This window comes from Gemmatimonadales bacterium (assembly GCA_019637315.1).
Taxonomy (GTDB): domain Bacteria; phylum Gemmatimonadota; class Gemmatimonadetes; order Gemmatimonadales; family GWC2-71-9; genus SHZU01.
Genome location: JAHBVU010000001.1, coordinates 114,941 through 172,611 on the forward strand (window position 1 = coordinate 114,941; position 57,671 = coordinate 172,611).

Consider the following 57,671-nt stretch of genomic DNA (forward strand, 5'->3'; position numbering starts at 1 on the left):
GGAAGTTGCCGAGGTCGTCGCCGATCATGCTCGTCGCCTGGACCATCTCTTCAGCGGCATGCTGTCCTGGCCGGTGGTCGAACTGGCCAGGGCCCTGGCGGAGGTGACACCGGCCGGCCTCGATCGGACCATGCTGCTCAGCACAGGCGGCGAGTCGAACGAAGCGGCGATCAAGATGGCCAAGCTCTACACCGGGGGGTACGAGGTCGTCGGCTTTGCACAGTCATGGCACGGAATGACGGGTGGCGCGGCGTCGGCAACCTACTCCGCGGGTCGGCGTGGCTACGGACCAACCGCGGTCGGATCGCTCGCGATACCGGCGCCGAGCAGCTATCGACCGAGGTTCGAGCGGGGCGGTCAGGCCGACTGGCGCGCCGAGCTCGACTATGGCTTCGACTTGATCGACCGGCAGTCGAGCGGCAACCTCGCCGCCTTCATCGCCGAGCCGATCCTCAGTTCGGGCGGCATCATCGACCTGCCGATTGGTTACCTCGCGGCCCTCAAGCGGAAGTGCGTGGAGCGAGGCATGCTGCTGATCCTCGACGAAGCGCAGACCGGGCTCGGTCGGACCGGCTTGATGTTCGCGTTTGAACGCGACGGTGTCGTGCCTGACATCCTGACGCTCTCCAAGACGCTGGGCGCCGGGCTTCCGCTGTCGGCGGTCGTCTGTTCTGCCGAGGTCGAGCAGCGGTGCTATGAGCGTGGCTTCCTGTTCTACACGACGCATGTATCCGATCCGCTGCCGGCCGCGGTCGGGCTCAAGGTCCTGGAGGTAGTGCGTCGTGACGGGCTGGCTGGGCGTGCAAAGCAGGCAGGCGCACGGCTGACCGCGGGTCTTCTGGCCTTGCAGGACCGGTTCGAGTGCATCGGCGATGTCCGAGGGCGCGGCTTGCTCCTCGGCGTGGAGATCGTCACTGATCGCACGGCTCGAACCCCGGCCCCCGAGCTCGGCAGCGAGATCAGCCGGATCTGCATGGAACTTGGCCTCAGCATGAACATCGTGCAGTTGCCCGGGATGGGGGGCGTGTTCCGGATCGCACCCCCGCTGACTGTCTCCGACGCCGAGATCGACCTTGGTCTCGATCTGATTGGTCGTGCCATCGACCGCGCCACCCGCTGACCGCCAGCCAGGGAGAACATCGTGCAACTCGTTGTCGACGCCCTTTGCAAGACCTACCCCAATGGGGTGCGCGCGCTTGACGGGATCTCACTCACCGCCGGTGCCGGAATGTTCGGCTTGCTGGGCCCCAACGGCGCCGGCAAGTCCAGCTTGATGCGCACCGTGGCAACCCTGCAGGTCCCCGACAGCGGCCGGATCCGCTTCGGTGACCTCGACGTGCTCGCGGCACCGGATCAGCTCCGCCGGCTGCTCGGATACCTGCCGCAGGAGTTCGGGCTCTACCCGAGCTTGAGCGCCGAAGAGACGCTCGATCATTTCGCGGCGATGAAGGGCGTTCTCGATGGCCGGACCAGGCGCGGCTTGGTGACGGACCTGCTCCAGCAGACCAATCTGCACAGCGCCCGGAAGAAGGCGGTTGGCTCGCTGTCCGGCGGAATGAAACAGCGGCTTGGCATCGCCATCGCGCTGGCCGGTGCGCCCAAGCTGCTGATTGTCGACGAGCCGACGTCCGGCCTCGACCCGACCGAACGGCACCGGTTCCTCAACTTGCTGGCCGAGATCGGCCAGCAGATCGTGGTGCTGTTGTCGACCCACATCGTCGAAGACGTCCGTGAGCTCTGTCGCTCGGTCGCGATCATCCATCAGGGGCGCGTCATCCTCTCGGGCGACCCGAGGACCATCGTCGCTACGCTGAGGGGAAGGCTCTGGCGACGGGAGGTCGACCGGCGCGACCTGCCCGACATCGAAGCAACCCACCAGGTCATCTCCACTCAGATGGTGGCTGGTGTTCCGGTCGTCCATGTCTACAGCGACGAGGTCCTGCCGGGATACGAGCCGCTGGAGCCGGATCTTGAGGACGTGTACTTCCACCAGATCAACCTCGCCAGTCGGTTGCAGGCGGCGTGACGATGTTCGGGACCATATACCGCTACGAGATCCGTTATCACCTGAGCCGGCCGGTCACCTGGCTCTACTTCATGACCTTCGCGCTCGGCGCCTTCGCCCTGATGGCGACGGATGCCATTGCCCTGATAGGCGGTTCCGGCCAGGTGATGCGGAACGCGCCCTGGCTCATCGTCCGGAGCATGCTCTTCCTGGTGCTGATGGGGCAGATCGTTATCGCTGGTCTCATCGGCAGCGCTGTGCTGCGCGACTACCAGTATCGCACCCATGAGCTGCTGTTCACCACACCTTTGACTCGGTTTGCCTACCTTGGGGGTCGGTTCGCTGGCGCCTTCACCGTGATGGTGCTGATTCACCTTGGCATTGTCGTCGGCATCATGGCCGCTGCATTGGCGCCGTGGATCGAGCCAGAACGCTTGCTTCCGTTTCAGCTGACGACTTACCTCGTACCGTTTGCTGCGCTCGTTGTCCCCGCCGTTCTGGTGATCTCTGCCATCTTCTTCTCTGTCGGGGCCCTGACGCGCAACGCCTTTGCGGTCCACACCCAGGGAATCCTCCTGCTGGTGGCCTGGATCATTGCGCAGACGTTGATCGGCAATCTCGACGATCAGAACCTTGCGGCGATGCTCGACCCGATCGGCCTGTCCGCGTTCGACTTGGTGACACGCTACTGGACGGTCGCTGAGAAGAACGCCGCCGTTATCTCGATCGATGGAGTACTGCTGGCGAATCGCCTGCTCTGGACCGGGATTGCGCTCGCCCTGACCGCGGTGACCTATCTGTTGTTCCGCTTCCGCAGTGCTCCGCCGTCACTGTGGCGTTCGCGTCAGGTTCGTGCAGAGGAGGCGGTGCCCGCATCCCGGTCGGCGCTTCGGCTGGTGTCGCCCGAGTTCGGACCGAGCGCGTGGTGGGTGCAGTTCGTTTCCAGTGCCCGGATGTCGTTTCGAAGCATTGTCCGACAGGTCCCGTTTGCGGTGATCGTGACCGTCGGGATGATCAACCTGCTCATTGCGGCTGCGTATGCGGACCTCGTCTTCGGGCAGCGAGCGTGGCCGCTGACGTACAACGTCGTCGAGTCGCTCGATGGCCAGTTTCTGATCTTCTTCTTCGTTCTGATCGCGCTGTATGCGGGTGAGGTGGTCTGGCGAGAGCGGGACCTGAGGGCTGATCAGGTCGTCGATGCGCTTCCGGCCGGTACCAGCGCAACCATGCTTGGCAAGGTCGGCGGCCTGATTCTGGTTCAGGCTCTGCTCCTGCTGGTTCTGATCGCAGCCGGCGTTGTGTTTCAGTCAGCCAAGGGATACTTCCGCTTCGAGTTGGGGCTCTACTTCGCCTATCTCTTCGGAACTGTGCTGCCGCTGCTGGTCCAACTGACGGTCATGGCAGTGCTGATCCATGTGGTCGTCAACCACAAGTACTTTGCGCACGCCCTGGTGATTCTGGGCTTTATCGTCCGCGCCGCGTTAGGCAGTCTGGGCATCGAGCATCCGTTGCTGCAGTACGGCAAGGTGGCGCCGCGGGTCTACTCCGACATGAATGGCTTTGGTCCCTTTGTGCCGGGACTGGTGTGGAACACGCTCTACTGGTCGAGCGTGGCGCTCCTGCTCGGTGTGGGTGCCTACCTGCTCTGGATCCGTGGGAGTGAGACATCATGGTCGGTTCGGCTTCGGGCAGCGCGGGCCAGACTGCGCCCTTCGACTGTGGCCGTGGCGGCGGTCGGGCTGATCGGGGTGATCAGCGCCGGCTCCGTGCTCCTTGTCAACATCCACAGCACCAACACCTATCGAACCTCGGCAGAGCAACGCCGTTTGCGGGCGGAGCATGAGCGCACCTACAAGCGGTATGCCGGCACGCTCCAGCCGAGGCTCGTCGATGCCGATGTTCGTGCCGACCTCGTCCCGGAGGAACTGGCCTTCGGCGTGAGCGCGACGTTCACTTATGTGAACAACCATCCCGTCGGAGTCGATACGCTCGTCGTAACCCTGATGCAGCGCGATGTCGTGGTCGATACGCTCGTCTGGAGTCGGGCCGCCACGAGCCTCGTCGAGGACCACCTGCATGGGATGCGGCTGTTCGTGCTTGAGGAGCCGCTTGCTCCGAATGACTCGATCACCTTGCGGTACCGGGGCCACTACGCCAGCCGGGGGTTTCCGGTCACGGGTGTCGAGCCCACAGCGATTCAGATTCCGATTCGGAATGCCATCGCAGCGAACGGATCGTTCCTCAACTTTGAGTACTTCCCGGTGCTCGGGTACACCACTTGGCGGGAGCTACAGTCGGATCTGGATCGCCGGAAGGAAGGGTTGCCGCCAAGAGTTCGCGCGGCCTCGATCGATGACACTGCGGCGCGCGCCATCACGTATCTCGGTATCAACGCCAGCTGGATCAACTTTCGGGCAACGGTCAGCACGGCGCCCGATCAGATTGCGCTGGCGCCAGGGACGCTGATCGGTGAGTTCGCGGAGGGCGGTCGGCGGGTTTTCGAGTACCGGTCTGAGCAGCCGATGCTGGCCTTTTACTCCTTTCTGTCCGCCCGGTACGAGGTCAGGCGGGATCAATGGAATGGCGTGGGGCTCGAGGTCTACTATCACAAGGATCATGGATTCAACGTCGACCGGATGATGGACGCGATGAAGGCGTCACTCGCGGACTTCTCGGCACGATTCGGTCCCTACCAGTTTCCGCAGCTCCGGATCGTCGAGTTCCCCCGCTACTCCCAGTTTGCCCAGGCCTTTCCGGGTACGGTTCCGTTTTCGGAGAACATCGGGTTCATCCTGCGCGCGGGCACCAAGGCGGACGATATCGACACGCCGTACTATGTCACGGCGCATGAGGTGGCGCACCAGTGGTGGTTCCATCAGGTCATTGGCGGCAATGTGCAGGGTGCCACGATGCTGTCCGAAGCGCTGGCGAACTACTCCGCCATCCTGGTCATGGAGAAGACCTTCGGTCGCGAAAACATTCGGAAGTTTCTGCGTGAGCAGCTCGATCAGTACCTTGCCGGTCGGGGGCGTGAGGCGAAGGCTGAGCAGCCGCTCATGCTCGTCGAGAACCAACCCTACATCCACTATAACAAGGGATCGGTTGCCCTGTTTGCGTTGCGCGAGCTGATCGGCGACGAGGCGATGACGCGGGCGTTGTCGCGCTTCGTGCGGGATAAGGCGTTTCAGGCTCCTCCCTATACGACCAGTCGCGAGTTGCTGGCCTATCTGGGGGAGGAGACACCCGATTCAGTGCATGCAGCGATCGACGACCTGTTCCGGACCATCACGCTGTGGGACAATGCGATTGTCGGGGCTACGGCCACGCAGCGAGCCGATGGCAGGTATGAGGTCGCGCTCGATCTCCGCACCGCCAAGTTCCGCGCCGACAGCCTCGGCAACGAGTCACCGACGCCAATGGCCGATCTGATCGAGATTGCCGTGCTGGGAGCACCGGAACCCGGTGCCGAGCTTGGCAGGCCACTCTATCGGGCCCGTCACCGCTTGGGCGCGGGCGACACCACGCTCCGGGTGACGGTCGACGGCAAGCCAAGCCATGCCGGCATCGACCCGTACAACACGCTGATCGACCGCAATCCGCGGGACAACCTGATGCCGGTCCGTCAGCCGTAGGCCGCAGGCAATTCCGCCCGCCGGACGCGTTGCAGGGAGCCGGCCGATCGTCAGGCCGCCCCGCGGTGCTGCGACGATCGGCGGGTGGCCGGCATCCAGTTGCAGGTCCCCACGAAACGAGCTTGGTAATGCGCTCGACCTGGCTGACGGTGCGGATTCTTCTTACCCTGTCGGTGTTGGGCGCGCCGGCAGGGGCCGGGCGTGCCCAGAGCAATCCTCCTTCCGACCCGGTCGCACGATTCGCCACTCGGATGACCATTCCCTCGAGTCGTCTGGGCGAAACTCGCGACCTCGATGTCTGGGTACCCCGGTCGTATGCAGAGGGCACCCGACGCTACCCCACGCTCTGGGTCCTCGATGGCGAGGCCTACCTGCTTTCGGCGGCAGGCGCGGTCCAGTCGATTGCCAATGCCGAACGGATGCCGGAGATGATCGTGGTCGCGGTCAGAAACCGGGATCGTGCCCGGGATCTCACACCACGGTTGGTCCGCACCAGTGCCCCGCCGGAGGGAATGCCGACTTGGGGCGGCGGGTCTTCGTTTCTTGCGTTTCTGCAGTACGAGGCGGTTCCGGCGGTGGAGAGCGCCTTTCGCACTGTGCCCTTTCGCACTATCGTCGGCCACTCCCTCGGTGGGCTGTTTGCGATGTGGTCGACGATCGAGGCACCAGGCCTGTTCCGCGCGAGCCTGATGCTCGATCCGGCGTTGTGGTGGGACAATCGGGCGGTACCCGAGGCGGCCATTGCGTCAATGACGGCGCATCCCGAACGGATCCATCGGCTGGTGAGCATCGAGAACCCTGGCCAGGATGGGTGGCGCCCCGACTGGAGCAGGTTGATGGATGCACGAGCGCAGGGGGTTCGCGCCGACCTGGTCAATCTCGAGGGCGAATCGCACGGGTCGATGTTTCATCTTGGCGTCTATCGAGGTCTGCTGACGCTGTTTGCCGATTGGGTACCGGAGATGCGATACGACGCCAGCCGCGCAACCGAGGCGCCATTGGAAGAGCAGTATGCTCGCTTGAGCCGTGAGTTGGGATATCAGGTCCCGGTACCCTCGGCCGCACGTGAGGAAGTGCGGCGTCGTGCCGCCGGCGTCGTTGCTGAGCGGGCGCCGAAGGTTGATCCCGTCGCCGCCGGGCGATTGTCCGGTCGGTGGGAGGGGGTGTTGCGCACTGACCCGGGCGAGCCCATCGAGATCCGGTTCGAGTTCGTTGCCGGTGCCGACACGATGATCGTCACGCCTACTGCCCGCGGACTGGCGGTCGGGGGCGGCGACCTGCGAGGTGCGCCGAGCCCAGTCAGCATCGTGGGCGATACGGTGCGGTGGGAGGAACGGCGCGGCGCGGCCATGCGGTACCTCCATGTCGGGCGGCTGGACGCTGCGGGGCGGTTGGTTGGGACCGTCACACCCCAGGGCGGCCCCCCTCTCCCTGCCGGCTTTACGGCACCCAAGGTCACATTCGAGGTGAACCGGGTGCCGTGACGGTAGTGGCAGGGAGCGGTCAGGGTGCACTTCGCGCGGGGCCGTGACTCCGAGCTGGCGGAGTCGCTGACCCTGACGGTGTTGGGTGTTTGCAAGCTGCGCTACGGGCGGCATCGACTCAGAACGTGACGTCGAACGCACCCTCGGTCACGACCTTGTTGCCGGTGGCTCCGGTGCCGGCGAGCGGGCCTGCCGTGAACTGAAAAGTTCCCTTGGCTCCGGTGGCCGAGATCGACGTCACGGTGAGGCTGCCACTTCCGAGGGTGATTGCGGCCTGCCAGCCGGCCGATCCGGTCACGAGAGAAAAATTGGTCGGGCTGGTCGGTCCGACAGTGAAGGTGCCGGGGGCTGCCACCTGACCTCCGAGTCCGATGGTTCGCCCCTGTCCGTCGGTTCCGGCAACGGCCAGGATGCCGCCCGAATAGGTCGCGGCAATCGCGACGGTCGCGCTGAAGGCCGATCCATCGATCTTGGCGCTGAATGACCCGTTGGCGAGTCCGGGCCCGGCCGGGTCGGACCCGCATCCCATCATCACCGCCGCCAGCGCCAGACCTGCCAGATCCGCGAACTTTGCCCGCATGGGACACTCCTGTTGGGTGAGAAGTTGGTCCCCCCTCTCGACGGGACCTTGCAACGTGAGTAGCGTTGACTCCTGGCTTCAACCGAAGCCGTGGTATCTCTCATTGCGTCGCGGGGCGGGAAAACCGTCATGACCTCAAGCAACCCCGACCGCGAGGCTGTGGACCGGCTGTTCACGGCCGCGTACGAGGAACTTCGGCGCTTGGCGGGAGCAGTCCGCCGCGGTGAGCGGGGTGTCACTTTGAGCCCGACTGCCCTGGTCAACGAAGCTTGGCTCAAGCTGGCCGCCTCGCCGCCCGCTGGCGTCGAGTCGGTGCTTCATTTCAAGCGGGTTGCCGCGCGAGCGATGCGGCAGGTGCTGATCGAGGCCGCGCGCCGTCGGACGGCAGACAAACGAGGCGGTCCGGACGTTGCCCTGGTCACCTTCGATGAGTCCCTCGAACTTGCGCCTGCCTCGGGTGGCGACCTGCTCGAGCTCGACTCCGCCTTGGAGTCGCTCGCTCGTCTGAGCGCCCGGCAGGCCGCGCTGGTCGAGCTCCGCTGCTTCGGCGGTTTCGATATTCCAGAGTGCGCAGCGATGCTCGATGTTTCGGAAGCCACTCTCTCCCGGGATTGGCGATCGGCACGGGCCTGGCTGGCCGTTGAACTCGAGCGCGGGAAATAGCTCCCATGAGCGCCGAACGGTGGAACCTGGTTCAGAGTCTCTTTCACCGGGCGGTGGACCTGCCGGAGGCAGCCCGCGACGGGTACCTCGCTGAACAGTGCCGCGACGACCCGAGCCTAGAGGCCGAGGTCAAAGCGCTGCTGGCGGCTGACGCACGGGAGTACACGCCGGTTGACCGACCGGTCGCCGCCATCGCGGAAGAACTCTTTGCCAACTCATCAGCGGACCTGGCAGCCCACCGATTCGGTCCGTACCGGATTGCCGCCTTGCTGGGCGAGGGTGGGATGGGCGTGGTGTATCTCGGCGTTCGGGACGATCTCGATACCAAGGTCGCGATCAAGATCCTTCGCGACGCCTGGCTCTCGCCTGTGCGCCGGGAGCGGTTTGCCAGTGAAGAACGGCTGCTGGCCCGGTTGAGCCATCCGGCAATCGCGGCGCTCCATGACGCGGGCACGCTGCCCGATGGGACGCCCTGGTTCGTGATGGAGTACGTCGAGGGCGTGCCAATCAATGAGTACTGTCATAGTCGCCCCACCTCCTTGGGGGAGCGACTTCGGCTTTTCCGGTCAGTGTGTGAAGCGGTCGGGCACGCCCACCGACACGCCATCGTGCACCGCGACCTCAAGCCTTCCAATGTTCTGGTGACGAACGACCGTCGGGTCAAACTGCTCGATTTCGGCATTGCCAAACAGCTCGAAACGTACGACAACCCCACGGTGACAACCCGCACCGGTCTGCGGATGATGACACCAGCGTACGCTGCACCGGAGCAGTTCCGCGGCACGGGTGTTGGGCTCTACACCGACATCTACTCGCTGGGCGTCGTGCTGTACGAGCTGCTGGCGGGGCGGCTTCCGTTCGATCTCACCGACAAGAACTCCGCTGAAGCGGCGGCCCTGATCGCCGCGGGCGACGCAGCAAAGCCTTCGGCGGTGGCTCGGCTGCAACCTGACGGCGGTGATCGGATCGCCAGCCGGGGGGCGTGGGCCGACCTCGATGTGCTGTGCCTCAAGGCCATGCACCCCGACCCCGAACGCCGCTATCCCTCGGTCGAGGCGCTGATCCGTGACATCGATCATTTCCTCGACGGCGAACCCCTCGAGGCGCGCCCCGACGCGATGGCGTACCGGCTGGCAAAGTTCGCGAGTCGGAACTTGCGGGCGGTGTCGATTGGCTTGGGCGCGCTGGTCGTCGTTGCGGTGTTGGTGGCCTTCTATACCATACGGCTCGCCGCCGCACGGGATCGGGCCGTGGCGGAGGCCGCGCGGACCGAGCGCATTCAAGAGTTCACGATGCGGCTGTTCGAGGGGGGTGACGAATCGGTCGGGCCCGCCGACAGCCTCCGGGTGGTGACCTTGCTCGACCGGGGTCTGCGGGACGCGCGAAGCCTCGAGGCCGACGCTGACACGCAATCAGAACTGTATCTGACGTTAGGCAGCATCAGCCAGAAACTCGGCAAGCTCGATCGTGCCGATACGCTGCTGAATGCCGCGGTGTCCAAGCGGCGGGTGCTCCATGGAGATGATCACCCGGATGTGGCCGCCGCGCTGATCGAGTTGAGCGCGCTCCAGGCCGCGAAGGCGGACTTTCCCGCCGCGCTGGCCACGGCGCGCGAGGCGGTTGCCATCGCCGATCGAACCACGACGCCGAGGCACCCGGTTCGGGCACGGTCCCTCGCAGCGTTAGGCAAGGTGTTCGTGCTGACCGGCACCTACGACTCGGCGATTGTCACGCTCGATCGAGCGGCCAGTCTCATGGCGGGTGATTCGAGCCGCATGGTCTTCGTCAGCACGTTGAGTGAACTCGCCAACTCGCACTTTTACGCCGGTCACTACCCAGTGGCGGATGGACTGTACCGGCGCATTCTCGTGATGTCGAAGGCCCTCTACGGCGACCGCCACCCGCATATCGGCGACGACCTCATCAATCTCGGCGCGGTGCAGTTCGAACAGGGCAACGTCGTCGAGGCGGAACGGTACTACCGCGAAGCCCTCGGCATTTTCCGCGGCTTCTATGGCGTGGCAAACGCGGAAACGGCGTCTGCGGAAACGATGCTCAGCAGGGCACTGGTCAGTTTGGAGCGTTACGACGAAGCAATCGTTCTGGTTCGGCAGGCGCTTGCGACCTACGAAACGATCTACGGCAAGGTGCATCCCCGGGTGGCGTCCGCCGTCAACGAGGTCGGTCGGATAGCCCTCCGGCAGAATCGGTACGATGAGGCCCGGGCGTCGTTCGAGCGGATGACGGCCATTTATCGAGAGGTCTATCACGACAGGCACTACCAGATCGGCGTCGCGATGTCGAATCTGGCCGGAGTCTATCAGGCCGAGAAGCAGTACGACGAGGCGATTCGGCTGATGCGCGAGGTGCTGAAGCGATATGCCGACGTGCTCGAGCCCGATCATCAACTCGTCGGCATTGCCGACATTCGGCTGGGCCGCATTCTGCTCGGTGCCGAACGCTATGCGGAGGCTGAACGGGCTTCGCTTGCCGGGTACGAGATTCTGATGAAGCAGGCAGCGCCGCCGAAAGTCTGGCTCGACTACGCCAGGGCCGACCTGGCCGCCGATTACAAAGCGCTGGGCCGGCTGGACGAGGCCAAGCGCTTCGAGGCGGAGCTGACAGCGACTCCACGCTGAACGACCATCCCCGGGTCGGAACCAGCCTGGTACGGCTCACTGGCGCACTCGTCACCACCCTCATTCTGCCCGCGCGGGGCAAACGTGCTGGCTAGTTCGTGCCGGTGGCCGTAGCCTCGATCACTCGGGCGCCCTCCGCGCATGCCGACGTGTTCACGTTCCCGCCGGTTGCCACGATCGTCCACGGTGCTGCGAGCGCCGCCCCAGGCGCCCAGGTGTCCGACCAACCCGCGAGCGCCGAGAAGTCGGGCATTGCGAGTACGACCGCGGTATTGCCGATCCATGCGCGGGTAGCAATCAGCTCGACGAATCGCGGCGTGCCCGTCGTCTGACGATACCGGAACAGTACGGGCGCGGTGTACTCGAGCGCCATCCCGAAGCTCACCTCGAGCCGCTTGTAGTTGCCGCCCAGCGACGCGACGGTCGGAGTCGTGAGCTCCGAGCCAAAGGTGATGGTCCGGGGCGCCAGGGCGTGAAACGACTCGGTCACTGTCCGGCTCATCGGTCCGAAGGCGGTGACGACCCGGAGCTGATGGTAGTCGTTGGGACGCTGCTGCGCAGCGGCCACGCCGAACATCGTCGTCGCCGGTGTGGCCGGCGCCTGGTTGATCATGCCACGGTCGCAGGTCGACCGCGCGAGATAGTACATCTCCTGGAGCAGGCCATGCCCCGCCGTGGCGCCGACAATGGTAAGTGGTGCGGTGGCCGGAGCTACCGCTTCGGCCACGCCGAAGTCGAGGGCAGGTATGGTTGCACCGTTTGCGAGGTTCTGGTCGCGCCGAACGATGATCCGGTCGGTAGCCGCCGGAAGCCCGGCAAAGCGGTACGCGACGAGATCGCGATCGCCGCTGGGCACGCCGGCGACCGTAAACGTTGGAAACAGAGCGGACGGCGCTCCGAAGGCGCCGCCCAGGTTGAGGAGCACCGCCTGCTGACCGGTGAGACCGGTCACCGAGCCGTTGATGATCTTGCTGTTGAGCGGCAACGGTGGGCAGGCCACGATCGGCGCGGCGGTCATCTCGGCGCGGGTCATGAACTGGATGTTGGTGGTGGTCGACGATCCGGCACTCTGCCGCGCGACGTGAGCGAACGCAGCAAGCGGCGAGTAGACCGTGAATCGGAATACGCCCGCTGTGGCGGTCACCGGGGTCCACGGACCGGTGCCGTCGCGATAGGCACCCCAGATCGCGTACGGGCTGCCGCAGTTGCTGAAATCGAAGACTGCGTTGCCGGTGCCCGTGACGGCGGTCACCGAGACCTGAACCGAGGTGACCCTGTCCTGCAGTCCGGCGGCGGTGCCGCGAATCGTCAACGTGTAGGTGCCTGCTGCGAGGCCCGCAGCGGCGATCATCGTGAGCGTCGAGCTGGTCCCTGTGGTTGCGGCCGGATTGAACGATGTCGTTAAACCCACGGGTGCACCTTCGACAGTCAACACTACAGTCCCGGCAAACCCCGCAGTCCTGGGAATGTTGACGGTCACCCCGCCGTTGCCGCCTTGCGGTATCGAAAGCGGCGATCCGGTCACGGTCAACTCATAGGATGGAACAGGTGCTGCTGTGACCGTGAGGGAAAACGACCCAACCGCATCGGTGACGCCGCTGCCTCGGGCTCGGAGCGTCAGGTTCGTCAGGCCAGGCGCGGCCGCCATCGACGCGGTGAAGGTGACCGTGATCGTTGTGGCGGCACCGGCAGTCGACTCGTTTGACTGGGTCGCCGTTACCCCGGCAGGAAGTCCTTCCACGGCCAGGGTTACCGCGCCGGTGAAGCTGCCCGCCCTGGTGATGAGCACCGTGATCGGAAAGCTTGCCCCCTGCTGAATCGTTGTGTTCCCCACATTGACCGCCATCGAGATGACTCCCGGCGACGGCGGTGGAGGAGGTGGCGGTGGAGAGGACGGCGGCGTGGCCCCTCCGCAGCCGACGGCGACCGCGAGGAACCCCAGGGAGATCAGCTTCTGCATAACGCCTCCGGCCATTCCGCCGACAATGGTGACCCCGACTCGAGTTCGGGCACCTACCATTGCGTCGCGAGGTCGGAAAAGCAGTCACAGCCCGCCTCTGGGCTTCGAGGCGGAAAGGTCAGCGACGCCAGCCCGCGGCGATGTCGACCCAACCCGATGCCTGGCTCAGGCGCTCGAGGTCGGCCAGCGTCAGACCGATGGCCGAGTTGGGGCTACCGGCGGCAGGATAGACGACATCGAAGCGGCGGAGCGACTCGTCGAGGAACACCCGGGTGCCTGGCGGATTGGCAAAGGGGCAGACGCCTCCAACGGGGTGGCCGGTCAGCGGCTCGACCTGCTCGGGGGACAACATGCGCGGCTTGGCCCCAAAGCGGCGCTTGAATGAGCCGTTATGCAGCTTGGCATCGCCGGCGGTGACGATCAGCAGGGCTTTGGCGGGATCATCCGGGTCGCTCACGGCCAGCGTCTTGGCGATTCGTTCGGGTTCCGTGCCGACCTCGGCCGCAGCCAGCGCGACGGTGGCACTCGAGGCGGAGAACTCGAGGATGTCATCCGCGCGTCCGAAGGGACGCAGGTACTCGCGGACGTCGTCGACGGTCACGGCGTCTCGCTCCGGTTCAGCTTGATGCTCTCGAGCGGAGCGGCGGCCGGAAGACCCGTCACCTCGAGGATCTCTTTCTCACCCAACGTTTCCCGTTCGAGCAGGGCGCCGACCAGCGCATCCAGCGGTTGGCGGTGGATGCGGATCAGGCGGCGAGCCTCCTGGTAGCTTTCCGAAATTATCCGGAGCACTTCGGCGTCGACGATCTTTGCCGTCTCTTCGCTGAACGTCTTCGAGGTGCCCATCGCATTGCCGCCGAGGAACGGGTTCTGCCGATCGGAGAGTTGGACCATGCCGAGTCGGTCGCTCATGCCCCAGCGGGTGACCATCGAGCGCGCCAGATTGGTCGCCTGTTCGATGTCGTTCTCCGCTCCGGTCGTTTTGGTGCCGTAGACTTCTTCTTCCGCGGCGCGACCACCCAGGATCCCGACAATGCGTGCCCGAAGATACGCCTCCGGGTAGTTGTAGCGATCGGCGTCGGGACGCTGATAGGTTACGCCGAGTGCCTGGCCGCGGGGCACGATGCTGACGCGATGCACCGGATCGGCGCCCGGCACCACGAGACCGAGAATGGCGTGGCCACCCTCGTGATAGGCAATCCGTTCGCGATCCTGGTAGCTCAGCAGCAGCGGCCGTTCCGGACCCAGAATGATCTTCTCGAGCGCATCCATGAAGTCGACCTGGGTGACTTGCTGCCGATTGCGTCGTGCAGCGAGCAGTGCGGCTTCGTTGACGAGATTGCGCAGGTCTGCCCCCGAGAGGCCAGGCGTTGCGGCAGCGATCTCGGTCAGGCTCGCATCCGGAGCGAGCGGTACGGCGCGGGTATGGACTCTCAGGATGGCCTCGCGCCCCGCTTTGTCAGGCAGATTGACGACCACGCGTCGATCGAAACGGCCGGGGCGGAGCAGGGCCTTGTCGAGCACATCGGGCTGGTTGGTCGCCGCAAGCACGATGATGCCCTGCCGGCTCGAGAAGCCGTCCATCTCCGTCAGGATCTGGTTGAGGGTCTGCTCCTGTTCGCTCGACCCGCCGATGGCCACCTGTCCGCGGGCCCGACCGATCGAATCGAGTTCGTCGATGAAGATGATGGCCGGCGCGTGCTCACGAGCCTGCTTGAACAAGTCGCGCACCCGCGCCGCCCCGACACCGACGATCATCTCGACGAACTCCGAGCCGCTCATCGAAAAGAACGGCACGCCGGCCTCTCCCGCGACCGCCTTGGCGAGCAGGGTCTTGCCGGTACCGGGAGCACCTACCAGCAACACGCCTTTCGGAGCAGCGCCGCCGAGCCGGGTGTACTTGCCCGGATCCTTGAGGAAGTCGACGATCTCGACAAGTTCGTTCTCGGCTTCGTCGATCCCGGCCACGTCTTCAAAGGTGACCCGTCCCTCCGCCTGCTGGTCGAAGCGGCGAGCCCCGGCTTTGCCCAGACCGCCCAGCATCCCGGCCCCCATGCCGCCCCCCTGTCGGGCGGCACGACGAAAGAGCCAGACGTAGAACCCGATCAGCACGGCGGCCGGTCCCAGCCCGAACAACAACGTCATCCATGGGCTGCCCTCGCGAATCGGCTCGGCGCTGATCTCGACCCCGTGGTCGATCAGCAGTGCCTCGAGCCCTGGATCGACGAAAGCGGGCAGCGTGGTCGCAAAGGTGGTGACAGGTTCCGGCTCGATGCCGGCCACGGTGTCGGGTTGGGCCGGATACATCACCGGCGCGATGAACTTGCCGGTCAGACTCTCGCCCCGACTGTAGATCCGCTCGACGTTCTGCTTGACGACCTCCTGCTTGAAGAGTGTATAGGGGACCTTGGTCGAAGGTTCCGTCCCCGGGAACAGAAAGCGGACCAGCAGGAAATTCGCGGCCAGAATGGCCATGAAGATCAGCCACGCGTTGCGCGGCGGCATTGGGCCGGCGCCGCCCGGTTTCCCGCCATTGGGCTGTCGGGACTGGGGTGATCCCTGTCCCGGGCCCTCGTTGCGACGGGTGCGGTCGGGTGACTGCTGTGGATCGGCCATGGCCAGGGTCCTCGAGAAGGCAAACAATGGAGCAGGTTAATCCGAGCTACCGGCTCTGTCGACTCCGGGCCGGCGTCGGGTCCCACTCCCCTTGAAACTCTAGGGAACTGCTGTACGTTTCCCTAGAATACCATAGGGAGCATCGATGGCCGAGTCGTCCGTGGAACTGCTGCGGGGAAGCCTGGATCTGCTGATCCTTCGGTCGCTGGTCCAGCGACCGCTGCATGGCTACGCAGTCATGCGCTGGATCGAGGAGGCGACTGAAGGCACCTTGTCGATCGAAGAGGGGTCGCTCTACCCGGCGCTTTATCGTCTCGTCGACCGGGGCTGGATCGACTCGGATTGGGGGCTGTCGGAAAACAATCGTCGAGCCCGCTACTACAACCTGACCCCGAAGGGGCGGGCCAGGCTCAAGGTGGAGGTGCGCGACTTTACCCGGTTTGCCGATGCGATGTTCCGGGCGATTGCCGTCGCGCCTGCACCGAAGGAGTCGACATGAAAGCGGATCCGTGGTGGCGCCGCTACTGGCGCTCGTTGGGCTTCGGGCCGGAGGTCGCCGAGGAGCTGGACTTTCATGTCGAGATGCTGACCCGCGAACTGGTCGCGAAAGGCCTGGCGCCCGAAGCGGCTCGCGCCGAAGCGGTCCGGCGGTTCGGAGACCGCACCCAGGTGCAAGCGCAGCTGGAGACGATCGAGCGGCGTCGGGGCCGACGCTTGCGGCTCCTGGTCCGCCTCGAGGAGTGGTGGGCAGATGTCCGGTACGCCGCTCGTGGCTTGATCAAGCGGCCTGGGTACACAGTGGCAGCCGTGCTCTCGCTCGGCTTGGGCATCGGGACCGCAACGGTGGTCTTCGCGATCGTCGACGCGTGGATGCTGCGCCCCTTGCCGGTCGATCGCCCCGATCGGCTGGTCATGGTCGGTGCGACCTACCCGGCAGTCGGCGGTATTGTGATTCCCAACGTGTCGCTCCGCACCATGGGCGAGCTTCGAGAACGCCGCGACCTGTTCGAAGAAGTCGCCGCCTGGCGACTTCAAGTGCTATCGGTACGTCCAGAAGGCGCGGAGCGCGGTGCGATTGGTTTCCTGCTGAGCGCAACGGGCAACTACTTCGACATGCTGGGCGTCAAAGCCTCGCTGGGCAGGCTGTTCTCCGAGGCGGATGCACAGGAGCGGTCGCCGGTGCTCGTCCTCGACCACGAGTACTGGCGGCAACGACTCGGCGCTGATCCTGCGATCGTCGGCAAGGCCGTTCTGCTGGGTGGCAAGCCATTCACGGTGATTGGCGTCACCGAGCCCCGATTTCGCGGGACCGAACATCTGCTCGCGGTCCAGGGCTATGTGACCACCGGCAGCGAGGCCATCCTCGACCCTTCGATGGCCGCGATCGATACGGACCCGGCCATGGGATACTTTCAGGTCATTGCGCGTCAGCACCCGGACCTTGCGCTCGCCTCGCTCCGTGCCAGTCTGGCGACGATAGGTACGCAACTCGTGGCCTCATATCCCGCCTTGCCATCCGGGTACCAACTCCACGTGTTTCCCGAGCGGGAGGCGCGGCCGAACATCAGCGCGGCAGGTCGGACCACACCCGCTGGCGTGGCGTTGCTGGCCCTTGCCGGGCTGATCCTGGCGACGGCGGCGGTCAATGTGACGAACTTGATCCTGACGCGGGCCAGCAGCCGTCAGGAGGAAGTGGCGGTGCGGTTGGCGCTGGGGGCTTCCCGGTGGCGCGTGGCCAGGCAGCTGCTGACCGAAAGCGTGCTGCTTGGGCTCGCAGGCTTCGCGGCGGCATGGGGCCTTGCCGGGCTTGCGATCGATGCCATCGGGCGGCTGGCCCTGGCGTCGACGGTTCCGCTCCGACTCACTTTTGCAATCGACGGTCGTGTCGTTCTGGCCAGCGCGGTGGTGGCATTGGGCGCCGGCCTGTTGAGCGGCATCGGGCCGGCTGTCGTGGCATCGAAAGGGGTCCACCACACGCTGCGACGGGCGGGCCGGACCGGCCTGGGTGGTCTCGGCGGCAGGTTCCGTGCGGCGCTCGTCGTCGCGCAGGTATCGGCATCGTTCGTCGTGCTGGTGGCGGCTGGGCTGTTCATCGAAAGCGTTCGGCGAGTTGCGGCGGTGCCGCTTGGGATGCAGCCGACGCGCGTCGTGACCGCAGGGTTCCAGGCGGTGCAGGGCCGCTTCACGACGGCGACTGCTCCGGCAGCCTTCGAGCGCATGGCCGCCATTCTACGAGAAACGCCCGGTATCGATGCGGTGGCGCTCGCTACCAGCGTACCGTTGACGACGACCGGCGCCGACATCGTGGACGTGTACCTCGCCGAGCCGTCGCCCGAAGCTGATGCCAAAGGCGCGGTAGCCGCGATGAGGGCCGGGGTGGATCCAGCCTATTTCGAGGTGATCGGAACGCCGATCACCAAGGGCCGTGCCTTCACGCCGCGGGACGACAGTCTGGCCCCGCGCGTCGTGATCGTCAATGAAGAGGCCGCCCGCCGCTGGTGGCCCGGGGCCGACCCGATTGGACGCCAGATTCGGTTCAGTCCGGATAGTCCTCCGGTCGAGGTGGTCGGCGTGATCCCGACTGGCCGCTATCTCGTGATTACCGAGGCGCCGCGCCCGTTCCTGCTGGTGCCGCTCGCGCAGCGACCGTTCACCTTCGGCGTCGTGCTGGTCAAGAGCCGCCTGGCCCCCGCCGCAGCGGAGGACGCGCTCCGCAACGCGGCCGCAGCGGTCGATCCCGACCTGGCCCCGTACGCCGTGGCAACGATGGAGAACACCATCAAGAACGGGGTCAATGGCCTCCTCCCCTTGCGATTCGGTTCCATGATGACCGTGGCAATCGGTGTCCTGGGGCTGGTGCTGACCATCGTTGGTCTCTACGGCGTCCTGGCCTATTCCGTCAGCCAGGAAACGCGGGAGATCGGCGTTCGCATGGCACTTGGGGCGGATCGCGGCGCGATTATCAGGCGCGTGCTGAAGCGGGGAGCACGGTTGTTGGGTATTGGCGTGATGCTCGGCGCGGGAGTTGCCTTGCTGGGCACTCGGTTGCTGGCCAACCTGCTCGCGGGCGTCCGCACCGACGATGTCGGCATCTACCTGCTGGTCAGCATTCTGCTGGTAGCAGTCGGCGCGGTGGCAACGTATCTGCCGGCCCGCCGCGCCGCGCGCCTGGATCCGGTCAAGGCCCTGCGACAGTAGGCCGATCGGCTCAGCGATCGGCCTTCATTTCCCAGAGGACGTTGACGATGACCCAGCGGCCGTTCCATCGCGCGAGGTGCATGTAGTCGATCCACCCTGACATGGTGGCTCGGACGCTGGCCACGCCGCGAAAGATGTCGAGGATCACGATATCGCGTTGCTGTTCTGCAGCGGGGGTGTTCTTGCCCCCTCCCCGACCCGTCGCCTCGACCAGGGTCGGGGTACCCATGTGATTGAGCTGGCTCTTGCCATCCCGGTTGACCACGATGCGCTTGGCCAGGTCGGGATGGAGCGCGCGCTCCATTCTGGCGGCATCCCCACTGTACCAACCCTCGACGTAGTTGGACGCCGCCTCGCGAATACCGGCAGTGTCTGCCGCCGTCTGTGCGGCGCCCGGCCCGGCAACCAGCAGTGCCGCGCAGGAGAGAAGTGCGGCTCTCGACCCCATCCTCATGGCGAATCTCCCGATCAGGGTTTTGCGGGTCGGATCCCGTGGCAACTTGCGGAACCGGCCGGTCTTCCGAGGTGAATGTCACTACGAGCCCGGGGTCGCCTGGGTTCCGAGCTGCGCCTTGACGGCATCGAGGTGCCTCGCGTCGCCGCTTGCCAGCGCGAACAAGGCGTACTTGATGGGTGCAGCGGCGGTGCGCTCAGTGATGTGGTGGACCATCCTGGGCCAGGTGCGGCCTCCATAGCGCTGGTAGGCCGTCACCAACTGCTCGAGCCCGGCAGATCCGAAAGCGGTGAGGTGGCCGCAGAAATCAATCGACGGATCGCCCACCTCGGCCTCCGTCCAGTCAATCATACCCGTTACCCGATCGTCGCTATCAACCAGAACGTGGCCGACATACAGATCACCATGAACGACGGTGGCGAACTCCGGCCATGATGTATCGTCGTCGAGCCAGGCCTGCCAGCGGTTGCGCAGCGACCGGGCCACTGTGAACGCTTGGGCGACTGTCTCCAGATCTCGGCGAATGGCCTCGCGTGCGCGTGGCGAGCTCGAATGGGGCAGCCCCGCGTCGATCGCCGCGTCGGTCGGGACGCTGTGCAGGGCGACCAGTGCTTTCGCGAGGCTCTCCGGAAAGCGATCCGACTCCGGATCGATCTGCCAGGTTGGTGCCCAGGTTACGCCGTCGATCGCCATCGCGGTTCGATCGTCGAGCCTCGGGTACGCGACGAGATCGGAGCCCACGACCCGCCAATCCGGCAACGCAAAGGGCACCCGTGGCGCCAGGAAACGAAGCGTGCGAGCCTCGCGCGCGATCTTGGGCAGTACGTCCGGCCGCCGCGGAATGCGCAGCATCCAGCGTGTTCCGGCCCGGTCCACTCCGGTTGCGACTCGGAAATCGAGGCCGAGTTCGTTGATGTCCAGGATCTCGGCCACGTCGAGTCCGTGGCGACGCGCCAGACCAAGGATCTCGTCCGGCTGAGCAGGTGTCGCGCCCTCACCGGCTGGGGTCGTCATGGCTCGAGGGCTTCAGAGCAGCTTGGCGCCAAGGGGCACATCCTGATCCGGCGTGCAGAGCACGACGTCGCCGTTTGCGTTGTGGAATCCCGTCACGAGACACTCGGAACGGATCGGCCCAATCTGCTTGGGTGGGAAGTTGATCACACCAACGACAAGCTTGCCGATCAGGTCATCGCGCTGGTACACCCGGGTAATCTGTGCACTCGACTTCCTGATGCCGATATCCGGCCCGAAGTCGACGTGGAGGATGTAGGCCGGCTTCCGCGCTTCAGGAAAATCCACCGCCTCGATGACGCGGCCCACCCGAATCTCGACCTTCTCGAAGTCGCCCCAGGAGATCGTTTCCATCGTCCCCCTCGTTTGATGAGTGTCGGGCCCGTATCCGGGCCTCGCGGCCGGAAAACTAGTCGGACAGTCCGGCTCAGCAACGAAAAAGGCACGCTCCCGAGGGGGCGTGCCTGGTCCGACGACTGTGCGGGGTTGCTCAGCGCACGCTCAACTCGCGCACGACCCGCGCCAGGGCCCGGACCCTGACCGGATCACCCGATCCGGCCGCTTCGCGATCGAGGTCGACCGCCAGCTTCGTAAGCGCCGCGCGCTGGGCGGCGCCGGACAGTCGCTCGGTGCGGGTAAGCTCGCTGGCCACTTGGGTTGTCCGCGCCTGCGGGAGCCCGGACCCGCGCACGAGCTGATCGAGATAGGCGCGTGCCACGGTGAAGCTCGGCGTCCACACGATCTTGGGCTGCAGCTGCGGGTTGAACTCCGCCATCCGAACTTCCTTTGCCGCGTTGATCTCGTTCTGGCTCAGATGCTCGGTGGGCACCAGCTCGAGCACGTCGAGGCCACGGGCGATCTCCGAGCCGTACACGTAGCCGTTGTACCAGTAGGCCGACCAGTGTCCGGCCTGGATCAGACGCTCATTCGACATCGGACCGCGGTCGAAGAACGCGACCTCGAACGGCTTGGCCGGGTCGGTGAAGTCGATGATCGAAATGCCGCCCTGGTACCACGACTGAACGAACAGGTCGCGTCCCGGCACCGGAATCAGCGAGCCGTTGTGCGCAACACAGTTCTCGTGTTCGGTCTGCGCAGCTGGAATCTTGAAGAAGCTGGCAGGCGTCATCACGCCGTTGTTGAGATGGTAGATCGCGTTGGCGCCCCATTCCGCCCGGTCGGTCGCACGGCACCGCGGTGCGCTGCCGCCCCCCCATTCATCGGTGAACAGAATCGAGGTTCCGTCGTTGTTGAACGTGGCCGAGTGCCAGTAGGCAAAGTTGGGGTCGCTGACTTCACTGATCCGGACCGGATTGGCCGGATCGCGGATGTCGAGCAGGATGCCATTGCCCGAGCAGGCGCCGGCGGCCAGGCCGAGGTCCGGGTATGCCGTGATGTCGTGGCACATGTTGGTCTCGCGGGTGTTCTGCGTACCGGCCCCGTGGTCGCCACCGCGCCAGAGACCGGCGACGTTACCCGATGCGTCGGCGAACAGGCGTGGTGCATTGACGACCCGGGCGTTCTGTGGTGCGGAGAGCGGCACCTGGATCACTTCGATTCGGAAGAGCGAGGTGTTGGGATCCTCTTCCGGTCGCGCGCCCGAGCAACCAGCGAGTTCCCGCCCCGAGCGGACCGCGCTGGTGCCCGAGACGTACACGTAGACGTTCTCACGGTCGCCCGGGCGGGTAACCAGCGTATGGGTATGGGAACCACGGCAGGTCTGTACCGAGGCCACGACCTTTGGGTTGGCGATGTCGCTGATATCGTAGATTCGGACCCCGCGAAACCGCTCAGCGCTCACGGTATCGACGACGCCTTGATCGCCGCAATCGAGCCGCGCGCTGGTGGCCTGGATCGAAATGAAGAGCAGATTGCCGTAGACCGACGGATCGCCCTGGTTACCCGGGCAGAGAATCGAATTGCGCATCACCGGCTTGGCCGGGTTCGATACGTCCCAGAACTTGAAGCCGGCGTAGTTGCCCTGAATCACATAGTGTCCCTGGAACGCCAGATCAGAGTTCCCGAACCCCGGCTGCGTACCAGACGGATCGAAACCCGCAGGTCTCGGCTGGGTCGCAATCAGCTTGAGGCCACGGGCCGCCTGCCCCGCATCGTGAATGCCGGCTTTGAGGCCGACTCGCGGGTCGGCAGCCTGGGCCGATGCCAGGCTCGGGAGCGCAACGAGGAGCAGGAGGGCGGTGTTGATGGCTTTCATCATCGAGTCTCGGCGGAGGAGAGGGTCTTGAGGAGGTTGTGCATCCGTTGAATTTCGGCGCGCTGATCCGCTTCGATGTCCGCGGCCAGTCGGAAGATCTCTGTTTCCTGACCGGATGCCGGGGTGCCGAAGAGGGATCTCACCATCGTGATGGCTCCCTCGTGGTGGCGAATCATCAGCTCGAGGAAGAGGCGGTCGAACTCCGTGCCGGAGAGCGTGGCCAGGCGGTCGAGTTCTTCCTGCGTCAGCATCCCGGCCATCGGGACACCCGAGCTGGAGTGGTGGTGCTGGTGACCCGCGGCAGCCGTGTCGGGAAGAGCCTCGTTGCGATCGAGGAGCCATTGCCGCATCAGGGCGATCTCATCCTTCTGCGACACGTCGATCCGCTCCGCGAGCATCCGGACCGGCGTGAACTGGCTCCGGTCGGGAACCAGGCGAGACATCACGACCGCCTGGCCATGATGGGCGATCATCCCGCGCATGAACTCCGCGTCCGCGGCCGTGTGGCGGATCTGGGCGCTGATCGGCTGGGCGGTCAGGGCCGCGACGACGATCGCGGCGAGAGCTGACGCTGAGCGTCGAAAATCAGTCAACAGCATCCTTGGAAATTATCGCCCGGGCCGGCGGATCGGAATTGTGGGGCTGTTTGTGGGTCCGGGCTGAGTGGGCGGCGATCGGGCAGCGGCTGACGGGCGATACAGGTATGATCGAGGTGTGCGTCAGACATCAAACTTCGGACGGAACCCCTCATGACCTCGACATCCGGGCTGTACTGTATCGTCCAGACCACCGTGGCGGACGCCGAGCAGGCCGATCTGCTGGCCCGCACGATTGTCAACGCCAAACTCGGCGCTTGTGTTCAGGTCCAGGCGGTTCGCAGCTACTATACCTGGGAAGGAACGGTGCGTGCCGACGAGGAGCAACTCCTGACGATCAAGACGCGCCGAGCCTGTTATCAGGCGCTCGAGTCACTGGTGCGGGCCAACCATCCGTACGACGTGCCCGAGATCATCGAGCTTCCCATCGCCGGGGGATCTGCAGCGTACCTGGGCTGGATCGACGACGTCACCGCAGGATGATGCTCCGGCGCACGCCTTACGTCGATGCCTCGCGGGATGCCTGAGAGAGCACAGCGTGGCTCGCGACTCAAATTGGCTGAGGGTCGATGCCGCCTTCTCTGGTTGGGTCCCATTCGATCCTGAGCGACAGGAGATGGTCGATGCCGATAGCGCGTAGGAGTTTTCTGGCGGCGACGGCAGGCGTGGGGTTCGCCGTTGTGGGCCTTCCTCGACGAACAGACAACCGTTCCTCGATAGCACGCCTGGTCGCGAACACGCCCTACTGGCTGGAGGCGACTCGAACCCCTGGCATCGCCATCGGCCTGGTCGAGGACGGGCGCGTTCGCGACGCGATTGCGATTGGCTTCGACGCGCCCGGGGCGGGGAAGGCAATCACGAAGTCGACGGTTTTTCAGGGCGCCTCGCTCTCCAAGCAGGCCATGGCGTGGATCGCGCTCAAGTCGATCGAGGCCGGCAAGCTCGATCTCGATCGTCCCCTGGTCGCGTATATCGCCAGTCCGCCGGATGCGCCTGAGGCGGGGATGGATCGGATCACGGCCCGTCACGTGCTGACACACACGACGGGCTGGCCCAACTGGCCGCCGAACGATGGCCCCTTTCGTTCCGTGCGCCCGCTTGGTACGTGGGGGTATTCGGGGGCGGGTTTCCTGCTGCTGCAGCAGGCCCTCGAGGGAGCATGGTCGGAGCCGGCCGTATCCTATACCCGTCGGCTGCTGCTGGACCCGCTGGGCATGACCAGCAGCAGTTTCGTCTGGCGGGCAGAGTACGACGCGACCGCAACGCGCGGGTACCAACAGGACGGAAGTCCCGCCGAGACGTGGCAGCCAGACCGGCCGAACGGCGCGTCGAGCCTGCACACGACCCCAGAGGACTACTCGCGCTTGCTCGCCGGATTCCTGACGCCGTCGGTTCGCACTCGCTTCCCGACAGTGTATCAACGCCAGGTCGCCATCGATGCTCGGTTGGGCTGGTCACTCGGCTGGGGCACCGACGGCGATGTGCTCTGGCAGTGGGGACACAGCAACGGATTCCGCACCTTCGCGGCGCTGGATCCCCGGCGGCGGCGAGGCATCGTCTCCCTCAGCAACGGTGCCGGGGGGCAGCGCGTCAACCGGGAGTGGGTCAACGGCTGGCTGGAGCGCGACCTCGACGCATTCTTCTTCTCATCGGTCGAACTGTAGGTAGCGAGCTGACCCAAGCCGCGGAGGCGGCGTGCGACTGATCCTTGCCAAAGTGTCCCTGCTGGTCCTCGTTGCCGGATGCGCGCAGCCAGAGCGCCAGCCCGAGCTCGATGGCACACTACTCCGGGAGGAGTGGATTCGGGTCGTCGACTCGCTGCGGGTCGCCAGGCAGATTCCCGGCCTGGCCATCGTCGCGCTCCACGATACGACCGTGGTACTCGCCCGCGGGTTGGGCCTGGCCGACCTGGCGAGCGGGCGTCCGGTCACTCCCGAAACGCCGTTCGATCTGGCGTCGGTCGCGAAGCCCATTGCGGGCGTTGTGGCGCTGCAGCTGGTTGAAGCCGGCCAGCTCGATCTCGATCGGCCCATGCGCGAGTTTCGCGATTTCCCCGAGTTCTGCAGCGCGGCGCGGGAAGCTGGCGGAACCTTCTTTCAGGACTTTGCCTGCGAAGGGAACGCACTCACTCTCCGCCACCTGCTGTCGATGACGGCCAACGGTGAGGAGCCTGGCACTCGGTTCTGGTACAACCCGCCCGCTTTCTCGTGGGCATCGCGTCCCATGGCCGAAGCGGGTGGGCAAACCTACTCCGCGCTGGTCGACTCCCTCGTGTTTCGCCCCTCCGGGATGGTTCGCTCGGCGCGACGCAACCGTGCGCTGCCGCTGCCACCAGGTATCGACTCCATCCTCGCGGTGCCCTATCACCGCGATTCGACCGGCGCGATGGTCCGATCAGCCCCGCCCCCACCCCAAGGCGACGGCGCTGCCGGCGGCGTGATCGCGAGCGCGATAGACCTGGCACGCTTCGACCAGGCCCTGATGCAGGGGCGACTGCTGTCATCGCAACGACGCGAGGAACTGTGGCGCCCGATGCCACTCGAGGCCGGTGCGGTTGCTCCGTACGGGCTGGGGTGGTTTCTGGGTCGATACCGCGATCGGCGTGTGGTCTGGCATACCGGTTTGTGGGAGGACCGTTACTCCGCTCTTTACCTCAAGGTCCTGGGCGAGCGAGCGGCGGATCGCTATACGCTGATCCTGCTTGCGAACAGCGATGGCCTCCGGTGGCCCACCAATCTGGACGAGGCCGCGATCGACCGCTCACCCTTCGCGGTGCATTTTCTCGACGCCGTGTTGCCAGCCCGGTAAGCCCGACCCCCCCCGGTAACAAACGCTGCTTCCATCTGGTCCAACTCCCCTTGCTTACCGAGATGAGTGATCGTAGCTTGAGTCATCATCTCGGTTACCGTGGGGAGTTGAATGAGTCGTCCCGCCGACCTGGTACAGGGAACGCTTGATCTCCTGATCCTCAAGCTGCTGGCACTCGAACCGCTCAACGGGTGGTCGATCAGTCAGCGATTGAAGCAGCTCTCGGCCGATGTGCTGCAGGTCAGCGACGGCTCCCTCTACCCGGCGCTGCACAAGCTGGAGCAGCAGGGCTGGATCGCCGCCGAGTGGCGCACCACGGAAAACAACCGTCGGGCGCGATTCTACTCGCTGACGCGCCCGGGCCGCCGCCGCCTCGAGCACGAGCGCCAGCAATGGGAACGCCTCTCCGGCGCGATCCACGCGGTCGTGTCGCTGCGGGAGGCCTGAGGTGCTGGCCGAGCTGGAACGCTGGCTCCGCATCGCCGGTCATCGACTGGCGTCGCTCTGGCGGCGTGGAGCGGATGACGCGGAACTCGACGAAGAGCTGCTGGAACACGTCGAGCGACTTGCCGAGCAGTACCGGGCGCGGGGCATGCCCGATGCCGAGGCGCTGCGCCGAGCCCGAGCCGCGATGGGAGGTGTGACCCGACGACGCGAGGAGATGCGGGACGCGCGCGGGTTCCGGTTGGTCACTGATCTCATCCAGGATCTTCGCTACGCGGCGCGATCGCTGCGCAGAACGCCCAGTTTTACCGCTGTTGCCGTGACGACACTGGGCTGCGGTATTGCCGCGGCGGCTCTCGTCTTCAGCCTTGTCGATGCAGCCCTGTTCCGCCCGCCTCCGTTCTCCGGCGCCGACCGTCTGATGGTGATCAACTTCACCCAGCGCCCGGCGACCGGCGGAGCCTGGCAGACCCGCTGGTCGTGGTCTCGGCTTCGCCTCCTGATGGAGGAGGCGCAGTCGTTCGATGCGATTGCCTCGAGTTCCAACGTGGTGGTGACCCTGACGGGTGCCGAGGAACCCGAGCCGCTGGCAGTCGAGATCGTCTCATCGCGCTACTTTGACGTCCTGGGCACAACCCTGATCCGCGGGCGGGGGTTTGGTCCGAGCGATGACGATGGCGCCACCGCCGCGCCGCTGGTGGTGCTGGGCTATCGATATTGGCAGGATCGGTTCGGCGGTCGCGATGATGTGATCGGGCGCACCGTTCAGCTCAATGGCATCGGCGTCGAGGTGGCTGGTGTTGCCGCGCCAGACTTCGCCGGGCTCTCGGGTGAGGCGCGCGCCTGGCTTCCGGTCGGGATGGCGCCGCGCGTCTCGTACGCCGACTACCTCGTGACGAATCAGAACTTTATCACGGCGATCGGTCGCCTCCGAGCCGGAGTAGGGCCAGCCGCTGCGGTGGCTGAGCTCGCGATCCTGGGTGAGCGGATTCATGCGCAGGTGCCCAGCGAGGTCGACCGCCCCGACGACCGCTTCGGCGCTACGGCCATCGCACTCAATCAGGCCCGGATTGACCGTGACACAGAGCGTGCGCTCCTGCTGCTCGGTGCTGCTGCGGGGGTGCTGCTGCTGATTGCCTGCGCCAACGTTGCCAGCTTGCTGCTGGGCCGAGCGGCGATGCGGCGACGGGAGATCGGCGTTCGCCTCGCCATCGGAGCCGGCCGAGGACGCTTGGTGCGCCAGTTGCTGGGCGAGAGTGGCGTGCTTGCGCTTGCGGCCGGAGCGGTCGGCGTTGGGCTCGCGGCCGTGGCCATGCCGGTGCTCCGGATTCCCGCGACGATGGCTCGTGGCAGCAACTTCTATGGTGCCATCGGCGAGTTTGCCACCCCGGTGCTGGACTGGCGGGTGTTGCTTTTCGGCGTACTCGCCAGCGCAGCGACCGTTGTCCTGACTGGCCTGCTTCCCGCGCTCCGGGCGACCCGATCGGATCTGGTCACCGACCTGGCCCTGACGCCCCGAGGCGGCATTGCGGGCCGGCGCATCGGTTTGCGCGAGGCGATGGTTGCCCTGCAACTGGCCATGTCCATCATCTTGCTGGTCGGCTGCGGATTGCTGCTGGCGAGCTATGCCAGAGTGCGGGAGACACCTGTTGGCTTTGACCCGGGGCGGATCCTCACCTTCATGATCCGGCCTTCTGAGGTCCAGTACCCGCCTGCCGCGGCGCCGGCGCTGATCGATCGCGTGCTCGAGGAAATCGCGCGTGTTCCTGGCGTGGAATCGGCGTCGGTCGACGGTTGTGCGCCGCTGGCGTCGCAGTGCGCCAGTGCGCTGCTGCGGATCGTGGGCCGGGATGCGGCGGGCACGGCGCCCGGTGTCTTCCGCCACTATGTTGGTCCCGACCATTTCCGAACGCTCGGTGTTCCAGTCGAGGAAGGGCGGTCACTGCTGCCGACGGACCGTGCGGGCACCGCGCCGGTCGTCGTCATCAATCGCGCGGCTGCGACCAGGTTCTGGCCGGGCGGGAGCCCGATCGGACAGCGGGTCTGGTTCGACGGCGCGGCCTCCTACGGCACTCCGGATGCAAGCGCCGAGATCGTCGGTGTTGTCGCGGATGTCGCCTACCGCCCGGTCGATCAGGGCCCGCCGCCGCCCAGCTTCTTTACGCCCTACTCGCAGTTCACCTACGCCAGCCGGATGGTGCTGGTCCGGACGGCTGGCGATCCGTTGGGGGTGCTCCCCGCTGTCGGCCGCGCGGTGCGGCGAGCGGATCCGTCACTCGCCTTGTTTGATGTACGCACCATGGACGATCGTGCGCGGGTTGCCTGGTCCAAACGCGGTTTCCAGGCGCAGGCGCTTGCCGCGATTGCCGGGGTTGCGCTGCTGTTGGCGATTACCGGCGTCTATGCCGTAACGACCTACTTCGTCGCCAGTCGCCGCCGCGAGATCGGAATGCAGATCGCACTGGGCGCCTCCCGCCACCAGGTAGCTCGCGCCTCCCTGGCGGTAACCGTGCGGCTCGGTCTTGCGGGCGTCGCGATTGGCCTGATCGGCGCGGCGACCGTTGCGCAGCTGATCCGCGCGGTTCTCTACCAGACCCCGGCGCTCGATCCGCTCGTCTTTGGAGCCGTCGTGCTCGTGCTGCTGGTCGCGCTGATAGCTGCGACGATTGGCCCGGTACGCCGTGCTTTGCGGGTCGATCCGATGGAGGTGCTGCGATGCGACTGACCCTCGCCGCCATGGTCGACGCCATCAGAGCCAATGACATCGACGAGTTGCGGGCTCGGTTGGAGGCAGAGCCGGCACTGGCCCACGCAGCCGGAGACCATGATAAGACACTGCTCCATTGGGCCGCTGAGATGGATCGAGTCGAGGCGGCCTCATTGCTGGTGGACGTCGGCGCGGATCCCGAAGCGGTTACGTCGTGGGGCGCAACGCCGTTCGACTGGGCCGCCGTGATGGGAAGCGCTGGCGTGGCCGACCTGTTGCTTGCGCGCGGCGCAACGGGTCTTTCCCTGATCTCGGCGGCCGCGTTAGGCAGGCTGAGCTACGTTCGCGACCTGGTGGTTCGGGGGGGTGATCTGTCCTCCCATCGACGTCGCGGGGCGCCTGCCGCGGCTACCCATGAATGGCCGGCAGATACGGCCCACATTCGTGGAGACGTGCTCTCGGACGCCCTGCACGCCGCAGCGCGGAACGGCCATACGGCAGTGGTCGCCTACCTGGCGTCGCACGGTGGCAACATCGACGCGACTGCCTTCTTTGGGGCAACGGGACTCCACTGGGCCGCGAGTAATGGCCATCGCGATACGGTGGTCTGGATGATCGAACACGGCGCCAGCCTCGACCGACGCGACGCACGGTTCAGTGCGACAGCCGAGGACTGGGCCAGGGAAGGAGGCCACGAGGAGGTTGCGGAGCTGCTTGTGCGCGCTCGCCGGCCCGACAAGATGTAGTTCCGAGTGTCGCGAACTCCCGTCAGCGACCTGTTCGAGAACGCGGCATCGGACAGGTCCATTGTACGCCTCACCCCGCGCCGGCGGTCACCTCTTCGTAGGCCACAGTCAGAGGATCCCGCGCGTGCGCGGCGCCGAACGGTCCGAACGCGTCGAATCCCGCGAGCGGATCGCGCATTGCGAGGATCTCGACCTGTGACTTGCCGGCCTTGACCTGGGTGCGGACGAACTCGAGCACTGCGGTGAGGTAGTCGCGGAACTGGGCCAGCTCCGCTTGGCCGCCGACGACAGGCAGACCGGCGCGGGCGTGACCGAAGATATAGATGGTGTCGGCAGAGTGGTCGCGGGGCACTCGGTCGAGCATCGCAATCCAGTTGGCCATGTGCGCACCCGCAGCTCGGTCGACCACCGGATGCCGACCGTTGAAGAGCAGGTCGCCCATATGGGCCACGTTGGCGCGTTCGAAGGTGATCACGGCGTCGCCGCTGGTATGGGCTCGGCCGTAGTGCCGCGCCACGACCCGCTCGTCGCCGAGCTCGGCCCGCCAGCTGTCGCCGAACGTCGTGTCCGGAAAGAGCGCGTCGGCCGGTGCTTGCCCACCTGGCGGCTGACGCATGTGCTCATCAGCCTTGGCGTGGGCCACGACGCGTTTGGCGGCGCCTTTGAACGAGACGTTGCCTCCACTGTGGTCGCCGTGGTGATGGGTGTTGATCAGGACGTCGATGGCGCGGCCCTTGGAACGCTGGTTGAGTCCCTCCAGGCACGCCTTGGCTTCCGCGGGAAACTGGCTGTCGACTACCGCGACTGCGCTCGGATCGATCAGGTAGCCGATCGTGCCGCCCCGCATCGTGAAGTAACCGACGTTGCGACGGATCGCCGTAAAGACCGGTTGCGCCGCCGGCTGCTGCAGGACGCGTGCAAGGGCCGGCCGCGCAAACGACGCGGCCACAGCTGCCGATGCGGAGCTGGCAACGAAGGCTCGGCGGGAAATCGTCATGGAACCCTCCGGACTCTGGAAACGGTGAGACGGGGACCCGTTGGTCGTCGCGACGCCATCGGCTGACCCGAAGCCTAGGACAGGGCGCCGAATCGGGCAAGCCGGGTCGGTGGCGCGTGCTCCGCGACGCAGCGCCTCGCGGCGGCAACGGTGTGGTGTTAGGATGATGGCTCCACCCTTCATCAGCTGCACGGACCAGGATCATGACAGATTCGCTATCGGCGGTCGTTCGCTCCGCCTTGCTCGCGCTGGTCGTGACGGGGTGCGCCCCCGCCCGCGATGCCGATCCCGCTCAGCGCCCGCTCCGGTTGGCGGTGGCGTTCTTTGCCCATGAAGCCACCACCTTCATGCCTGAGAAGGTCGGCATCGACGGCTTTCCCAAGCCCAATCTGGTGGGCGAGGCGCTGCTCGCGTCGCGCTCGGAGTCGATTCAGGGATTCGTCCAGCAGGCACGTGAGTACCACGGTGTCGAGCTGATCGGGCTCGAGTCTCCCGGTGGCCTGCCGATCGGCAGCAGCTCCAAGGGGTGGATCACGGAGGAGGCCTTCGAACACTACGCCGGGCTCATGATGGATGGCCTGCGCAAGGCGCTCCCGGTCGATGGCGTCTACCTCGCGCTCCATGGGGCCATGGCCGTCGAGGGCGTGCCGAGACCTGAGGCAGAGCTGGCGCGGCGGGCCCGCGAGATCGTGGGTCCCGAGGTGCCGATCGCGGGCACCTTCGATCCGCATGGTAACGAGGATGAAGAGTTCCTGCGGCAGGCCAACTTCTCCATGGTGATGAAGTACTTCCCGCACTATGACGGTCGGCTCCAGGGCGAGCGAGCCGCGCGCCTGCTGATTCGCACGGCGCGAGGTGATTATCAACCCACTACGGCAACTCGGAAGCCGGCCATCATTACACCGACGGTGATGCAGTGGACCGGGCAGTATCCCTGGATCAACCTGATTCAGCGGGCGCTGGTCTGGGAGGCGCGGCGCAAAGATGTGTTCGTCAGCGTGTTCTTCGGGTTTCCGTGGAGCGATGTCCCGGACGTCGGCGCAACGATTCAGGTCATGACCAACGGCGACCAGGCCCTGGCCGACGAGATCGCCGATGACATGGCCGGCTACATGTGGCGCCTCCGCCGTGATTTCGTCGCGACCACGCCGGTCGTGGCTCCGGCCAACGCGGTCAGCCAGGCAATTACCGCAACGCGCCGACAGGAGACCCCCGTCGTGCTCGCCGACTATTCGGATCGGTCCGGTGACGCGACCCATATCCTGGCGGAGATCGTCCGCCAGGATCTGGGCGGGGTGCTGTATGCCACGCTGCGCGACGAGCGGCTGCTCAAGACGCTGGTCGCCGAGGGTGCCAAGGCGGGGGACGCGTTCGATCGCGAGGTCGGTGGCTTCGTCGTTGATCCCGAGAGCGGCAAGCCGGTCCGCCTGCGCGGCAAGCTGGTGTATCTTGGCCAGCCTGAAGGCATGGCATCGTCGCTGGGGAGTGCGGACAAGACGGTTGCCATCGTCGAGTTCGGCCGCGGCAACTGGGTGGTGATCACGCCCGAACTCGTCCAGGTGACCGATCCGAGCCAGATGGGGTGGGACCCGATCGCCCCCGCGCGCTTCACGACTTGGGTGCTCAAGTCGCGGGCGCATTTCCGCCGCGGCTTCGATGACAACGGATTCGCGAAAACGATCGTGATCGTCGATGCGCCTGCTCCGTACGTCGGGACGATTCATCTCGACAAGTTGCCCTACCGCAACGTCGAGCTCGACAAGTTCTACCCCTACCGCCCCGGTGATACGATTCCGCGGATTGCCCCCTGAGGGCAGCTGACCGCGATCAATCCGTTGGCGCGAGAATAGAGCATTGAGTCAGCCGTCAGCTGGGTAAGGAAGGGGAGGGGGGCACCGATGGAGCGTTGGATCGAACGCACGGATCTCGCCACGATCGCTGACTTTCGGAATGAATACCAGCAGGATATGGCCTGCCAGGTCATCCATGACTCCCTCCATAGCCGGCCGGGATGGACCGTTGAGTACGCGATGCGCCTGGGTGATACCACGGTAGGCTACGGCTCGATCGCGATTGCCGGGCCCTGGGCCGACAGTCCGGTTGCCTACGAGTTCTACCTGACGGCGCCTGCGCGGGTCTATGCCTTCGAGTTCTTCGAGGCCCTCCTCGGCGCCAGCGGAGTTCGATCGATCGAAATGCAGAGCAACGACGCGCTGGGAACAGCCATGCTGTTCGCGTTTGCAGACAGCGTTCGCTCGGAGTCGATCCTGTTCGAGGACGGTCTGACAACAAACTGGCGTCCCAACGGGGCGGTCTTCCGGCATCCGACGGTTGAGGAAGAGCCTGCGCTCACCTCGGAGACGCGTCGCTGGCGCGGCGTCATCGAGTCGGATGGTGTTGTCGCGGCCACAGGAGGCGTGCTTTTCCATTACAACCCGCCCTACGGCGATGTGTACATGGATGTCGAAGAAGAGTACCGGCGCCGAGGATTCGGGTCTTTCATGGTGCAGGAATTGAAACGCCTTTGCCGCGAGGACGGTCGGATTCCCGGCGCCAGGTGCAACATCGCCAACATCGCATCCCGTCATACCCTGCAGAAGGCCGGCTTCGTGCCCTGCGGCCACCTCCTGCGAGGCGAGAGGCTGGACTCGAGAGGCGAGCGGGGGGCTCCATGAAACGTTCTCAGGTGGGAGCCACTGCAGCGGTCTGGCTTGCCCCGGTGTCTAAACGGTTCGAACCTTCATCTCGATCTACTGTCACTGACATCCTGACGCAAACCCTGGAGTCCTGCATGAGGCGTCCGTCGGTTCCCCTGGTCCACCGTGTCCTCGTCGCACTCGCGTTGCTTTCCGTGGTCCTCTCGGGCCCGGTCGTTGCACAAGACGACGTCGCGGCCATCATCGCCCGAATCGAAGGCCCGCAGAAGCCGAACCGGCAGGGATTCGACGGGCTGACCATCGAAGAGATGATGACCCGATTCCGGATTCCCGGGATGACCATTGCTGTCATCAAGGACTTCAAGGTGCACTGGGCCAAGGGCTACGGCGTGGCCGACGTGACGACCGGGCGACGAGTCGAAACCAACACGCCCTTCCAGGCCGCCTCGATCAGCAAGCCGGTCACCGCGATGGCGGTCGTCAAGCTGGCCCAGGAGGGCAAGCTGTCGCTCGATCAGGACGTCAACGCGCTCCTGACCTCGTGGCGAGTGCCGGAAAGCGAGTTCACCCGAGTTCAGCCGGTCACCCTGCGGTCGCTGCTCAGTCACACCTCAGGCGCGGACGATGGTTTCGGGTTCCCCGGCTACAAGCCGGATGCGCCCCGTCCAACCCTGGTCCAGCTGCTCAACGGTGAAAAACCGTCCAACGTCGGTCCGGTCCGGTTTGCCCGTCCGGTCTACGCGGGTCAGAAGTATTCGGGCGGCGGCACCGAGATCGTACAGTTGACGCTGACCGATCTGACGAAGAAGCCGTTTGCGCAGCTGATGCAGGAGACCGTGCTGGGCCCGATCGGCATGACCGAAAGCTCATTCGAGCAGCCGCCGGTCGGTGTGCTTGCGGAACGCACTGCTCGCGCTCACAGCCCAGGCGGCACCGCAATGGATACCAAGTGGCACGTCTATCCGGAGCAAGCAGCCGCCGGACTCTGGACCACGGCCACCGATCTTGCCAAGTTTGCCATCGAAGTTCAGAACGCCTACCGCGGCCCCGCCGGTAAGGTGCTCTCCCAGGCCTCGGCGCGCGAGATGATCGCCCCGACCGGACTTGGGTCGTTTGCCGTCGGTCTGATGGTCGAAAAGCGCGGCGAGGGCTGGTACTTCATGCACAGCGGCGGCAACTGGGGCTTCAGCTGCAACTTGATTGCCCACGTCCGCAAAGGCTACGGAGTGGTCATCATGATCAATGGCGGCAGTGGTCCGCTGATCCGTGAGGTCGAAGAGCGCGTGGCGGCGGCATACGGCTGGGACAACCTCGACAAGCCGATTCCGCGCTGAACCCTTCGTCCAGACGGCGGGGTGCGCCGAGCTCGCAGCTTCCGAGCTCGGCGCAGCACCGCTCATCAGGGTGTCTGACCCCGATACTTCGCAAACCAGCCTTCCAGCGTCGTAATCTTCGACGCCAGGTGACTCGGCCGCCGCCGGATCCCGTGCGGCTCTTCCGGCACCCGAACCAGCACGGTCTCCACACCGAGCATGTGCAGCGCCTTGTAGTACTGCTCTGACTCGGACATCGGGGTCCGGTAGTCCTCATCGCCGGTCATGATCAGCGTCGGTGTCTTGACGTTCTTGACGACCGACAGCAGCGACCGCTTCGCATAGTTCTCGGGGTGGTCCCAGGGAAAACCCGGGAACCAGTTATTCACGGAGGCCGACGCCATGTCGGCCGTCAGCGAGAAGCTCTCCCAGTTGATCACCGGGTAGAACGCCAGCGCCGCCTTGAATCGATTCGACTTGCCGATCATCCACGCCGTCAGCACGCCACCGCCGCTGCCACCGGTCACGAACAGGTTGTTCGGGTCGACATAGCCCTTCGCAATCACGGCGTCGACTCCCGAGTCGAGATCGTAGAAATCGTCGCCGGGGTAGGCGTGGTGGATCAGATTGCCGAACTCTTCGCCGTAACTCGTACTGCCCCGAGGATTGGGATAGAAAACAACGTAGCCGGCAGCCGCCATCAGCTGCTTCTCTTCATCGAAGCGATCACCGTAGTTCGCAAACGGCCCGCCATGAATCTCCAGAATCATCGGATACTTGCGTGACGGATCGAAACCAGGCGGCTTGATGATCCAGCCGTGAATGTCGCGCTGATCCTTGGACGACTTCCACCAGATCTCCTCGACCTGACCCAGCTCGCGGTCGGCCAGCACGTCGCTGTTCAGGTCGGTCAGGACCCGAACCGGGCTGCCGGTTGCAGTCCGGGTGTAGGCCACGTCGGAGATCACACTCGGCGTGCTCAAGGTGTAGACGATGCTGCCGTCGCGCGACACGGAGTAGCTGCCGCCGCCGTACGCCGAGGTGCCTGCGCCCAGGTTGTGCGCCACGACGCGGTAGGAACCGTCGAGAGCAACCAGGGCGACTTTCGTGTTGCCCTTGTCGTCGAACGCGACGTAACCCTTGCCGTCCGCCGCCCAGACAGGGCTGCGCACGCTCTGATCGATTCGCGAGGACAGGACCCGCTTGCCCGAACCGTCGCGGCCCATGAGATAGAGCAGGGTGTTCTGGTAGCCCACCTTGCGGTCGTCGTATCCGACATAGGCAATCAGGCGACCATCAGGTGACACCTCCGGGCTCAGGTCCGGCCCGAATCGATCGGTGAGCTGGCGCAGCGTCCGGTCCTTCACCGACACGGCGAAGAGCTCGGAATCGCGCGAGTTCCACTCCGGGCGCTCGCCGCGCCGGGCAGCGAGGATCAACTCGGCGCCGTCAGGGGTCCAGGCGAGCGAGCCGCCGCCCCACGGCATCCCACCGTGATGATAGTCGCCGCTCGTAATCTGCCGTGCCGTGCCGCCCGTGGCGGGCACCACGAACGCGTGCATGAAACCAGGCGGCACCTCGCCCGCCCCATCCTGCCGAAACACCAGGCGATCGGTGTAGTTGGGCGGCGGCGCCCACGTCGCGCCCGCTGGCGGTGTCAGCAGCCGCCCCACGACGAGCGGCGGTTGTCTGACCTGGGCAACGAAGGCAAGATGCTGCCCGTCCGGCGACCAGGTCACCCCGCTCGGTGGGCTGGCGATGCTCGTGACCGGGTGTGTCATGCCTGTGTCCATGTAGCGAACCTGGATCTGCGCCGATCCGCCCCGATTGGTCAGGTAGGCAAGCCGCTTGCCGTCTGGCGACCAGCGGGGTGAGCTCTCGTTGAACTTCCCCGTGGTGAGTGGACGGTTGTCCGTGCCGTCCGTTCTGACGAGCCAGAGATTGGCGTAGCGCCGATCGGTCATCACGTCCTGCCACTGGCGGACGTAGACCACCCATTGCCCATCGGGCGATATCTGCGGGTCGGCGGCGTACTCGAACTGAAAGAGATCGGACGGTGTCAGCTTTTGCTGTGCAACAACGGTGGCGGGTGCTGCCCCGGCGAGGAGGCAGACCAGCAGGACTCGGGGTCGCATGGAGACTCCCTATGGCGGTTGTTCAGGGTGGTGACAGACGATGTTAGTCCAATCCGCGAAGCTGTGCCAGACCCGTCGTTCTGCGGCCCTGCGTCCGGTGCTCCGGCCTCGCATCTGGCGTAGGGACTAGGCCGGAGATAGTCTAGGCCATACCATGTTCCCCGATCGCGGTGGAACAGGGCTCATCACACCTGAAGGGAGACCAGCAGCCATGCCCAAGTTTGTCATCGAGCGAGATATCCCCGGCGCCGGCAAGCTTTCCCCATCCGACCTGCAGGGCATCTCGCAGAAGTCGTGCGGTGTGCTCTCGACCATGGGCCCCCAGATCCAGTGGGTCCACAGCTATGTCACTGACGACAAGATCTTCTGCGTTTACGTGGCGCCCGACGAAGCCTCGGTCCGGGAACACGCTCGTCAAGGTGGATTCCCGGCCAATCGGGTGTCGCGAGTGGCCACCATGATCGACCCGACGACTGCTGAGGCATAGAAGGTCAGGGGGCTCTGTTCCTGTTGGGGTCCTGGTAGCAGATTGAAGGGATCCCCTCACGACGGAGCCCCCGTGTTGCGCCGATCCTCTGCCATCGCGCTGTTTGCTGCTGTCTGGTTGTCCGGCTGCGGTCCGGCCTCGTCACAGCCCGATCCAGCCGGCTGGCCGACGACGTCACCGGCCGCCGCCGCCGTCAACGGAGCGGTGCTCGACAGCATCGATGGCGAAATCGCTCGCGGCGACTACGGCTTCGTCGACCGGATGCTGGTGATTCGGGACGGCAAGATCGTCTTCGACAAGAGCTACGTCCACGACTACGACGCCGCCTATGGCGATTCCGCCAAAGTGCCGAGCGCGCTCAATGCGTCGGATCCCACCGGGTCCTACAATTACTTCAATCCGTGGTGGCATCCCTACTACCGGCGGGGTGATCTGCACAGCTTGCAGTCGGTCACCAAGACGATCACCTCGGTCATCATTGGCGTCGCGGTCCATCGGGGCGACTTTCCCTCGATCGATACGCCGATTCTGACCTTCTTCGATAGCACCAAAGTCGCCAACGTCGATGACCGAAAGCGTCAGGTCACCGTGCGACATCTGCTGACTATGACCGGCGGCTTCGACTGGAACGAGTCACTGCCCTATGTAGATCCGCGAAACAATGCGGTTGCCATGGAAGCGAGCCGTGACTGGATCGAGTATGTCATCAACCGGCCCATGGCGCGTGCGCCTGGTGAGCAGTTCAACTACAGCAGTGGGGAAACCGAGCTGCTCGCCTACATCTTTCATCGCGCCACCGGCCTCGATATCGAAGAGTACGCCGCCCGCCATCTCTTCGGGCCGCTGGGCATCGAACGATGGTTCTGGAAACGAATCCCGACCGGCCTGATCGACACCGAAGGCGGCCTCTACCTCGAAGCCCGCGACCTGGCGCGGATTTGGCAGCTTTTCCTCGACGGCGGATCGTGGCGCGGCACGCCGATCGTCTCGAAAGAGTGGGTCGAGGAGTCAGTCAAACCCGCCGTTCGTGCTGGCAATAGACCGGGCACACCCTGGTACGGGCTCAAGTGGTGGCTCTATCCCAACCCATCCGATACGACGAAGCTGCTCTGGACCGGGTCGGGTTTCGGCGGCCAGTTCCCGATGGTTGCCCCCGAACGCAACCTCGTCGTTGTCTTCAATGGATGGAATATTCTCCCAGGCGGCAAGCGATTTCCTCGGGACGAGATCGTCGCGAGGTTGATCGCCGCGGTGCCGCCGAACTGACTTCACCATCGTTCCGGCGCTGCGGCTGACGGACTGCGCGGCGAAACGGGTGCTCGTAATCCTGTAGTGACCGGCAGCAGCGAGCAGCGCGACCTCGCAAGAGGTCGCCCTGGCCGCAGCGGCTACCAGGAGATCGAGAAGCCCAGTCCCACGATGACGGAAGAGATGTCTCTGATGCTGCTGTCGAGGGGAACCCGCACCGTCAGTGAGGGTCGAATCATGCCGGGACGAAGCTCGATCTGGCTGACGATCGAGTGAAAGCTGCGGTCATCGAATCCGAGGTCACTCTCGGTCAACACCGCTCGGCCGGTCACACCGATCGTGGCGAGGTAATCAGCGCTCTCGTGGCCGGCACGGACGCCGTAGTCGGCGATGAACTCGGGATCGACACCGTTGCCTCCGGCATCGACCAGAAAGGCGCCGCCAGCTCGGAAGCCAAATAGAAAGCCATTACGGTTGCGCGTGATGAACTCACCACCGCCGCGAAACGTCATCCGCTCGGGGATGAACGCCTCGAGCCGATCGAGATCGGCGATACCGCCAGCCGCGTAGGCGGCAAGCGCTCCCAGGTTGTCCGGCTCCTGTGCCAGCGGCAACCGGATGCCCGCGTGGCCGACAAATGAGCCGCGTGCATTGGGGAACCGGAGGCCGACGTACGGGTTGCCTGCCAGAGTCGTAGAACCGATCGGATCATCCAGGCTGCTGAGCCCGATCGGCAACTCGGCCTCGAGCACCATGCGCTCGCCAACTCGGGTGCCGGCAGACAGAAAAAGTGCGCCGGTAAAAAACTTGGCACCTTCCTCCTGAAAAATCGGTCGATACCCTTCGAGGCCGACGGTCCAACGGCTGACCGGAGGCGTATGCCAATAGCGCTGGGCAGCGAGCGGTGTGCCAGCTACACCCATCAGCAGGAGGATCGAAATTCGGGCACGCAACGACATAGACTTACTCCACGAAAATGGTGGTGTACCAGTGAGACGTCTCACCAGGCGAGCCCGTTCACATCACACCACCAGTGGAGTATCGGATCCTGGCCTCGGTCAGCGGTTCATCGAAACCAGCGCAAAGGCCGCACCTTGAGGATCTTCGCACTGCACGACCCACGCATCACCGGGTACAGACATCGGGCCGAAGATGACCTGCCCGCCCCGAGCGGTCACCTCGGCAATCGCCCGGTCGAGGGCGGGAACGCTGAAGTAGTACAGCCAGAACGGCGCCGGAGCTTCGGGCGGCTTCGTCATCATGCCGCCAAGGGGCTCGCCGCCTGCTCCGAAGAGCTGATAGGTCCCCATCTCGCCCATGTCCATCGTCTCACCCTTGGTCCAGCCGAACTGAGATGCGTAAAAGTCGAACGCGCTCGACCAGTCCGTCGCCATCAGCTCGTGCCACGCCCCGTGTCCCTCGGTCATGGGAGGAACGGGTGCCTCCTCCGTGCCCGGTAAAGGCGTAAACAGCGTAAAGACCGCTCCCTGCGGATCGGCAACCACGGAGAACCGACCGACGGTCGGAATGTCATCTGGCGGACGGTGCACGGTACCGCCGCCTGCGGATACCTTCGCGGTGGCCGCATCGACATCCGGCGTTCCGATGTACCCCATCCACCCCGGCCGCGCCCCAGCATCGCACGCCTCCTGCGGCAGTTGCATCAGACCCGCTACACCCCTGCCATTGGCCGAAAGAATCGTGTAAGGAGAGGGGCCGGTGGGAAACACCTGAGCTGACCACCCGACGACAGCCCGGTAGAAATCCTGCGCAGCTGCTGGGTCGGTCGTCATGAGCTCGTACCAGACGAAGGGGCTTCCTTGGACGGGCATTCTTGAACATCCTTTCGAGCCGCACTGCGGCAGCTGGGGTGTGACGGCGGTGAGGCCCCGGGTCAGTCCGGAGGCGCGTTGGTTTGCGCTGGCGGGCTTGGCCGGCGATACCCTTCGCGCCATCCGTACCAATGGCCCGCGATCAACAATACCGCCACCACCGCACCGATCCACGGCCGGCGCGTCAGCCCGTCGCGGTTGATCGACCAGAAGGCCACGGCAATCACGACGATCGGCAGCACCAGGCCAGGAAGCCAGGCCAGTTTGAGGGGACCCGGATTGTCCGCCTGTATCGCGGCGGTAATCCAGTTGAACGTCTGCAGCGAGATCACGCCCAGGACGATGTGCAGGGTCAGGACCGTCAGAACCTGCCCCGTCCGTCCGCCCGGCAGCCACGCGAAGTTGCCGCGCCCGGCGCCGGCGATCAGCGGTCCAGCCAGCGCGAGCCAGCGAATCATCATCAGGACGATGACGCCCCCGAAACCCGCCAGCGAGCTCTTGTCGCCGCCCAGCGGATAGCTGGCTGCCTCGGCCCATGCGAGCGCCAGCTGCACACTCATGAAGGCGCCGAAGAAGAGCGAAACGTTGAGAAGTAGAGTGCTCATGGCTGCGAAAAGTGAGGGCCGGCGCTGGCACCGGCCCTGCTGGTTATCAACGATCGACGGACCTGGTGATCAGGCCCACTTGAGCCCGGCCTTCGACAGCGGCAGCGACCGGATCCGCTTGCCTGACGCTGCGAAGATGGCGTTGCACAAGGCGGGCACTACCGGCGGAAGCGCAGGTTCGCCGATACCGGTCGGGGCATGGTCGCTGATCAGGAAATGCACCTCGACCGGCGGCGACTGCGTCAGGCGAATGATCGGGAAGTCGTGGAAGTTGCTTTCCTTCGCCCGCCCCTTCTCGATCGTGATTTCCTGCGCAAACGCCTCGCTCAACCCATCGAGGATCGAGCCCTCGACCTGGTTGATCGCGCCGCTCGGATTGATGATCTGACGACCGATGTCGCCCGCCACCCAGACCTTGTTGACGCGGAAGCTGTCCGGCGTCTTCATGGTGACCTCGACGACTTCCGCAAAGTAGCCGCGATGGCTGTAGTGGAACGCGACTCCGCGCCCGGTGCCCTTGGGCAGTGCTGTCTTGCCCCACCCGGACTTCTCGGCCACCAGCTGCAGCACGCCCCGCATCCGGGCGGCGTCATAGCCCGCGGGGCCCTCGCCGACCATGCGCGGATCGCCCAGGATCTCGAGTCGCACCTCGACCGGGTCGCGCCCGGCGGCATGCGCCAGCTCGTCGATGAACGAATGATAGACAAACGCCAGCGCGTTGCTGCCTGGAGCTCGGAGCGGACCGGTCGGCACGCCAAGCGGCATGACGGATGTGGCCAGTTCGAAATTCGGAATGAAGCGCGACGGAAACTCGGTCGGGGCAATCCCGGCGCTGGCTGCGAAACGCTCGCCCTCACCGAAGCTGACGAAGTGGTTCTGCCAGGCGGAGATCTTCCCGTTCCGATCGACTCCACCCTTCAAGAAGTGGTATCCCGCCGGACGATAGAAGCCGTGCTGTGTGTCGTCCTCGCGGGTCCAGAGCAACTTGACGGGCGTACCGGCCATTTCCTTGGCGATCCAGGCCGCCTCGACCATGAAGTCGTTGATGAGACGACGACCGAAGCCCCCACCGCCGCGAACGAGGTGAATGGTGATGGCGCCCTTGTCGATCCCGAGTGTCGAGGCCACCAAATCGCGCCCCGGCTCCGGGTTCTGAGTCGGCGCCCACATTTCCATCTTGCCGTCCTTGAACTGCGCCGTGCAGTTCTGCGGTTCGAGCGGCGCGTGGTGCAGAAACGGATAGTAGTACTGCGCCTCGACCACTTTGGCCGCGCTCTGCAAAGCAGCCGCGACGTCGCCCTCACGGTGCAGTACTCGTTGAGGAGTCTGCTTGCCGAGCGCTGCGGCGGTGGCGGCAAAGCCGGCACTCGATTGCTGCGCTGTCGGGCCCTCGTCCCAGGTGACCTCGAGCTTGCGACGTGCCCGGATCGTATCCCACCAGGTATCCCCGACGATGGCAACACCACCGAGCAGCCCGGTCAGCGCCGTGCCACCCTCGACGACGAAGGCCTTGCGAACCCCGGGCATCGCACGGAGCGCATCGAGATTGGCCGAGGCGACCTTGCCACCGAAGACAGGGCACTTGACGAAGACCGCGTGCACCATGCCGGGGACCTTCACGTCGATGCCGAAGAGCGGCTTGCCAGTCGTGATCTTCTTGTTGTCGACGCCCGACAGCGGCTGCCCGATGATCGTGAAATCCTTCGGATCCTTGACCCGCACGGTGGCCAGATCCGGCACCGGCATCGTGGCGGCCTTGGCCGCGAGCTCGCCGTAGCTCAGCTTCCGGTGCGTCTTGTGATGGTGGACCGCGTTGCCGCCAGTCCCGAGTTCGCTTTCCGGCACACCGAGTGTTGCTGCGGCCGCCGCAATCAGCATCTGCCGGCCCGCGGCGCCCAGCTTGCGGAGCTCATCGTAGTTGAGCGGCGTCGCCGTGCTGCCACCGGCAAACTGGCGCCCGTACTTGGTCGCGTCCGCGTCGGCCTGCTCGATCGTCACCGTTTTCCAGTCGACATCGAGCTCCTCGGCCACCAGCATCGGCAGCATGGTGCGCACGCCCTGACCGACCTCGGGGTTCTTGGCAATGATCGTGATGACGCCTTGGGCGTCGATCCGAATAAAGTGATTCGGCGCGAATACCGCGGCGCTCCTGGCTCCGGCGGTCAGGGGCTGGAGGTACGAACCCAGCAGGAGGCCACCGCCGGCGAGTGCGGTGACTTTGAGAAACGAGCGGCGATCTACCAGGGAGGCAGTCATCGGATCCTCCTATCGGTCGTGGCGCTCGGTCTGGCCGAGACGGGTCGAAGTCGCTGAGGCCGGAGCGCCGGCCTTGAGGTCGGCGGCGCGATGGACGGCTTTGCGGATGCGCAGGTAGGTGGCGCAGCGACAGAGATTGCCGTTCATCGCGGCGTCGATCTCGGCGTCGGACGGCTTGCCGGTTCGCTCGAGCAGCGCGGCGGCGGTCATGATCTGGCCCGACTGACAGTAGCCGCACTGCGGCACGTCGAGTTCGTCCCAGGCCAGTTGCAGCGGATGCGACCCGTCGGGCGAGAGGCCCTCGATGGTTGTGATGTCACCGTCGCGCACCGCCGAGACGGGAATCGAACACGAGCGCACCGGAGCGCCGCGAAGGTGAACGGTGCAGGCGCCGCAGAGCGCAGTGCCGCAGCCATACTTGGCGCCGACGAGGTCGAGATGCTCGCGCAGCACCCAAAGGAGCGGCGTGTCTGGGGCCACGTCGACGGTGCGGGTCTGTCCGTTGACCTTGATGGAGATCGCCATGCCAGTCCTCCCGGGAAGGCGGGTGATTCGGGAATAATCCCTAACGATACACCACTCCGTCGGCGACGCCACACCTTGATACCCGACCGCCCAAGTCACGTTTCCCTGGCGGTGAGCCGGGGTCGCCCTATCTTCTCACGACATTCAACGGAGAAGCTTTCATGCGCGTCATCCCAGGGTTGTTGCTCCTCGCTATGGCCTGTCGCGGTTCCGAAGCGCCGGTGGCTGGTCCGGTCGACGCCTTCTGGTCCGACCTCGAGCGCCTGTGCGGCAACGCCTACGGCGGGCGTCTCGTCGAGGCTCCGCCGGGCGACACCACCTTTGCGGGGAAAGCCCTGGTGATGCAGGTTCGCAGCTGCGGTCCGGACGAGATTCGAATCCCGTTCCATGTCGGCGATGATCGATCGCGCACCTGGGTTCTGACGCGGGTGGGTGAGGGACTCCGGCTCAAGCACGACCATCGCCACGAGGATGGAAGTGAGGACGCGGTCACGCAGTACGGCGGTGATGCCCGGCTGCCGGGTCAGCCGACGCAGTTCGACTTCCCCGCGGACTCGGCCACCATCGCGCTGCTTCCGGCCGCTGCCACCAATGTCTGGACGGTTGCCGTCGAGCCTGGTTCGCGTTTCGTGTACGCGCTCGTTCGTGTGGGCACCGATCGTCGCTTCCGGATCGAGTTCGATCTTGGCTCGCAGGTCGACGCGCCCCCGGCGCCGTGGGGAGAGTAGGGGAGGGACGATGTTCTCCCTCGTCCTCAGGGGCGGTCATGCCGTCCTGCTCGCTGGCGTGATCGGGCTCGGCGTGGCGCCCCTCGCTGCGCAAGAACCGAGGCCGCAGACCCGGCAGGGATTCTGGATCGGTTTTGGCTTTGGGGTCGGCTCGTTCGGGTGTCAGGGCTGCGAGCACCGCTTGACCGGCGGATCGGGGTACTTCCGGCTGGGCGGGACGGTCAGTCAGACCGTGCTGCTCGGAGTCGAGACCAACGCCTGGTCGAAGGACGAGGAAGGGGCGTCACTCGTCGTGACCCAGCTCAACTCGGTGGCCTACCTGTATCCTCGCGCATCGAGCGGATTCCACTTCAAAGTCGGCGTTGGTCTGGCGACAATCGACATCGACGCCGCGCCGTTTGGGGGCCGGGAATCGGGTGCCGGGCTCCTGCTCGGGTTGGGCTATGATGGTCGCATCGGCCGCAACGTTTCTCTGGTGCCCTTTCTGAACTTGCTGGCCGCCTCCGTCGACGGCGGCAGCCCATCGAATATGGTGCAGGTCGGGCTGGGATTGTCCTGGCATTGAAGCTGGAAGGGGACGGCTTCGGCAGCGGGGCGTGAGTGTAAGCTGGTGGGGTATAAGATGTTGAGGGTTAGGGACGGGGCGGGACCGTTGGCAGATCGGGGCGAGCCGGTCTATATTGGTCCGCCTTACGGCTAGGTAGCTCAGGTGGTAGAGCAGCGGACTGAAAATCCGCGTGTCGGGGGTTCAACTCCCTCCCTAGCCACTTCTTCGCGACAATTCAGACCGCTGTCTGGTGCCCGCTCACTAGCCGTGAGCGGGCATTCGACCTTCCTGGCCTGCCGGTTTCCTGGGTTGTTTCCCGCCAAGCGATCTCTCGTTACTTCCGGCCTCGTTTGTGCGATGCAGAGTCAGCAGTACACAGCGCTATCAACTGCGAGCGTCTCCTGGTGATCGGTCTTCGGTCAGTGATGGAGAACCGAACAGCATGGGGGCCTGGAGGCCAGCGGTGCCAGGGTGGGAGATGGGTCGGAACGGTCGGTTCGCATGGGCGACAGCAGTCGTCCTGGCAGCTGCGTGCGACATCCCGACCTCGGCGCCCATCATCGACTCGCGTTGGATCGTTCCGATCCAGGCTGATAGCGTGCTCGTGGTCGATCTCCTGCCCGCCGGCGTCACCAGCGACGGTGATGCGTTCGTGATCAGAGCTGCCCAGACTGAGGAGCAGCGAACCCTGCGGCAACTCTGCCAGGCCTGCCCGGCTGGCGTGGCACCGAAGCCCGCCTTCGAGGGAACGGTGACAGCGCGCTCAACCCTGCCGGGAGACGTCGTCCGCGCAACATTGCTGGCAGGGGCGGAGATCGCCCTCTTGTTCTTCCACGACTTCCGGTTTGATCCGATTCGACCCACGGCGACGTCGCGAGGACAGATCACTGTCTCGATACGCTCCGGAGGGGTGACGCTCGCGACTTCGACAATCGACGGCAACGAAACCGACCTTCCTCCCGGGATAACCTATCGGCGGGTCGTTCCGCTTCCCGGCGGGACTGTGATCGAGGGTGACGTGTCGATCGCGGTACGGGTCGTTTCTCCGGCGGGCGGCGTTACGCTGCTCGATCCGAACCACCGGGTGTCGGTTGCCGTGGTTCCAGCGGGGATCCGGGCATCTGCCGCGGTCGTGCGGGTCGAGTCGCGCACGCTGTCGGCCATCGAAACCGATATCGATGCGTCCGGCGTCAGTGCAGACCTGCGGTCGAAGGTTCGTCGGGCAACCCTGCGATTGCAGGTCGCCAACCCGCTGGCGGTCAGCGGCGACCTGACGATCCGCTTCCTGAGCAGCGGTACGGCGCTGATTGCGCCGCGCACTGTTTCGCTCGAGGGCGGCAACCAGACGGTCGACATCGAGCTGTCGCAGGCGGACATCGACGCCGTTCTCGCCGCAGATCAGGTGCGTGTCGAGGTCGCCGGGCGTGTGAGTGGCTCCGCAGCGGACCGATTGGTGACGGTGACTCCGCGTCAGGTCGTCCGGATCGTTCCTCGCCTGATTCTCGAAACCAGGATCGGCGAATGATCCGGATCAGTTGCCTGACTGCGGCTCTGGGCATCGTGGGGATCGCGTCCGGGGCGAGTGCGCAGCAGGCCTCAGGGGTGGCCAGGGCGCGGGGAATGGCCGATGCGTTCGGTGCTGTTGCCCGTGGCGCCGAGGCCGCCATGTACAACCCGGCCAACCTCGGGTTGCGCACTCAGCGACGGTTCAGCATGACCCTGCCGGCGGGGCACGCGGCCTATGGCTCCGCCCCGGTGACGTTCGCGGACATCAATCGATTCGCGGGCGAGGTGCTTCCGGACGAGGTCAAGGCAGCCTGGCTGTCGGCGATTCCAGAGGGTGGTGTGTTTCGTGGTCGGGTCGACGCCGACCTGACTGGCATCGGCATCGCAATCGACCGGCTTGCCGTGACCGTAGGCGCTGTCGGCCACGCATCGATAGTCCTTCCCCGGATGGCTGCTGAGCTGCTGCTCAACGGCAACGCCGGAATCGACGGTTCCTTCGGTGGCGGCAGCGGACGATACTTTGCCGCAAGCTACCTGGCGCTGAGCGGGGGGCTGCCGGTTGCTGAGCTCGAGGGAGGCGTGCTCGCCGCAGGGGCAACGGTCAAGTACCTCCACGGCCACGCCTACGGTTCGATCTGGAATGTGGCCGGCTCGATCGCGCGCACCGACGCCACGACGGACCTGCGCTTTCCCGCCGTCACCGTCGGGGGCGGCAACCACGGCGTTGGGCTCGACCTCGGCGTGGCCTGGGAAGGCAGCCGGCTTTCGCTCAGCGCATCCGTGATGGATCTTCGCAACACGCTCGGCTGGTCGACGAGGGATGCCCGGCTCCGCGACGGGCGAGCGCTCGTCGCGGTCGATACGGTTCTGGTCGAGTTCGACGATCGACCCCTCGACGACCCGAGCCTTCCGGCGCCCCTGGTGCACGAGGCCCGGGCTCGACTCGACCAGGCCACTGTCCGTCCGGCACTTCGACTCGCTGGAGCCTATCGGATCCCAGGGCTCGTCCTGGCCGCTGACCTGGTGCACCGGTCATCCGACGAGTCAGCGCTCCTGCGTGCCAGGGGAACCGAGCTGGGCCTGGGGGGTGAGTATCGGCCCTTCGCCCTCCTCCGGCTCCGCGCCGGCGCAGGACTCGGCCAGGGGGGCGGTCAGTGGACGGTCGGGTCTGGCCTGCTGTTCGGCGGTGTGGCCATCGACGCGGCGTACGGCCGGCGTCGGACCGACGGAACCACACTGTCGCTCGCTTCGCTTGGCCTGAGCATCGGTCTTCGCTAGGTACGGATCCGGGAAGCTCAGGGTGACCGGGTTCGGCCACCCCGATGCCTGGGACACTAGCGTGTGATCGGGATCTCCAGCACGCTCGGATACTTCGGATCGTGGTGCAGGGCGATCCGCGCGGTTCGCGCCTCCTTGCCTGATTCGTTCGCCACCACGCCGCCCCCGTTGTAGTTCTTCTGGAGCGCAATCGTATTGGGCGAACGAATGAAAAGCCGCAGCCGGCTCCCCTTGGTGAAACGCCGAGCGAAGAACGGGAAGTTCTCGAACCGATACGGCAGCACCGCGCCCGGGGTCACCAGTTTCTCCTGCCGCAGCGACTCGCGGTATCGGGCCCGCAGCAGCGAACTCGTCAGCTGGCGGGTCTGCCCGTCAGGCAGCACCTCGTAGAGCGTCACCCATAGATCGGTGTCGGGCACATCCATCGAGAGCCAGGCCGTGAACTTGATCTGGCCGGCCACCTCGGTCTCCTCCTCGAACGGCTCGGAGTGATAGATCAGCCCGTTGCCGCCGGTCTGATGAACCGGCGTCGGATCGACGAACGACATCGCCCACGGGTTGGTGGCGGATTCCATGTAGGGAACCGTGTCGAGCGGATTATAGACCCAGCGGTCGGGCGCCGAGGCGACCGGTGCCGCGGTCGAGAGCGTGCCGCTTGCGAACACGTCGTTGGCCCGACCGTTGATGGAGTGCAGATAGTAGCGCCGCGTTTCGTTGGCAATTGCTTCGAGACTGTCCGCGTACTTCCAAACGTCGCTGCCGGCGACATAGTAGGCGACCGGCTTCTTGAGGAACGACGGTCGTGGCCCGTCTTTCATGGTCCAGTCGTACCACTCTTTGTGGAGCTGGGCGATGTCGACCATGCTGTTGTCGCCGAACTCGATCCCGTTGACGTTGCGGGTGGGCACCCGCGTACCACCGTGGTCCCAGGGCCCCATCACCATGAAGATCCCCTTGCGCGCTTCCGGCGTGGCGTGCTTGAGGAAGTTGCGGTAGTGCATCAGGGTGCCAAGCTGATCGCCGTCGTAGTGGCCCGTAATCGTCAGAATCGGCTGGGTGATCTTTCGGTACTGTTCGGGCGTCGGGGCCACCCCGTCCCAGTAGGCGTCGGGTGCCGGGTGTTCGAGCCAGCGCTGGAACATGGTGGACTTGTTCCCTGCCAAGCTGTCGAGCACCCGGAAGGGCAGGTGGTTCCGATGCAGCGTGCGCGCGACCGACGCCCAGTGGGCCATGTCGCCGAAGATGCTGCTCTGGGCGGTGGCGCCGCTGGTGTAGGTGAGCCACTGAATCACGTAGGTGTTGAAGATGTTGCCCTCGAAGGGGAAATCGTGCCCGACGTAGGCCGGCGCCACCGGGACAATGGTGGTCAGGTGCGGCGGCATCTCCTTGACCGTGGCCCACTGGTCGGTGCCGCCGTAGGACCCGCCCCACATCGCGGTCTTGCCGTTAGACCAGGGCTGCCTGGCCATCCACTCGACGATGTCGTGCCCGTCCTTGCCCTCGTTCACGAACGGCTCGAAGCGCCCTTCCGAGTTGCCGCGGCCCCGAACATCAACGGCCGCAAAGACGTAGCCGTCCCGCGCGGCGCGCATGGCGAAGCGATGGTAGGTGTCGCTGATATACGGGGTTAGGGTAAAGATCACCGGCAGCGGCACCGTCTGGCCCCGGACGCGATAGACGGTGGCGTTGAGGCGAACCCCGTCGCGCATTGGGATCTTTTGACCCCAGAGGATCTCGATGTCCTGTGGAACAGGTGTCGTTCCGCTCTGCGCTGCTACCGGCATGCCGAGCCCCGCCAGCAGGGCTGCGGTGAGAACCCATCGCATCATGGTGCGCTCCGTGGTGGAAGCGAAGTGACTGGTGAATTTTCGCGTTGATTTTCAACAGTAGCAACAGAAACAGTGCATGACCGACCCTGATCCGTCAAGGTCTCCTGCGGTGGGCCCCGTGGACCGGGCTGGCCGGGCGGTCCCTTTCGCTGCACCATTCCGTGAGGCGTGACCGGATGCCCCCGGCGCTGGCCCTCCAAACCCGTGGGGCCGGACCGGCATCCAACCTTCGTGACTGCGATTCTGGCCATGCCGAACCACCTGCCCGCGCTGGCCGGGTCTGCCCCGGCGGAGGATCGATCCGCAGGCGAAGCCCTGGTGGCACAGGCGTGTCGGGGCGACGAGGGCGCGTTCGAACGATTGTATCGGGCGCACGTCGGCCGGGTCCATGCCCTGACCCTCCGATTGACGGACGATGTCAGGCATGCCGAAGAGCTGACCCAGGACGTCTTTGTTCGGGCCTGGGAGCGACTCGCCTCGTTCCGGGGCGAGAGCGCCTTCGGGACCTGGCTCCATCGGCTGGCCGTCAACGTGGTGTTGGGTGACCGGCGCAGCGCCTGGCGGCGGGTCCGCCGAGTTACCCCGGCGGGCGATCTGCTGGAAATGGAGGTGGAGATTCGGGCGCCAGCCCCGGGGCTCAAACTGGATCTCGATGCGGCAATTGCCGGGTTGCCGCCCGGCGCAAGGACAGTCTTCGTGCTCCACGACATCGAGGGATACGAACACGGCGAGATTGCCACCCTGACGGGGATCGCGGTCGGGACCTCGAAGGCCCAACTGTTCCGCGCCCGCCGGCTGTTACGAGAGGCGTTGGATCGATGACTTGCTCCGAAGCGCAGGACCACCTGGAGGCGTACCTCGGCGGAACCCTCGATCCCGCACGACGTGACATGCTTGATGCGCACCTGGCATCGTGCGCCGAATGCCGCGCCGCGGACGAGACGGCTCGCTGGGTCCGACAGCGCACCGCCGGGTTGCCGCGCGAAGTCGCGCCGTCACGCGACCTCTGGGACGGCATCGTGCCGCGCCTGGCTCGCCCGCGCCGACGCTATGCTGTGCCGCTCTCCGGATTGGTGGCGGCCGCGTTGCTGCTGGTCGCGGCGAGCGCCACGACCACCCTGTGGCTCAGCCGGGCCTCTTCCCCGGCGCCGTCGGCGTTTGCCGGCACCGAGGCGAGCTATCTCTCGGCGACGCTCGAGCTGTCCGAACTCTACGCCCGCGCCCGTGAAACCATGGCGCCGGAAACGCGGGCCCTGCTGGAACGCAATCTCCAAGTCATCGAACAGGCGTTAGGCGAGGCGCGTGCGGCTCTGCGGAGCGACCCGGGGGATCGGTCGCTCGAGGCCATCGTCGCGACCGCCTACCGCCGGAAGATTGAGTTTCTGGAGCGTGCCACGATGCTCGATCGAGACGGCTGATGCGGCGGGTGACAGTTCTGGGGCTGACCTTGCTGGCGAGCGTGGCCGCACCCTCGGCTGCGCAGGTGCGGATCGAGCGCGGATTCCCGGCCACGCCCGATGTGACCCTTCGGATCTTCAACCTGGCCGGCAGCACCCGGGTCACCGCCTGGGATCACGACTCGATCCGAGTGACCGGAACGGTCTCGCCGGGTGGGCGCTTCTTCGGGGGCGGCGATCGACGCATGGTCAAGCTCGGCGTCGAGGATCCGCGCGGCGGCTTGCCGGCCGGCAACCTCGAGGTCTGGGTGCCTCGCCGCGCGCGGATCTGGGTCAAGAGCGCCTCGGCCTACGTGGCGGTGACGGGTGTGGCAGGCGAGTTGGAGGTGATGAGCGTGACCGGAGCAATTCGGCTCGATGGCGCACCTCGTGTCGCGACGCTCGAGTCGATCGAAGGAGATGTCGCCGTCGTTGGTGCGGCGACCGTGCTGCGAGTGCGTACCGGAGGCGGTTCCGTGCGCATCGATGAGGTGCGAGGCGATCTCACCGTTGTCACTGTCTCCGGATCAATTGCGATAACCTCCACGGAGGTGCTGTCTGCTCGCCTGGAAACGGCGTCCGGAGGCGTGACCTTTCAGAGCGGTGTCGCCGGGGACGGGCGCCTCGGTGTCGACACACACGACGGTACCGTGGACCTGATCCTGCCACCGTCGATCGACGGACGGTTCGACGTTGCCACAGTCAGGGGCAAGCTGGCGGTCAGCCTGCCTGGCTATCGATCCAAGCCGGGCCAGGATCGTTCGGCCGTGTTTGCCACGGGCAAACGCTCGGGCGCCGGTGGCGGCATTGCGGTGACGGTGCGGAGTTTCTCGGGCCAGGTGCGCATTGGTTCAAACCCCGCGACGACTGGAGGCATCTGACAGGATACCTCACACCGGAGCATCGTCATGTTCGCTCGTCGCATCCTGCTGTCAGCCCTGTTGGTGACTGGTCTTGCCGCACCGCTGCTGGCCGGCCCCCCCTGGATCAGCATCGAGCTCCCGCCGAATCCGTTCGACGCTGCGAGTCGCAATGCCGTGCTGCTGGTGCACGCCTTTCACTATCGCCAGAATGCCAATGAAGGCGTGACCGGCCGCGCGGTTGGCATCGTCAATGGGGTGCGCCGAACCATGACCCTCCAACTCGATCGGACCTCGCGCCCCGGTGTTTTCGCGCTCCGGAATACCTGGGGATCCGTCGGCGCCTGGACGCTGATCCTGACCGCAAGCCAGGAACACGGGCACGCGGCCGAGGTCATGGTTAAGATGACGGGCGCGCGGGTCATCGCCGTCGAGGCGGCAACCGAACCGAGTCAGCATGCCGAGCTGCCGGTCATGTCCCGCCGGTTTACGGAGGCCGAGATCGAGGCATCACTCAGACGTTAGGAGGGGTATGGCACTGGCCGACGGATTGGTGCGTGGCGATGATGGCCTGGTCCGGTGCTGGTGGGGCGCCTCGGCGCCGGACTACGCGGCCTATCACGATGCCGAGTGGGGTTGGCCGGTGCACGAGGATCGCCGCCTGTTCGAGAAGATCTGTCTCGAAGGATTTCAGTCCGGCCTGAGCTGGCTCACCATCCTGCGAAAGCGCGAGAACTTCCGCCGCGCCTTTCGGGACTTCGACTACCACACCGTCGCGCGTTTCGGCGCGCGCGAGGTGTCACGGTTGCTCGGCGATGCTGGCATCGTGCGGCATCGGGGCAAGATCGAGTCGACGATCAACAACGCGAAGCAGGCCAAGCTGATTGAGAATGAGTTTGGATCGCTTGCTGCTTACTTCTGGACCTTCGAGCCCGACCCGGCGTCGCGGCCGCGGAAGGTGGTCCGCAGCGCCATTGTCTCAACCAGCCCCGAGTCGGTTGCGCTGTCCCGTGACCTCAAGAAGCGAGGCTGGAGCTTCGTTGGGCCGACTACTGTCTACGCCTTCATGCAGGCAATGGGGCTCGTCAACGACCACCTCGACGGCTGCCACGTCCGGGGCCCCGCCCTTGCGGTTCGCCGAGGGGCGGACCGAGATTGAAGGCCGGTCAGGACGAGAGATGGCCGGGTCCTGACCGCCCAAGTCGTTGCCGGTAGTACGCTTAGGCTTCCAGGGCCTCGCGGGTTTGGCTCCGGGGCGTTAACTTTCATCGTCTCTCAAACTACGGACTGATGAGCACCAAGGACGTTGTCAGCACCAAATGGCGAGAACTCGTCATCAAGTATCAGCAGCCGAGCACGAAGGCTGCCGTGACCCAGATCCTGACCACCTTCATCCCCTTGGTGGCGGGCCTGGTCCTCATGGCGCTTGCCATGAAGGTTCACTACGGCCTCGTCCTGCTGTTGGCTATCCCGACGGGCGGCCTGCTAGTCCGGATCTTCATCGTCATGCACGATTGTGGACACGGATCCTTTTTCCGATCGCGCCGGCTCAACGACATCTTCGGGTTCATCACGGGCTGCATGACCTTTACGCCCTACATCCAGTGGCGGCGTGACCATGCGGTACACCACGCCTCCTCGGGCAATCTCGAGAAGCGCGGCGTCGGCGACATCGCGACCCTGACGGTCAAGGAGTATGAGGCCCTGTCGCGCTGGGGCCGGTTCAAGTATCGGATCTACCGGAATCCCCTCATCCTGCTCGTCTTCGGTCCGGTCTGGCTCGTGATCAAGCACCGCCTGCCGACGCCTGGCGTTCATACCACGAAAAAAGAGAAGCTGAACGTCTGGCTGACGAATGCGACCCTCGTTGCGGTGGGCATCGTGCTGGCGATGTTCGGCGTGCTGGGCGAGGCCGCGGCCATCTACCTGCCGGCCTTCCTGGTTGCCGGATCTGCCGGTGTCTGGCTCTTCTATGTGCAGCATCAGTTCGAGGATACCTACTGGCGTCCGGCCGCCGAGTGGGATTACGCGACCTCCGCGCTCAAGGGCAGCAGCTACCTCAAGCTGCCGAGGGTGCTGCAGTGGTTCTCGGGCAACATCGGGCTGCATCACGTCCACCACTTGAGCCCGCGGATTCCGAATTACCGGCTCCAGCAGGCCCACGACGAGCAGCCGGAGCTGCAGAACGTGCCGACGATTTCCTTCTGGGAAGGCCTCAAGGCGCTCAGGCTGCGCCTCTGGGATGAGGAGAACATGCGTCTGATCGGATTCCGTGAGTTTCGGGAGCGACAGGCGGCCCTTCGGTCCAACTGACCGACGGGCATGGTACCACCGGCGGGGCGGCGCTCAGTGCCGCCCCGTTTCGTTTCTATGGGTCTGGCGCTACGTTGGCGCGACGGGTTGGCTCCCACATCGAGCGAAGGTGATCGAGATATGCGAGATCTGAACGGTCGGCTGATTGCCATTTTGACCCTGGCAGCGGCGGCCCCAGCCGCCGCCCAAAGCACCGCCCAGCAACTCACTGAAGCCCAGCGGGCCTTCATCGCCGTCGATGCGCCTGCGGTCGCGCTGACGCGGGTTCGGGTGGTGGATGGAACCGGGGCCCCGGCCCGAGAGGATCAGACGATCCTGGTGGCGGGTGGGAAGATCAGCTGGGTCGGGCCCGCCAGTGCCGCCAAGATTCCGGCGGGTGCTCGCGTCATCGAGCTCGCCGGGCACACGGTGATTCCCGGCATGGTCGGGCTCCACAATCATACGTTCTACTACACGGCGGCCCCGCGCGCGGCACAGGCCAACTACACCGCGCCGCTGCTGTACCTGGGATCGGGCGTCACCACCATTCGGACGACTGGCAGTACTTCGCCCTACGCCGAGCTCAATCTCAAGGCCAACATCGATCGCGGCATTCAGGTCGGACCCCGGGTGTTCGTGGCCGGTCCCTACCTGATGGGGCCCGGCCCGGATATGCGCCTCAACCTGCTCGGCATGCACGAACTCAAGAACCCGGACGCTGCCCGGAAGACGGTGGACTACTGGGCCGAGGAGGGCGTAACCTGGCTCAAGGTGTACACGCAGATCGATCGGGCGACGTTAGGCGCAGTGGTTGACCAGGCGCACAAGCGTGGTATCAAGGTGACCGGCCATCTCTGCTCGGTCGGCTACCAGGAGGCCGTGGGGCTCGGCATCGATGCTCTCGAGCACGGCATGCTGGCCAATTCGGAGTACTACGCCGGGAAGCAGCCCGATGTCTGCCCGGCCGGTTTCCGGGATGGCTTTGCCAGCATCGATATCGCGAGTGATCCGCGAGTTCAGAAGACCATCCAGATGATGCTCGACCGGAAGGTTGCTCTGACCTCGACGCTGGCCGTGTATGAGGCAGGGTCGCCCGGTCGCTGGTTCCTCGACCCAAGGCTCTGGGACGTGCTGTCCGCCGACGCGCGCGCCGAGGAGGAACAACGCCGCGATGCGATGGCGACCGTGACGAGCCGGTCCGCCTTTGCTGCGGTGCAGAAGAGCATGGAGTTCGAGGTGGCCTTCTTCCGGGCCGGTGGCGTGCTCGCCGCCGGAGTCGATCCGGCGTTCAACACCCCGGCCGGTTTGGGGGATCATCGAAACTACGAGTTGCTGCGGGAGGCGGGTCTGACCGGACCGGAAGCGGTGCAGGTCATGACGCTGAACGGCGCCAAGGTCCTGGGGATCGACGGCGAAACCGGCTCGATCGCGGTCGGCAAAGCTGCGGACCTGGCAGTCATCCGCGGTAATCCGCTGGCCACGCCGAGTGAGATTCGGAACGTGACGCTCGTCTTCCGAAATGGAATCGGCTACGACAGCGGCAAGATGCTGGCGGCGGTCAAGGGGCTGGTTGGGCTCCGTTAGGTCGTTCTTGGCGGGGCGGTCAGTCCGATCGGAGGCGGGGGGTCGCGCGGGCGGCGCCGCCGGCGCGGCCGGCAAACGGCGATGATCGCATGGCGGGGGCGCCGACTGACGCGCTGGCGGCGCCGCCCGCGCGACACCCCGCCTCCGATCACGAAGTTTCCGGCTGGAACAGCCTGAGATGTCCGTGACCGTCGGGGCACTGGTGGTTACGCACGTCGGACTCGAGCCCGTGCTCGTTGCCGAGCTGGCGGAGCTCGGGCTCGTGGGCGAAGTGATTTCGGGCGGAGTCGAGCTCCAGGCCAGCCTGCTCGACGTGGCCCGGGCCAACCTGATGCTGCGCACCGCCGGCCGGGTTCTGGTCCGAGTCGCCAGTTTCCGCGCGCGCACCTTTCCGGAACTGGAACGGCATGCTGCCAAGCTGCCGTGGACTCGCTTCCTGCCGCCCGGCATGCCGGTGCACTTCCGCGTTACCGCCAAGAAATCCCGGCTGTCGCACGAGCGGGCCATCGCCGAACGGCTGGGGCGCGCCTTGCAAACGGCAGCACCGAAGGCCACCGTCGTTGCGGGCCGCGCCGAGGCTGATGCGGACGACGACATTCAGCGGTTCGTGGTGCGATTCCATCGTGACGTCTGCACAGTCAGCGCTGACAGCTCAGGCGCGCCCCTCCATCGCCGCGGCTACCGCCTCGACACCGGCAAGGCGCCGCTCCGGGAAACGCTCGCGGCGGGTTTGCTGCTCAGCTCGGGTTGGGATGGTACCACGCCGCTCGTCGACCCCTTCTGTGGTTCGGGCGTGATTCCGATCGAGGCGGCGACCCTCGCACGCCGGATCCCGCCCGGCCGGAATCGCCACTTCGCGATCGAGCGATGGCCCGGCTTCGACGCCACGGCCTTCCAGGCCGTGCGGGCCGCGGCTGATCTCGCCTCGCTGCCTGCCTCGCCAGTACCGATCCTGGGCGGCGATCGCGATGCGGGCGCGGTGCGGTCCGCCGCCGCCAATGCCGAGCGAGCGGGCGTCTCGGCCGACGTCCCCTGGCAACACCAGCCTCTGTCCGCCACGGTCCTCGATGGGCCGCCCGGCGCGATCGTCACCAATCCTCCCTATGGCGCCCGAATCGGGGAGCGCGCCTCGCTGCGCGACCTGTATGCGCAGCTTGGCAATGTCCTGCGCCGCCAGGGCGCCGGCTGGACGGTGACGATCGTGTCGGCCGACCGCGAGCTGGACGGGCAGGTTGGCCTGCCATGGACGGAGCTGATCCGAACCGAGAACGGGGGCCTTCCGGTGCGCTTCATTCGCGCGGAGCTGCCGGCCGCGTGACCGAACGGCTGCCCGTCGAGCGAATCGTTCCGGCGCTGGAGGAGGCGCTCGCTGCCGCGGGCTCGGCGGTGCTGGTGGCCGAGCCGGGAGCCGGCAAGACCACGGTGGTGCCATGGCGACTGCTGGACGCACCGTGGCTCCGCGGTCGCAAGATCGTGATGCTGGAACCGCGGCGAGTCGCCGCCCGGGCCGCCGCAGCGCGGCTGGCGTGGCGTTTGAGCGAGCCGGTCGGTGAGACGGTGGGCTACCGAATCCGGTTCGACACCAGAGTCTCATCGACGACGCGCATCGAAGTCGTCACCGAGGGCGTCCTGGCTCGGATGATCGACGATGATCCGGCGCTGGAAGCCTGCGGCCTCGTCATCTTCGATGAGTTTCACGAACGCAGTCTGCCCGGTGATCTTGGCCTGGCACTGACACTGCAGAGCCGAGCCATCCTTCGCCCCGACCTTCGGGTGCTGGTCATGTCGGCCACCCTCG

Annotated in this window: 49 protein-coding genes and 1 tRNA gene (2 of these 50 running past the window's edge); 33 read left to right on the forward strand and 17 right to left on the reverse strand. The window is 65.6% G+C overall.

All coding sequences use genetic code 11. The features are described 5' to 3' along the window. The 4 genes from KF785_00525 to KF785_00540 form a co-directional block, all read left to right on the forward strand. Positions 1-1,120: the 3' portion of an aspartate aminotransferase family protein gene (locus KF785_00525; GenBank protein MBX3145224.1), read on the forward strand. It extends 185 nt beyond the left edge of the window; 1,120 of the gene's 1,305 nt are visible here — the last part of the coding sequence; its start codon lies beyond the left edge, outside the window; it ends in the stop codon at positions 1,118-1,120. A gap of 108 nt (positions 1,121-1,228) precedes the next feature. After that, a complete protein-coding gene (locus tag KF785_00530; protein ID MBX3145225.1) occupies positions 1,229-2,026 on the forward strand; it encodes an ATP-binding cassette domain-containing protein in 798 nt (265 codons plus the stop codon). 2 nt (positions 2,027-2,028) lie between these two features. Then, positions 2,029-5,637, forward strand: coding sequence for a hypothetical protein (locus KF785_00535; protein MBX3145226.1), 3,609 nt, complete (start codon positions 2,029-2,031; stop codon positions 5,635-5,637). Between the two features lie 128 nt (positions 5,638-5,765). Then, the gene (locus KF785_00540; protein MBX3145227.1) at positions 5,766-7,121 is read left to right on the forward strand and encodes an alpha/beta hydrolase; all 1,356 of its coding nucleotides are present in this window, start codon (positions 5,766-5,768) and stop codon (positions 7,119-7,121) included. A 118-nt stretch (positions 7,122-7,239) separates the two neighbouring features. Here the strand turns inward: KF785_00540 and KF785_00545 are convergent, their stop codons facing one another. Next, positions 7,240-7,701, reverse strand: coding sequence for a hypothetical protein (locus KF785_00545; protein ID MBX3145228.1), 462 nt, complete (start codon positions 7,699-7,701; stop codon positions 7,240-7,242). A 129-nt stretch (positions 7,702-7,830) separates the two neighbouring features. On the opposite strand from KF785_00545, the gene KF785_00550 reads away from it, so the two are divergent. Together KF785_00550 and KF785_00555 are read left to right on the forward strand one after the other, a co-directional pair. Further along, on the forward strand, positions 7,831-8,364 hold the full coding sequence (locus KF785_00550; GenBank protein ID MBX3145229.1) for an RNA polymerase subunit sigma-70: 534 nt from the start codon (positions 7,831-7,833) through the stop codon (positions 8,362-8,364). A gap of 5 nt (positions 8,365-8,369) precedes the next feature. Further along, a complete protein-coding gene (locus KF785_00555) occupies positions 8,370-11,003 on the forward strand; it encodes a tetratricopeptide repeat protein (protein MBX3145230.1) in 2,634 nt (877 codons plus the stop codon). Positions 11,004-11,094: 91 nt separating this feature from the next. On the opposite strand, the gene KF785_00560 is transcribed toward KF785_00555, so the two are convergent. The 3 genes from KF785_00560 to ftsH all read right to left on the reverse strand — a co-directional run bounded on the left by KF785_00560 (position 11,095) and on the right by ftsH (position 15,579). Beyond that, on the reverse strand, positions 11,095-12,963 hold the full coding sequence (locus KF785_00560; protein MBX3145231.1) for a hypothetical protein: 1,869 nt from the start codon (positions 12,961-12,963) through the stop codon (positions 11,095-11,097). A gap of 118 nt (positions 12,964-13,081) precedes the next feature. Next, the gene (locus tag KF785_00565) at positions 13,082-13,564 is read right to left on the reverse strand and encodes a YbaK/EbsC family protein (GenBank protein ID MBX3145232.1); all 483 of its coding nucleotides are present in this window, start codon (positions 13,562-13,564) and stop codon (positions 13,082-13,084) included. Further along, entirely contained in the window at positions 13,561-15,579 is a 2,019-nt protein-coding gene (gene ftsH, locus KF785_00570; GenBank protein ID MBX3145233.1) for an ATP-dependent zinc metalloprotease FtsH, read from the reverse strand. Before ftsH ends, KF785_00565 begins: the two co-directional genes overlap by 4 nt. A 145-nt stretch (positions 15,580-15,724) precedes the next feature. Here ftsH and KF785_00575 point away from each other — a divergent pair, with 145 nt between their 5' ends. Continuing rightward, positions 15,725-16,078, forward strand: a complete 354-nt coding sequence (locus tag KF785_00575; GenBank protein MBX3145234.1) for a PadR family transcriptional regulator — start codon at positions 15,725-15,727, stop codon at positions 16,076-16,078. Beyond that, complete coding sequence (locus KF785_00580) at positions 16,075-18,777, forward strand: ABC transporter permease (protein MBX3145235.1); 2,703 nt, start codon at positions 16,075-16,077, stop codon at positions 18,775-18,777. Before KF785_00575 ends, KF785_00580 begins: the two co-directional genes overlap by 4 nt. Positions 18,778-18,787: 10 nt before the next feature. On the opposite strand, the gene KF785_00585 is transcribed toward KF785_00580, so the two are convergent. From KF785_00585 to KF785_00605, 5 genes are all read right to left on the reverse strand, one after another. Next, the gene (locus KF785_00585; GenBank protein ID MBX3145236.1) at positions 18,788-19,231 is read right to left on the reverse strand and encodes a nuclear transport factor 2 family protein; all 444 of its coding nucleotides are present in this window, start codon (positions 19,229-19,231) and stop codon (positions 18,788-18,790) included. Between the two features lie 81 nt (positions 19,232-19,312). After that, a complete protein-coding gene (locus KF785_00590) occupies positions 19,313-20,245 on the reverse strand; it encodes a macrolide 2'-phosphotransferase (protein MBX3145237.1) in 933 nt (310 codons plus the stop codon). A 12-nt stretch (positions 20,246-20,257) separates the two neighbouring features. Continuing rightward, on the reverse strand, positions 20,258-20,596 hold the full coding sequence (locus KF785_00595) for a tRNA-binding protein (protein MBX3145238.1): 339 nt from the start codon (positions 20,594-20,596) through the stop codon (positions 20,258-20,260). Between the two features lie 136 nt (positions 20,597-20,732). After that, positions 20,733-22,460, reverse strand: coding sequence for a hypothetical protein (locus tag KF785_00600; protein MBX3145239.1), 1,728 nt, complete (start codon positions 22,458-22,460; stop codon positions 20,733-20,735). Beyond that, positions 22,457-23,056, reverse strand: a complete 600-nt coding sequence (locus KF785_00605; GenBank protein ID MBX3145240.1) for a DUF305 domain-containing protein — start codon at positions 23,054-23,056, stop codon at positions 22,457-22,459. Before KF785_00605 ends, KF785_00600 begins: the two co-directional genes overlap by 4 nt. Before the next feature lie 150 nt (positions 23,057-23,206). Here KF785_00605 and KF785_00610 point away from each other — a divergent pair, with 150 nt between their 5' ends. The 6 genes from KF785_00610 (at position 23,207) to KF785_00635 (ending at position 29,758) form a co-directional block, all read left to right on the forward strand. After that, the gene (locus KF785_00610) at positions 23,207-23,536 is read left to right on the forward strand and encodes a divalent-cation tolerance protein CutA (protein ID MBX3145241.1); all 330 of its coding nucleotides are present in this window, start codon (positions 23,207-23,209) and stop codon (positions 23,534-23,536) included. Positions 23,537-23,676: 140 nt separating this feature from the next. Beyond that, entirely contained in the window at positions 23,677-24,717 is a 1,041-nt protein-coding gene (locus KF785_00615) for a beta-lactamase family protein (GenBank protein MBX3145242.1), read from the forward strand. 31 nt (positions 24,718-24,748) lie between these two features. Continuing rightward, on the forward strand, positions 24,749-25,861 hold the full coding sequence (locus KF785_00620) for a beta-lactamase family protein (GenBank protein ID MBX3145243.1): 1,113 nt from the start codon (positions 24,749-24,751) through the stop codon (positions 25,859-25,861). A gap of 111 nt (positions 25,862-25,972) precedes the next feature. Further along, a complete protein-coding gene (locus KF785_00625) occupies positions 25,973-26,308 on the forward strand; it encodes a PadR family transcriptional regulator (protein ID MBX3145244.1) in 336 nt (111 codons plus the stop codon). A gap of 1 nt (position 26,309) precedes the next feature. Continuing rightward, positions 26,310-29,030, forward strand: coding sequence for an ABC transporter permease (locus KF785_00630; GenBank protein MBX3145245.1), 2,721 nt, complete (start codon positions 26,310-26,312; stop codon positions 29,028-29,030). Next, positions 29,021-29,758, forward strand: coding sequence for an ankyrin repeat domain-containing protein (locus KF785_00635; GenBank protein MBX3145246.1), 738 nt, complete (start codon positions 29,021-29,023; stop codon positions 29,756-29,758). The genes KF785_00630 and KF785_00635 overlap by 10 nt, the downstream gene beginning before the upstream one ends. 70 nt (positions 29,759-29,828) lie before the next feature. On the opposite strand, the gene KF785_00640 is transcribed toward KF785_00635, so the two are convergent. Beyond that, on the reverse strand, positions 29,829-30,755 hold the full coding sequence (locus KF785_00640; GenBank protein MBX3145247.1) for an MBL fold metallo-hydrolase: 927 nt from the start codon (positions 30,753-30,755) through the stop codon (positions 29,829-29,831). Between the two features lie 203 nt (positions 30,756-30,958). Here KF785_00640 and KF785_00645 point away from each other — a divergent pair, with 203 nt between their 5' ends. The 3 genes from KF785_00645 (at position 30,959) to KF785_00655 (ending at position 34,746) form a co-directional block, all read left to right on the forward strand. After that, a complete protein-coding gene (locus KF785_00645) occupies positions 30,959-32,566 on the forward strand; it encodes a M81 family metallopeptidase (protein MBX3145248.1) in 1,608 nt (535 codons plus the stop codon). Between the two features lie 87 nt (positions 32,567-32,653). Then, entirely contained in the window at positions 32,654-33,430 is a 777-nt protein-coding gene (locus KF785_00650; GenBank protein ID MBX3145249.1) for a GNAT family N-acetyltransferase, read from the forward strand. A gap of 116 nt (positions 33,431-33,546) precedes the next feature. Beyond that, the gene (locus KF785_00655) at positions 33,547-34,746 is read left to right on the forward strand and encodes a beta-lactamase family protein (protein MBX3145250.1); all 1,200 of its coding nucleotides are present in this window, start codon (positions 33,547-33,549) and stop codon (positions 34,744-34,746) included. Between the two features lie 65 nt (positions 34,747-34,811). On the opposite strand, the gene KF785_00660 is transcribed toward KF785_00655, so the two are convergent. Beyond that, positions 34,812-36,860, reverse strand: coding sequence for a S9 family peptidase (locus KF785_00660; protein MBX3145251.1), 2,049 nt, complete (start codon positions 36,858-36,860; stop codon positions 34,812-34,814). 211 nt (positions 36,861-37,071) lie between these two features. On the opposite strand from KF785_00660, the gene KF785_00665 reads away from it, so the two are divergent. Next, a complete protein-coding gene (locus KF785_00665) occupies positions 37,072-37,347 on the forward strand; it encodes a DUF4242 domain-containing protein (protein ID MBX3145252.1) in 276 nt (91 codons plus the stop codon). Between the two features lie 75 nt (positions 37,348-37,422). Continuing rightward, on the forward strand, positions 37,423-38,613 hold the full coding sequence (locus tag KF785_00670; protein ID MBX3145253.1) for a serine hydrolase: 1,191 nt from the start codon (positions 37,423-37,425) through the stop codon (positions 38,611-38,613). 122 nt (positions 38,614-38,735) lie between these two features. Here the strand turns inward: KF785_00670 and KF785_00675 are convergent, their stop codons facing one another. The 5 genes from KF785_00675 to KF785_00695 all read right to left on the reverse strand — a co-directional run bounded on the left by KF785_00675 (position 38,736) and on the right by KF785_00695 (position 43,813). Continuing rightward, positions 38,736-39,554: a hypothetical protein gene (locus KF785_00675; protein ID MBX3145254.1), complete on the reverse strand. Its 819-nt coding sequence runs from the start codon at positions 39,552-39,554 to the stop codon at positions 38,736-38,738. Positions 39,555-39,653: 99 nt separating this feature from the next. Then, complete coding sequence (locus tag KF785_00680; GenBank protein ID MBX3145255.1) at positions 39,654-40,427, reverse strand: VOC family protein; 774 nt, start codon at positions 40,425-40,427, stop codon at positions 39,654-39,656. 62 nt (positions 40,428-40,489) lie between these two features. Beyond that, complete coding sequence (locus KF785_00685; protein MBX3145256.1) at positions 40,490-41,032, reverse strand: hypothetical protein; 543 nt, start codon at positions 41,030-41,032, stop codon at positions 40,490-40,492. 69 nt (positions 41,033-41,101) lie between these two features. Next, a complete protein-coding gene (locus tag KF785_00690) occupies positions 41,102-43,288 on the reverse strand; it encodes a xanthine dehydrogenase family protein molybdopterin-binding subunit (GenBank protein MBX3145257.1) in 2,187 nt (728 codons plus the stop codon). A gap of 9 nt (positions 43,289-43,297) precedes the next feature. Continuing rightward, on the reverse strand, positions 43,298-43,813 hold the full coding sequence (locus KF785_00695; GenBank protein MBX3145258.1) for a (2Fe-2S)-binding protein: 516 nt from the start codon (positions 43,811-43,813) through the stop codon (positions 43,298-43,300). Positions 43,814-44,034: 221 nt separating this feature from the next. Between KF785_00695 and KF785_00700 the strand changes: the two genes are divergently transcribed. From KF785_00700 to KF785_00720, 5 genes are all read left to right on the forward strand, one after another. Further along, positions 44,035-44,541, forward strand: a complete 507-nt coding sequence (locus KF785_00700; GenBank protein MBX3145259.1) for a hypothetical protein — start codon at positions 44,035-44,037, stop codon at positions 44,539-44,541. A gap of 10 nt (positions 44,542-44,551) precedes the next feature. Further along, the gene (locus KF785_00705) at positions 44,552-45,106 is read left to right on the forward strand and encodes a hypothetical protein (GenBank protein MBX3145260.1); all 555 of its coding nucleotides are present in this window, start codon (positions 44,552-44,554) and stop codon (positions 45,104-45,106) included. A 129-nt stretch (positions 45,107-45,235) separates the two neighbouring features. Continuing rightward, a tRNA-Phe gene (locus KF785_00710) sits at positions 45,236-45,308 on the forward strand. 243 nt (positions 45,309-45,551) lie between these two features. Next, positions 45,552-46,613: a hypothetical protein gene (locus KF785_00715; GenBank protein ID MBX3145261.1), complete on the forward strand. Its 1,062-nt coding sequence runs from the start codon at positions 45,552-45,554 to the stop codon at positions 46,611-46,613. Continuing rightward, positions 46,610-47,872 carry a hypothetical protein gene (locus tag KF785_00720; protein ID MBX3145262.1) on the forward strand — a complete coding sequence of 421 codons (1,263 nt, stop codon included), beginning with the start codon at positions 46,610-46,612 and terminating at the stop codon, positions 47,870-47,872. The genes KF785_00715 and KF785_00720 overlap by 4 nt, the downstream gene beginning before the upstream one ends. Positions 47,873-47,928: 56 nt before the next feature. On the opposite strand, the gene KF785_00725 is transcribed toward KF785_00720, so the two are convergent. Then, positions 47,929-49,701, reverse strand: coding sequence for a CocE/NonD family hydrolase (locus KF785_00725; protein ID MBX3145263.1), 1,773 nt, complete (start codon positions 49,699-49,701; stop codon positions 47,929-47,931). 231 nt (positions 49,702-49,932) lie between these two features. Here KF785_00725 and KF785_00730 point away from each other — a divergent pair, with 231 nt between their 5' ends. From KF785_00730 to hrpB, 9 genes are all read left to right on the forward strand, one after another. Continuing rightward, complete coding sequence (locus KF785_00730; protein ID MBX3145264.1) at positions 49,933-50,523, forward strand: RNA polymerase sigma factor; 591 nt, start codon at positions 49,933-49,935, stop codon at positions 50,521-50,523. Continuing rightward, complete coding sequence (locus tag KF785_00735) at positions 50,520-51,119, forward strand: zf-HC2 domain-containing protein (protein ID MBX3145265.1); 600 nt, start codon at positions 50,520-50,522, stop codon at positions 51,117-51,119. The genes KF785_00730 and KF785_00735 overlap by 4 nt, the downstream gene beginning before the upstream one ends. After that, on the forward strand, positions 51,119-52,018 hold the full coding sequence (locus KF785_00740; GenBank protein MBX3145266.1) for a hypothetical protein: 900 nt from the start codon (positions 51,119-51,121) through the stop codon (positions 52,016-52,018). The genes KF785_00735 and KF785_00740 overlap by 1 nt, the downstream gene beginning before the upstream one ends. Before the next feature lie 27 nt (positions 52,019-52,045). Beyond that, positions 52,046-52,522, forward strand: coding sequence for a hypothetical protein (locus KF785_00745; GenBank protein MBX3145267.1), 477 nt, complete (start codon positions 52,046-52,048; stop codon positions 52,520-52,522). 7 nt (positions 52,523-52,529) lie between these two features. Beyond that, a complete protein-coding gene (locus tag KF785_00750) occupies positions 52,530-53,156 on the forward strand; it encodes a DNA-3-methyladenine glycosylase I (protein MBX3145268.1) in 627 nt (208 codons plus the stop codon). A 131-nt stretch (positions 53,157-53,287) separates the two neighbouring features. Next, positions 53,288-54,310: a fatty acid desaturase gene (locus KF785_00755; protein MBX3145269.1), complete on the forward strand. Its 1,023-nt coding sequence runs from the start codon at positions 53,288-53,290 to the stop codon at positions 54,308-54,310. 120 nt (positions 54,311-54,430) lie between these two features. Beyond that, positions 54,431-55,873 carry an amidohydrolase family protein gene (locus tag KF785_00760; GenBank protein MBX3145270.1) on the forward strand — a complete coding sequence of 481 codons (1,443 nt, stop codon included), beginning with the start codon at positions 54,431-54,433 and terminating at the stop codon, positions 55,871-55,873. Between the two features lie 178 nt (positions 55,874-56,051). Further along, a complete protein-coding gene (locus tag KF785_00765; protein MBX3145271.1) occupies positions 56,052-57,191 on the forward strand; it encodes a class I SAM-dependent RNA methyltransferase in 1,140 nt (379 codons plus the stop codon). Next, on the forward strand, positions 57,188-57,671 hold the 5' end (the start) of the coding sequence (gene hrpB / locus KF785_00770) for an ATP-dependent helicase HrpB (protein MBX3145272.1). The gene runs 2,018 nt beyond the window's last position; only the first 484 of its 2,502 coding nucleotides appear in the window; the start codon lies at positions 57,188-57,190; its stop codon lies off the right edge, out of view. The genes KF785_00765 and hrpB overlap by 4 nt, the downstream gene beginning before the upstream one ends.

Bases quoted from the DNA above. Each gene is read 5' to 3' on its own strand.
- KF785_00530 (MBX3145225.1), top strand. From the start codon at position 1,229: ATGTTCGGCTTGCTGGGCCCCAACGGCGCCGGCAAGTCCAGCTTGATG.
- KF785_00535 (MBX3145226.1), top strand. From the start codon at position 2,029: ATGTTCGGGACCATATACCGCTACGAGATCCGTTATCACCTGAGCCGG.
- KF785_00540 (MBX3145227.1), top strand. From the start codon at position 5,766: ATGCGCTCGACCTGGCTGACGGTGCGGATTCTTCTTACCCTGTCGGTG.
- KF785_00545 (MBX3145228.1), bottom strand. From the start codon at position 7,701: ATGCGGGCAAAGTTCGCGGATCTGGCAGGTCTGGCGCTGGCGGCGGTG.
- KF785_00550 (MBX3145229.1), top strand. From the start codon at position 7,831: ATGACCTCAAGCAACCCCGACCGCGAGGCTGTGGACCGGCTGTTCACG.
- KF785_00555 (MBX3145230.1), top strand. From the start codon at position 8,370: ATGAGCGCCGAACGGTGGAACCTGGTTCAGAGTCTCTTTCACCGGGCG.
- KF785_00560 (MBX3145231.1), bottom strand. From the start codon at position 12,963: ATGCAGAAGCTGATCTCCCTGGGGTTCCTCGCGGTCGCCGTCGGCTGC.
- ftsH (MBX3145233.1), bottom strand. From the start codon at position 15,579: ATGGCCGATCCACAGCAGTCACCCGACCGCACCCGTCGCAACGAGGGC.
- KF785_00575 (MBX3145234.1), top strand. From the start codon at position 15,725: ATGGCCGAGTCGTCCGTGGAACTGCTGCGGGGAAGCCTGGATCTGCTG.
- KF785_00580 (MBX3145235.1), top strand. From the start codon at position 16,075: ATGAAAGCGGATCCGTGGTGGCGCCGCTACTGGCGCTCGTTGGGCTTC.
- KF785_00585 (MBX3145236.1), bottom strand. From the start codon at position 19,231: ATGAGGATGGGGTCGAGAGCCGCACTTCTCTCCTGCGCGGCACTGCTG.
- KF785_00590 (MBX3145237.1), bottom strand. From the start codon at position 20,245: ATGACGACCCCAGCCGGTGAGGGCGCGACACCTGCTCAGCCGGACGAG.
- KF785_00595 (MBX3145238.1), bottom strand. From the start codon at position 20,596: ATGGAAACGATCTCCTGGGGCGACTTCGAGAAGGTCGAGATTCGGGTG.
- KF785_00600 (MBX3145239.1), bottom strand. From the start codon at position 22,460: ATGATGAAAGCCATCAACACCGCCCTCCTGCTCCTCGTTGCGCTCCCG.
- KF785_00605 (MBX3145240.1), bottom strand. From the start codon at position 23,056: ATGCTGTTGACTGATTTTCGACGCTCAGCGTCAGCTCTCGCCGCGATC.
- KF785_00610 (MBX3145241.1), top strand. From the start codon at position 23,207: ATGACCTCGACATCCGGGCTGTACTGTATCGTCCAGACCACCGTGGCG.
- KF785_00615 (MBX3145242.1), top strand. From the start codon at position 23,677: ATGCCGATAGCGCGTAGGAGTTTTCTGGCGGCGACGGCAGGCGTGGGG.
- KF785_00625 (MBX3145244.1), top strand. From the start codon at position 25,973: ATGAGTCGTCCCGCCGACCTGGTACAGGGAACGCTTGATCTCCTGATC.
- KF785_00635 (MBX3145246.1), top strand. From the start codon at position 29,021: ATGCGACTGACCCTCGCCGCCATGGTCGACGCCATCAGAGCCAATGAC.
- KF785_00640 (MBX3145247.1), bottom strand. From the start codon at position 30,755: ATGACGATTTCCCGCCGAGCCTTCGTTGCCAGCTCCGCATCGGCAGCT.
- KF785_00645 (MBX3145248.1), top strand. From the start codon at position 30,959: ATGACAGATTCGCTATCGGCGGTCGTTCGCTCCGCCTTGCTCGCGCTG.
- KF785_00650 (MBX3145249.1), top strand. From the start codon at position 32,654: ATGGAGCGTTGGATCGAACGCACGGATCTCGCCACGATCGCTGACTTT.
- KF785_00655 (MBX3145250.1), top strand. From the start codon at position 33,547: ATGAGGCGTCCGTCGGTTCCCCTGGTCCACCGTGTCCTCGTCGCACTC.
- KF785_00660 (MBX3145251.1), bottom strand. From the start codon at position 36,860: ATGCGACCCCGAGTCCTGCTGGTCTGCCTCCTCGCCGGGGCAGCACCC.
- KF785_00665 (MBX3145252.1), top strand. From the start codon at position 37,072: ATGCCCAAGTTTGTCATCGAGCGAGATATCCCCGGCGCCGGCAAGCTT.
- KF785_00675 (MBX3145254.1), bottom strand. From the start codon at position 39,554: ATGTCGTTGCGTGCCCGAATTTCGATCCTCCTGCTGATGGGTGTAGCT.
- KF785_00680 (MBX3145255.1), bottom strand. From the start codon at position 40,427: ATGCCCGTCCAAGGAAGCCCCTTCGTCTGGTACGAGCTCATGACGACC.
- KF785_00685 (MBX3145256.1), bottom strand. From the start codon at position 41,032: ATGAGCACTCTACTTCTCAACGTTTCGCTCTTCTTCGGCGCCTTCATG.
- KF785_00690 (MBX3145257.1), bottom strand. From the start codon at position 43,288: ATGACTGCCTCCCTGGTAGATCGCCGCTCGTTTCTCAAAGTCACCGCA.
- KF785_00695 (MBX3145258.1), bottom strand. From the start codon at position 43,813: ATGGCGATCTCCATCAAGGTCAACGGACAGACCCGCACCGTCGACGTG.
- KF785_00705 (MBX3145260.1), top strand. From the start codon at position 44,552: ATGTTCTCCCTCGTCCTCAGGGGCGGTCATGCCGTCCTGCTCGCTGGC.
- KF785_00720 (MBX3145262.1), top strand. From the start codon at position 46,610: ATGATCCGGATCAGTTGCCTGACTGCGGCTCTGGGCATCGTGGGGATC.
- KF785_00725 (MBX3145263.1), bottom strand. From the start codon at position 49,701: ATGATGCGATGGGTTCTCACCGCAGCCCTGCTGGCGGGGCTCGGCATG.
- KF785_00735 (MBX3145265.1), top strand. From the start codon at position 50,520: ATGACTTGCTCCGAAGCGCAGGACCACCTGGAGGCGTACCTCGGCGGA.
- KF785_00740 (MBX3145266.1), top strand. From the start codon at position 51,119: ATGCGGCGGGTGACAGTTCTGGGGCTGACCTTGCTGGCGAGCGTGGCC.
- KF785_00745 (MBX3145267.1), top strand. From the start codon at position 52,046: ATGTTCGCTCGTCGCATCCTGCTGTCAGCCCTGTTGGTGACTGGTCTT.
- KF785_00750 (MBX3145268.1), top strand. From the start codon at position 52,530: ATGGCACTGGCCGACGGATTGGTGCGTGGCGATGATGGCCTGGTCCGG.
- KF785_00755 (MBX3145269.1), top strand. From the start codon at position 53,288: ATGAGCACCAAGGACGTTGTCAGCACCAAATGGCGAGAACTCGTCATC.
- KF785_00760 (MBX3145270.1), top strand. From the start codon at position 54,431: ATGCGAGATCTGAACGGTCGGCTGATTGCCATTTTGACCCTGGCAGCG.
- KF785_00765 (MBX3145271.1), top strand. From the start codon at position 56,052: ATGTCCGTGACCGTCGGGGCACTGGTGGTTACGCACGTCGGACTCGAG.